The sequence below is a fragment of the Acidovorax sp. AC410 genome (assembly GCF_979253235.1).
Genome location: NZ_CEEDCG010000001.1, coordinates 5,143,616 through 5,198,682, shown reverse-complemented (window position 1 = coordinate 5,198,682; position 55,067 = coordinate 5,143,616). Strand labels below are relative to the sequence as shown.

The window sequence follows — 55,067 nt, the reverse complement described above, 5'->3', positions numbered from 1 at the left end:
AGCGTACATGCGCCGCTGCAGTCAAAGCGCAGCCCATGGTAGGCACATTCGATCTCGTCCCCGACCAGCTTGCCCATGTGCAAGGGTGCGAACCGGTGGGGGCAACGGTCTTCAAGCGCAACCGCCTTGCCGTCACGGCGGCGGTACATGACAACGGGCTTGTCGATGATGCGCCGCGGCAGCATGGCGTCCGTGACCTCGTCTGCCCAGGCAGCGACGTACCAAACGTTCTTCAGGAATGCCATTTTTCTCTCTCCTTCATTCATTCCGCAGCCAGGTTCAAATCCTTGGTGAGCCTGGACCACCGGCCGTGCTCGGCGTCCAGAAACGCCCCCATCTGGTCCACCGTGCCCGCCCCCTCGGTCATGGGGCCGATGGCCAGCAGCCGTGCCGCCACCTCCGGGTCGCTCAGCACCGCGTCGAGGTCGCGGTTGAAGCGCTGAACGGCCACCGAAGGGGTGTTCGTGGGTGCGACGATGCCGATCCATCCGGCGTAGTCAAAACCTGGCAAGCTTTCCGAAATCGTCGGCACGCTCTCCCAGCCCGCAATGCGCTTGGCGGTGGTGACCGCGAGCGCGCGCAGCTTCCCGGCCTTGACCATCTGTGCGACCGATGGCACATCGCTGATCAGAACTTCCGTTTGACCACCCACCGTTCCGGTGACGCCGGCCCCCACCGAGACGTAGGGAACCGGGTTGACCTGAATGCCCAACTGGTTGCTGAGCAGGCGCGTCATGATCCCGCTGAATGTCTTGGGGCCTTCATTGGCGACCGTCAGGCGATCGGGGTTGGCCTTGGCAAAGGCGATCAAGTCCTGCAGTGTCTTCAATGAAGAGCTGGAATGGACGGTCACTGCGAAAGGCACCTTGCCCACCATTCCGACCGGTGTGAAGTCTCGCCGTGGGTCGTAGGGAAGGTTCTTGAACAGATACGCGTTCATGATCAACGCCGCAGCCGTCGCGAAGTAGAAGGTGTAGCCGTCGGCGGCTGAGCGCGCCGCCGCCTGTGCCCCAATCGCGTTCTGCCCACCCGGGCGGTTCTCGACCACGATGGGCTGGCCCCACTTGCGCGAGAGCTGGTCGCCAATCATGCGGGCCATGGAGTCGGCTCCAGATCCGGCAGGTTGAGAAAGCAGGAGCTTCACCGGTTTGTCCGGCCAGGCCTGGGCCTGCGCGGCCATGCCCCAGGTTGCGCAAATGGGTGCCAGGGCAGCGAGCGTGAATTCACGGCGGTTCATGTTGTCTCCAATCTCTTTGTTAGAAATGTCTCAAGCCCGGCCGTACCGAAGCACGATGCTGCTGCCCGCTTTGGCGCGCCCGTTCAAACGGTCGAGCAATTCACCCGTCGACAGGCCCGCAGGCAGCTGACCTGGGTCCAGGTCGGTCGCCGCCGCCGCCGTCCACCCCAGCATGGAGCGCATCTCGTCGATCAGCGACCCGATATCGCCCTCCGTCGGAGCCACACCGAACACGTAGTTGTCAGGACGAACAAGGGCTGCGACACAGCCGTGCCTGGACAGCCAGCCGGCGACCAGACCGTCCTGCTCCTGCACATGTCCCAGATGCACCGTCTCCAGCGCATCCCCGTGCGGATGGAATTCGACGCTGTCCTTGAGAACCAGGCGCCAGCCGTTTTGAAATCGTGCATCCATGCGCACGGCAGACCCGTCTACATCGAGCCAGGGCTGTGGGAACAACGTGCCACGCGCGGGATGCTCCTTTTCTGACAGGAACCCGGCTTCCAGTCCGGGCAGGATGTCCTGGCGTGGTGTGTCGCGCACCTGCCCACCGCAATCGGCGAGCAACTTCGCATCGCGGGCACGGGCACGTTCAACATCGCGTTCGCAGATGACGGCGCCCACGGACTTGATCCGGCTGGTGAGTTCGCGCACATGGGCTTTGCGCTCGGTACCGTAGCTGTCCAGCAACAGCTCTGCAGCCTGGCCCTGAACCTCACCGCGCGCGACAGCCGCCAGCTTCCAGCCCAGGTTCGCAGCATCCCGAATTCCCTGGCACATCCCCTGCCCCAGAAAAGGAGGCTGCATGTGTGCTGCGTCGCCTGCGAGGAACACGCGGCCATTGCGCCACCGGCTGGCTACGAGGGCATGGAAGCGGTAGCTGGCCTGGCGCCACAGCTCGCCGTCCTCGGGAGTGATCCATCGGGACAGAAGTTTCCAGGTCTCCTCGTCCTGGGCCACCGTCTTGGGGTCCTCGTCTGGCTTGAGGGAGATCTCCCAGCGGCGATGGTTCTTCGGCCCGATCACCAGCGTGCATGGCCGCTCGGGCTCGCAGTACTGCACGCTCACCGGCGGAAGCTTCTTCAAGCCCTTTTCGTTGAGCAGCACATCCACCACCAGCCAGGGCTCGTCAAAGTCCAGGTCGTCCAGCGCAATGTCCATCTGCGCCCTGACCTTGCTGGAGCCGCCATCGCAGCCGATGGCATACCGTGCATTCACTTCGTGGGTCGTCGCATCGGCATTGCCGATCTCGAGTGTCACTCCCGTGCTGCTTTGGCGGATGCTGCGCATCTCCACACCGAGTTCGACATCCACCGTGGCGAGCCCTTCGACCTTCGCCCTGAGAACCTTTTCCACCAGCGGCTGCGTGAACACGAGCGATGGGGTGTAGCCCTGCGGAAAGGGGGGGGCCACCATGGTCATGCGCCGGATGAGCTGTCCATCCACCCCATAGAACTCCGAGTTGGTGAAAGGCTCGGTGAATGGCATCACCGCGTCGACCACGCCGAGCTGCTGGAACACACGCATGACCTCGTGGTCGAGCGCAATCGCCCGCGGGATCTGGTAGACCCCGTGGAGGCGGTCGCAAACGTACACGCGCAGTCCCGCCTGGCCCAGCAGGCCGGCGGCGACCTGGCCTGCCGGTCCATACCCCACGATGGCGACGTCGTAAGCGGGCTTGCTCATGGGGCCTCGGCCGCGATGGGATTGGACAGCGTTCCGATCCGCTCGATCTCCACCTCGTAGGTGTCGCCGGCCTTCATCCAGACGGGGGGCGTGCGGGCCTGGCCCACCCCGGCAGGGGTGCCCATGACGATGACGTCGCCGGGCTCCAGCGTGAGCACTTGCGCCAGCAGCTCGATGGTCTCCGTGACGCTGAAAATCATGTCGTCGGTGTTGGCGTCCTGCATCACCTGGCCGTTGAGCCGCCCTTGAATGCGCAGGCCGGTCGCTCCAGGGGGCAGTTCATCGGCCGTCACCAGGACAGGCCCGAAGCCGCCGGTCGCATCGAAGTTCTTGCCGATGGTCCACTGCGGCGTGCGCTTTTGGTAGTCGCGCACGCTCATGTCGTTGAAGCAGGTGTAGCCAAACACGTAGCGCAGCGCGTCCGCCTGTTGGGTGTGCCTGGGCACACGGCGGCCGATCACAAGTGCCAGCTCCGCTTCGTAGTCGAAGCGGTCGGAGACTTTGGGCACGACACCCGCGTCTCCATGCGCGATCAGCGAGGACGCGCCCCGAAAGAAGAACCAGGGGTACTCAGGTTTGTCCCGTCCGCCTTCCTTGGCATGGTCGAAGTAGTTGAGGCCGAGGCAAATGGTTTTGCCTGGCTCGGGCACCAGCGGGGCGAGCCGGGCTTCTGACAAAGGGATCCGGGGCGACGCGCCCGCGATGGCCTGCGCCGCGGCTGCGTGCAGATCTGCGCCCTGGCGCAGTGCTTCCCTTAGATCGGGGGGCACGCCAGGTTGGGCCGAGTTCAGGTCGATCAGCTGGTCGCCATCGACGACGGCCAGGCGCGGGGTGTCGTTGAGCAGGTAGGTGGTGAAACGCATGGAGAGGTCTTTTCAGGTTGGAAATTCGGTGGGGGAAAACGTGACAAGGCGCTGGGCCTCTTTCAATCGCGCGCTCGGCGGTGCAGAGATGCCCCATTGATCGACACGCCCGGGCGGCCAGGTCCAGTCGGCCGGCCCGCCGGGCTGGTAGCTGCCATCGATCTGCTCGACATCCGCCGTGTACTCGATGACGATGCCGAACGGATCGACGAAGTAGTTGAATGCGTTGTCGCCCGGGCCGTGGCGACCGGGGCCCCATTCGATGGAGTGGCCTGCATCCTTCATGCGGCCACCTCCGCGCATGACACAGTTCAGCGTGGGCATCACAAAGGCGATGTGGTTGAGCGCGCTGTTGTCCGAGTCCCCAATGGCAAGCGTGTGGTGGTCGGTATCGCAGTTCATGAAGGCCATGATCCGGGTGCGGTCCGCAAGAACGAACCCCAGCGCCTCTTCCATGAAGCGTTGCGTGGCAGGCAGGTCGCTGCTGTTGAGCACGGCATGCGCAAGGCGTACCGGCTGGTCCAGAGGTGCGGGATCGGGTGGCTGCCGCTGCGCATCGCCGCAGACGACCTCATAGCGCCGGCCAGCGGGATCGCGCAGAACGAGGCGCTTGCCTCCGGCCGGATCCTGGGCTGCGGCGATTTCTCGCTCCAGATGGCCGCCAGCCGCAGTGGCCGCCCGTGCGACGGCGTTCAGTGCGTCCTCGCTGCGGGCGCGCAGGCTGACCTTGAGAATTTTCGGGCTGCCGCTGGCCTCATGCAGTGCCAGCAGGTGGTGGTCGTTGCCACTGCCGCGCAGATAGACAACGCCTGCGCTGCGGTCCGCCACTTCGAGCCGCCAGACCTCGGTGTAGAAGCGCTCAGCCTCGCTCAGGCTGGGGACGGTCAGCGCAATACTGCGCAGCCCCGCGATCCAGGGGGATTTCATGAAGTCTCCTTGTGTAGTGATGGGCCCAGGCCCAGGAAGCGGCGGGCGTTGCCGTGGGTGATGGCATGCCGGGTTGCGTCGTCAAGGCCCGCCTCGGCCAGGCGCTGCAGTGGCTGCCGTTCGTGGAAGTTGAAGGGGTAGTCGGTCCCTACCATCAAGGCATCGGGCCCGAAGGTGTGCAGCAGGTGGCGCAGCATCGCGTCGTCGAACACCAGCGTGTCGTAGAAGAGGCGGCGCACAGTCGCAACAGGTGGCTCGAGCATGGCCTCGCGCAATGCGGGAAACACATGCCAGCCCTGCTGCAGCCGCGGCAGCAGCGATGCCAGGGTGCCCCCGCCGTGGCTGAACGCAATGCGCAGGTTCGGGTGCCTTGCCATCAGCCCACCGGTCACCACGGAGGCGGCTGCGAGCCCAACGTCACCGGGGTAGGCCAGCACCTGCTGCAAGGCGGCGGGCCCTACGAGTCGGTCCATGCCGGCAGGGCGAACCGCATGCACGAAAACAGCCGCTCCGAGCTCTTCGCAGGCCGCAAAGAAGGGGTCGAACAGGGGAGCGCCGACAGCCGTGCCATTGATGTTGCTGCCGATCTCGACCGCCGGCATGCGCAGCACGCGCACGGCATGCTCGAGTTCGCGGATCGCAAGGTCGATGTCCCGCAAGGGCACCACGCCCATGCCCGCCAGTCGGCCGCTGCTGGCGTCGACCATCGCTGCCGTCTGGTCATTGAGGTAGCGGCACAGCTGCTGACCGGCCGCGGCATCCATCCAGTACGAGAACAGCTCGGGCATGGGAGAGATCACCTGGAGCTCCAGGCCCATGGACAGCATGTCCTCCAGCCTGTGGGGAACGCTCCAGCAACGCTCGGACACGGTGCGGTAGACCTTGCCGGAGATCATCACGTGGCGGTGGCACGCGTGGGCAGGCGCCATCGACGGCCAGTCCGCGGGCAGGCGGTTTCCGATGTAGGCGGGAAAGTTTTCCGGGACCATGTGGGCGTGCATGTCGATGCCGCAGCCACACATTCCGGCTCGTTGATTCGTGGTCAATTTTTTGTCTCCGATGCGGATGTTAGGAATCGGAGAAACTTCTGTACAGACGATCTGACGGATAACTAAAATCGGTTCCATGGATATCCGCTCAGTCGATCTCAACCTGCTTGTCATCTTCGATGCGATGGCAAGATTGCGCAGCGTCAACAGGACTGCGGAAGCCGTCGGCCTGAGCCAGCCCGCGACCAGCGGGGCACTGTCCCGCCTGAAAATTCTGTTCGACGATCCGCTGTTCATCCGCACCGGCGGCCAGATGGAGCCGACACCGCGCGCGCTTGAATTGGCGCCGGTCGTACACCAGGTGGTGCAAACCATCCAGTCGGAAATCCTCCAGCAGGTGGGTTTCAACCCGGCCCGGGCAGACCGCAGCTTCACGGTCCTCATGCCGGACATCGGAGAGGTTGCCTTTCTGCCTGGCGTGCTCAAGCGTTTGCGCCAGGAAGCGCCCCATGTGCGCCTGCATGCCGTGTCGAAGCCGCGCAGTGCTGCGGCCGCTGCGCTGGAGAGCGGCGAGGCGGAGCTGGCGGTGGGCTACTTTCCCGATCTGCAGCGGGCCAACTACTTTCAGCAGGCCCTGTTCAACACGTCATATGTCTGCATCGCCTGTGCCGAGAACGCGCAGGTGGCGGGCCGAATGGGCATCAAGCAGTACCTGTCGGCCAGGCACATCGTGGTGCGCCCTGACGGTCGGGAGCACATGCTGGACAGCTACCTGGTTCAAAAGGGATGGAATCGCCATGTCATCCTGGAGCTGTCGCACTTCATGAGTCTGATCTCCCTGCTTCCCGGGAGCGACCTCATCGCCACGGTGCCGCAGGACATCGCGACCGTCGTGGGCCGCCATGTTCCGCTCAAGCACATCCGGCTGCCCTTTGCCACGCCGGAAATCCAGGTGCAGCAGCATTGGCACCGGCGGACGCACAACGACCTCGCCAACCGGTGGCTTCGAGGTCTGTTCTTCGAAGTCAACCGACGCGAGGCCGGAAAGGGCCTGGACGCCTGAGCGCTTCAGTCGCAGGCGTAACCTGCGGCCTGAACACCTGCCGCGCAGATGATCTCGTCCTCATCTCCTGTACCGCCGCTGGCCCCCACGGCGCCCAGCACGCGGCCAGTGCCGTCCTTGATCAGCACCGCGCCGGTCTGTGGAAGAAAGCGACCCTGGGCCGCAGCCGCCAGCGAGACGAAGAAGTTGGGGTTGTCCTTGGCGCGCTGACCGAGCACCCGGCTGGAGACGCCCATCCCGACCGCTCCCCAGGCCTTTGCCATTGCGACATCGAAGCGGAACATGCTGGCGTCGTCCTCCCTTGCGAATGCGACCAGGTTCCCGCCCTCGTCGATGACCGCCACCCCCATGGGCTTGTAGCCAGCCTCGCGCGCTTTCGCCAGCGCTACCGTGATGATGTGTTGCGCCTTTTCCAGTGTCAATTTCGACATTCAATCCTCCGGAGTAAAACCTGTTGACTTGACCATGCGCCCCCAATACTCGTGGTCCTTCTTCGTGAGCGCGGTGAGGGACTGCATGGATCCGCCCAACGGCTCCAGTGCGTTGCGCTGAAAGACCTCTGCCATCGCCGCGGTCTTGATCTGTTCATTGACAACTGCGTTCAGGGCCGCCATCTTGGCAACCGGCGTGGCGGCCGGGGCAAACCAGCCCAGCCACTCGACAAACGCAATGTCCTTGTACCCGAGCTCATGCAGCGTCGGCGTATCGGGGAGCGCCTTCCATCGCGTGGGGCTGGTCACCGCGAGGATTCGCAGCTTTCCCGAAGCCGCGTGGGGAAGCACTTCGCTGACGACATTGAAACTGACGGGCACCTGCCCACCCAGCAGGTCGGTGAGCAGGGGGCCACCGCCTTTGTAGGGGATGACGTTCATCGACAGGCCGGCGTCCCGGGACAGCAGCATGCCGGCCATGTGCAACGAGGTTCCCGTGGACGGAACACCATAGTTGGCCTGGCTCGGGTTGGCCTTGGCCCAGGCGACGTAGTCGGCCACAGTCTTGATATGGGCAGGCAAGCCTGGCCCTGCCGTGAAGGCGAAGGTGAAGTTGCACAGGCCCGCCACCGCGACGAAGTCACCCAGCGGGTCATAGTTGAGCTTCTTGAACACGTGCGGGTGCAAGGTCAGCACCCCACCCGGGCATTGGAGCAGGTTCGAACCATCGGGTACCGCGCGCTTGACGAACTCTGCGGCGATGCGCCCCCCCGCGCCCGGCTTGGTGTCGTAGACCAGGTTCTGCGGGTACTTTCCCCGCAGTTGCTCCATGAGGGGCCGACTCACCTGGTCACCCAGCCCCCCCGATGGGAAGCCCGACCAGACCACGGTGTTGCCGGAGTTCTGGCTCCAGGCGGGAAAGCCTGCGCTCGCCAGCGCACCAGCTCCCAGGAATGTTCTGCGTTGCATGTTGTCTCCTTCTGTTGATTTTTTTGTCACCGACAGGCGCTTGATCGCCCCGGTTGCTCACGCACGGTGGTCAGGGGCCCCTGGTTCGCGTGAGCGATTGAAAGCCGTACTTGTTCATGCTCACAAACTGCCCAACGGCCGGGTGTGGCAGAAACCGGGTGCGGCAGTCCAGAACCGCCGGCAGGCCAGAGGCCCGAGCGCGCTCCATGGCTGCGGCGACCTCTTCAGGCCGGGTCACCACCTCGCCATGGCAACCGAAGCCGCGCGCTATGGCGGCGTAATCGGTGTCTTCCAGCGCCGTGCCCATCTCGAAGTCCAGGCCCATCTTCTGCCCCATGCGGATCACGCCCCACGCAGCGTTGTTGTGGATCACGGTGATCACTGGCAGCCGGTAGCGCCGGGCCGTATCGAGTTCGTTCAGCGTGAATCCAAATGCGCCATCCCCCGTGATGTTGAAGACCGGCCTGGAGGGAAACTGACTTTGCAGTGCGATGGCGGCGGGCAGGCCGAATCCGAGGTGGCTCATGCCCGGTTCATGGAATCGGGTACGCACCTCATGGGCGGGCGTGAAGTCATTGCTCCAGAAGGTGGTGTGGCCGCCATCGAAAACGGCGAGCGAATCTGCGGGCATTGCTTCGCCAATGGCTTTGGCAAGAGCAGCCGGGTGCATCACCTCCCCCCGTCCCCCGCCAACTCGTCCAGCTTGCGCTCGTAGTCACGGCGCACGCTGCGGACACTGCCGAGCCAGCCAGGCTCTGTGGAAACCTCGGTCCCCAGGGCTGTGAGGATGTCGCGCAATGCCTCTCCTGCGTCGGCCTGCATGGCGACCTCGTGCGCAACGGCATGTCCGAGCGCACCGGGATCGATGTTGATGTTGATGACGCGGTGGTGCCTTCGCGCCAATGCACCATGCTCATCCCACATCCAGGACGACCAGCGGCACCCGACGCTGATGATCGTGTCTGCCTGCTCGAAGGCCTGCTTGACGGCGGAGCCAGCGATGATGCCACCATGGCCAATGAAACTCTCGCTGCCGGAAGGAATGAGCCCGAGGGCCATCTGGGTGGGTAGCGCAGGTGCCCGCAAGCGCTGTGCCAGGGCTCGGAACTCCTGTTGCGCGCCTGCAGCCACTACGCCGCCACCGCCCACCAGCAAGGGCCGCTTTGCGGTGCGCAGCAGCTGCACTGCGTCGGCAACGGCCTGCTCGTTCGGTCGGGGGCCTTCGACCACCCGGTAACGCCGTGGCGCAAGATCGAACTCGTCTGCTGCGAAGGAATGCACCTCGGCAAGCACGTCCTGGGGGATGTCCAGATGCACCGGGCCGGGTCGGCCGCTGAGCGCTTCCCGGATCGCACGCCGCGCCAACTCCGGGATGCGGCGCGCATCGTTCACCACGGCATTCCATTTCGTGAGCGGGGCTGCCACTGCGCGGGTGTCCATGTCCATGAAGACACCGCAGTGGGGGTAGGAGGATGCGCGGTGTTGGTTGGTGGTGATCGCCAGCAACGGGATGTTGTTGTTGAACGCCACGCCCAGGCCGGACACCAGGTTGAGCCCCCCGGGTCCGAGCTCTCCGACAGCCACTGCGAGCTGGCCAGTGCCCGCATGCGCGGCGGCGGCCATCATCGGGCCCGCCGCCTCATGGCGAACGCCTATGAAGCGCAGGGACGGCTCGCGACTGAGGGCGTGAAACAGGGGCGACAGTTTGCCACCAACGATGCCGAATACGGAGTTCACGCCTTCGGCTTTGAGGACTTTGACCAGCGCCTGCGCGCCGGAGACCTCGATCGTTGCAGCCCGCTGGCCATCTGGTGCAATTGCGCTTGGTGGTGAAGGATTCTTTGTCATGCTGTGTGTGCCGGTGCAGTGGCGCAATGTTGCGCGCACAGCCCACAAAGATCGATGGACGAATAGGGCAACTTCCTGTACTTTTCCGGGATCTGTTGCATGCACCAACCCATGAAAGTCCCACCACTGCTATTGGTTCCGTACCAGGAAGTTCGCCACAACCAGCCGGACGACTGCCTCCACTACGAGTCGGTGGCGATCAGAGGTGTGGAGATGAATTGGACGATTCCGGCCCACCGGCATGACGCGCTCTACCAGTTCCAGCTTCTCGAAAGGGGAAGCGTCTCGGGGAGCATTGATGGGCAGGTGTTCGAGGTGGAGGGGCCGGCTCTCCTGATGCTTGCCCCAGGATCCGTCCACGGATTCACCTACACGACCGAGTCGGTCGGTCACCAAATCACCATTCCAGAGCGGACACTCTTGAACCTGCTCGGGCTTTCGGACCTGGCCGAGAAGTACCTCAACACGTCGTTCCTGGTCCCGCTTTCGTCCAACACCACGCAACTCAAGCGCCTGTTTGACGAGGTCTGTTCCGAATACACCAGCAAGGAACTGGGGCGGGCGCAAAATCTCCTGTGCCTGGCTTCCATGATCGCGGTGCAGTTGGTTCGCATCCAAAGAGAGCAAAGTGCGCGCACCTCGTCGACCGGAATTCGTGATGCGCTGGCCCAAAGGTTCCTGGCCCTGGTGGAGGTCCATTTCACCGAGCATCGGAGCGTGGGCTTCTATGCAGAGCATCTTCAAGTGTCTGCCGACCATCTGAGCAAAACCTGCAAGCACCTGCTGCGCAGGCCGGCGCAAAACATTCTCAATGACAGGCTCATGCTGGAAGCACGGCGCCTTCTGGCCTACACCGCAATGCCTGTAGCCCAGATATCGGAACAGATCGGGTTCACGGATTCAGCCTACTTCACACGGTCTTTTGGCCGGTCCATGGGCCTTTCCCCTTCAAGTTATCGCGCCTCGATAGCGCAGGGAGTGCGCGTCCCCGATGTTTGAGGTGGCGGACTCACCGCTCGCACATGCCCACTACCCGCCCCGCGGCGCATGCACCGCCATCAACTCCACGATCCAGTCGATGAACACGCGCAGCTGCTTGCTCACATAGCGGTTGGGCGGGTAGGCCACATACAGCGGCATGGCATCGATGCGCCAGTCCGTGAACAGCGGCACCAGTGCACCGCTGGCCACGTGTTGTCTGGCCATGTAGTGGGGCAGCCACAGCGCGCCCAGGCCGGACAGCCCTGCGGTGAGGTAGGTGTTGCCATCGTCGATGGCCAGCACATAGCGCCCGCCAACCTTGGCCGTCTCGCGGCCCTTGCGCATGGCATAGGGCAGGTCCCCGTCCCACCGGTAGCGCACGATGCGGTGGCGCGGGTCGCGCAGTTCATCGGGGTGCACGGGCGTGCCCGCCTGCGCCAGGTAAGCCGGCGCGGCATACACGCCCAGTTGCAGGTCGCCCACGTGGCGCGCGACCAGCCCTTGGTCCTTGATCTCGCCGCCGCGCACCACGCAATCGACGTTCTCACCCATCAGGTCGACCTTGCGGTCGCTGGCGCCCATGTCGAGCTGGATGTCAGGAAAGCGGGCATGGAAAGCGGGCAACGCCGGCACCAGAAGGATGTTGGCCAGGGGGCTCGGTACGTCCACGCGCAGCAGGCCGCGCGGGGCCGTGGGGGCACCGGGGAGGTTGCCTTCGATGTCTTCAAGCTCCGCCAGCAGGCGCAGCACCCGCTCGTAGTAGACGGCGCCGTCGGTGGTGACGTTGACCCGGCGGGTCGTGCGGTGCAGCAGCTTGAGCTGCAGGCGCGCCTCCAGCTGCTGCACCAGCTGGGTCACCGTGGTGCGGCTCCAGCCCAGGTTGTCGGCGGCCTTGGTGAAGCTGCCCGACTCGACCACCCGCACGAAGGCCCGCATGCCGTCAAACCTGTCCACAGGGCTCTCCCAAAGATTGTCCTTATTTTACAAACAGTGATGCAGGAGTTGGTGGCTTTATCCAAACAATCGCCAGAGCTACAGTGACTGCACCCACCAACCCATGGAGCCCCCAATGAGCCCAAGCAAAGCCATTTTCCCCGCCGGTCGCCAGGATCTGTATGCCAACCACCGGTATTCGGCAGCCATCCAGTCCGGCGATCTGCTGTTCGTCTCTGGCCAGGTCGGCAGCCGCAGCGACGGCTCGCCCGAGCCCGACTTCGAAGCCCAGGTGCGCCTGGCCTTCGCCAACCTGCAAGCCACCCTCCAGGCCGGCGGCTGTACCCTCGACGACATCGTGGATGTGACCACCTTCCACACCGATCCGCAAAACCAGTTCGAGACGGTGCTGGCCGTGAAGAACGATGTCTTCCCCAGCGCGCCCTACCCCAACTGGACGGCGCTCGGGGTCACCTGGCTGGCAGGGTTCGACTTCGAGATCAAGGTGATCGCGCGGATTCCGGGTTGAAGGGCGGCCAAGGCAGGCAAGTCAAAGTGCCGGCCATTGCACAAAGCCGCCGGCCAGGGCATGCTGGCGCGCCGCTGCACGGCAGCGGTTCCAATCCAAGGGACACCATGACCACCTCGACCGGACGAACGCTGTTGCTCACCCTGTCTGCCACCACCGCTGCCCTGCTGGTGCAGGTGGCGGCCATCACTGCCACCCATGCGGCAGACCTGCCGCCAGTACCGCCACCGCCGCCGCCCGCACCCACGCGCCCCGCCAGCCAGCCGGCTGCGCAGGCACCGGTGCCGGCAGCGGACAAGCTGGCCCAGGCGCGCTACTTCACCCGGTCGCTGCAATGGTCTGCGGCGCTGGATGAACTCAAGCGCGTCAACGACACGGCCAGCGCCGATTGGCACAACCTGATGGGCTATACGCTGCGCCACGGCAAGCGGCCGGATCTGGCCGCGGCCGGCAGGCACTACGACGAGGCGCTGCGCATCGACCCGCGCCACCGCAACACGCTGGAGTATTCGGGCGAGCTGTACCTGGTGAAAGGGCAGCTCGGCAAGGCCCAGGCGCGCCTGGCCACGCTGTCGGGCGAATGCGGCGCCAGCGGCTGCCAGCAGCATGCACAACTGCACGCCGCCATTGAGCGCTACAAGGCGGCGGGCAACCGGTTCGTGCCGTCGACCTGGTAGGAAGGCAAAGACCGAACTGCCGGGAGGGCAGAAACACCGCCAGCAACAGCCCGCATTTCTTCCTGAAATGCGGGCTTTTTACCGTGCGCTGGCGAATCGCCCGGCAGCGGGCCGAGCGGCAGATGGCCAGCAGCCCTCGACCGCTCTGCACACTGCGCCAAAGACCTGCACCAAGCCAGCAAAGTGCCCGCAAGCACAAAAGCCACATCCAGTTACCATAATTTCAAATTCTCAATGAGAACGAGAATCGATTGCATTAGCATGGTGGCAAATAAAAGGATGAGGGAAAAATTGCAAACATGAAATTACAACAAAAATGGAAGCTCGCCACCGGTTGGGCGATCCTTCTTTCAGCAGGGTTCTTGGCTTGGTTGTTGACCGAAAACGGTGCGGCATTCCACGCACCCCAGCCTGCGAGCCCCGCCAGCCCGCAGCCATCGGATGCCCCGGCCGCATCCTCACCAGAGTCCGGCGCAAATGCCGCAGGCGCTGCGGGCCCGCTCGCGCCAACCGAATCGGGCATCGAACCGCTTCCCGGCATCAAAAGACAGGTCCGCAACCTGACACCGCCATCAAGACCGACATGGGAAATCGTCAGGGATTACCTGGCGGACCAAAGTAATCCAGCCAAGGCAGCCGAAGCGCTCTCATCCCTTTCCTTCTGCGCAAACACCTCCAAAAGCGCAGAAAATGCGCGGCAAATGCGCTCGCAAGGGCTGGCGTCCGGCCCCAAATACTTGGCCATGCAGGCGAATTCCGAAGCGCATTCCACCTACTGCCCGCGCTTGCTGGAATCCGAATACCGCCTCCGGTCCGACCTGGTAGGCAAGAGCGCTCAAGCGGGGGATCTGGATGCCATGGAGGCCTACCACACCATCAGCCCGATTGGCGAATGGCCCGCTCCAGAGCAGTTTGGCGATCCACGCGTTGCCACGTGGAAAACCAACAGCATTGAGTACCTTCAAAAGGCGGCGCAGCTCGGACGCACGGATGCGCTGCTGCTGCTCTCGAATATCTATTCCAGCACCCCCGTCAATTCCGAGGAGGCGCCATCGGTTTTCGGGAATATCCAGGACCCCGTGAAATCCTATGCCTATGCGCACGCCTGGGCCGGTTTTGTCATGGCCGACGAGAAGGCGCGCGAACAATTGCAGTCCAGCGGCTACCTGCAAAACGCCTCCCAAGGGTTGACCAGGGAACAGGTTTCTCAAGCGGTATCGATATCCAAACAAATTCATCTCTCCAGAAAAAAGGAATGACCTTGCTGAATTCAAAAAATCTCTCCATCGGGATGGCATCGATGGCCGCGGTGGGCCTTGCGGTGGCCCTGCACTATGGCAGTTACCTGTGCGAGAACTGTTCCAGCCCGCCCAACGAGAGCCAGATTGCCCAAATGGTGAAGTCGACCATCAATAAACATGTGCCGATGTGGCGCAAGAACGATACGGTGGACATCTGCAACGGAACCACATGCACCACTTTGGCCTTGATCAATGTGAACCCCATGATGTGGAAGGACGAAGCGTCTTACAGCGATCCCAAGAGCGGTTACAAGGACTCTGGATACGTCGCCTCCGGCAACGCGCCTCCCGAAGGGGGTGGTGGGGGTGGATCCGGGGTTCTGCCCATTGCAGGTGGCGGGGGCGGTGGGGGCGGGATCGTCATCGTCGAGCCGACTTTCAGCTGCGACAATCCGTCCAGCAGTTGGGAATACATCCATTGGTGCGTGGGCGCATAGAGCCCTGCTTGCTCCCCCGGCCAGCGGCCGTGGGCTTGCCTTGATTCGCTGGGCTCCAGCATGCGTGGCCAGGTGTTCGGCCGCGCTGGTATTCTGCGCGGGCAGTCGATCCGGCTTCAGGACAGACACTCCACCGCACCACCCATGGCCCCAGACACCCCCCTGCCCGACCTGATGGCGCGCGTCGCCCTGCAGGACCGCGCCGCATTCAAATCCCTGTACCAGGCCACCTGCGGAAGTCTGTTTGCGGTGGCGCTGCGTATATTGAGGAATGAGAACTGGGCAGACGACGTGCTGCAAGAGGCCTACGTAAACATCTGGCACAACGCGGCGGCCTACCGGCCGGGTGCGGGCGCGCCGATGACCTGGATGATCAACATCGTGCGCAACAAGGCCATCGACGCGCTGCGCGCGCGCAAGGCCGAGCGGGCCGCGACCACCGACCTGGGCGAGGAGGCCCTGGACGCCCAGGACAGGCTTGCCGCTGATACCGCCCACGAGCCCCAGCAACTGCTGGACGACAGCCTGGTGAAGGCGAAGATCGACGGCTGCATGGGTGCGCTGCCCGCCGCGCAGCGCCAGGCACTGGCGCTGGCCTACTACCGGGGCATGGTACACACCGAGATTGCCCAGGTGCTCAATGCCCCGCTGGGCACGGCCAAGGGCTGGGTGCGGCGCGGGCTGGAGCAGCTCAGGTCGTGCCTGGAAGCCGCGGGGGTGACCCAGCCATGAACTATCTGTTGCCCGAACGCCTGGACCGGCTGGCCCGCGAGTACGCGCTGGGTACGCTGGCCGGCCCTGCGCGGCGCCGCTTCGAGCGCGTGCTGCAGTCGTCGCCCGTGGCGGCACAGGCCGTCGATGCCTGGCGCCAGCGCCTGGCGGTGCTGAACCTGTCCAGCCTGCCAAAGCAACCGCCCGAGGCGACCTGGCAGAAGATCGAGCAGCGCCTGTTTGGCACGCCCCCGCCAGCGCAGGCGGCAGCATCGGCCTGGCAGCGGCTGCTGCTGGCCCTTCGGGGTCTGCTGTCGGGGCGCACCATCAGCGGCGCGCTGGCCGGCCTGCTGCTGTGCGCAGTGCTGGTGCGCGTGGCGCCCGGCATGCTGGGCCTGGAGCCCCGGGCCGATGCGCTGCCCGCCAGCTATGTGGGCCTGCTGCTCGATGCCGGCGGCAAGCCCACGCTGGTGGCCAGCTCGCGCCGCCAGGGGCGCCAGCTCACGGTGAAGCTGCTGCAGCCGCTGGCCGTGCCCGCCGGGCAGGTGGCGCAGCTGTGGGCCCTGCCCAAGGACGGCGGCGCACCGCTGGCGGTGGGCGTGGTGCCGGCCGGCGGCTCGGCCCGCATCGCCTTGCCTGACACGTCGGAAAAGCTGTTCTTCACGGTGTCGCAGCTGGCCGTGAGCTTTGAGCCGGCGCCGGTGCCGGCCGGGGGGGCGCCCTCGGGCCCGTTCGCGCTCATCGGGCATTGCGTCAAGGTCTGGTGAGACAACAGGCAAAAAGATCTGCATCCCCGGGATCCGTCTGCCCTCCTCTCCCGTAAGTAGCTTCGGTGCCTTTTGTTTCACCGCTACTTGAAGGAAGAAGAACGCCATGACCACCACCTCGAGCACACGGCTGCTGCCCACCCTGACCGCCACCACGCTGGCACTGCTGCTCGCCCAGGCGGCGCATGCTGCCGACCACCCGCCGGTGTTCCCGGCACGGCCCGCTGCAGCGCCCGCCGTGGCCCCGGCTCCCGCCCCGGCTACAGACAAGCTGGCCCAGGCCCGCTACCTGACCCGGTCGCTGCAGTGGCCGGCGGCGCTCGATGAGCTCAAGCGCGTCAACGACACCGGCAGCGCCGACTGGCACAACCTCATGGGCTACACGCTGCGCAACAGCAAGGCGCCGGACCTGGCCGCCGCCGAAAAACACTATGACGAGGCGTTGCGCATCGACCCACGCCACCGCAATGCCCTGGAGTATTCGGGTGAGTTGTACCTGATGAAGGGCGACCTGGACAAGGCGCAGGCGCGCCTGGCCACGCTGGGCAGCGAGTGCGGCGCCAGCGGCTGCCAGCAGCAGGCGCAGCTGCAGGCAGCGATCGAGCGCTATAAGGCGGCGGGCAATAAGTACGTGCCCTCGAATTGGTAAGGCAGCGGCCCCTACCCGTCAGCACCGCCCCTCGGGCGTCTTCTCCAGCTCACCGAGCTTGTCCACCACCAGCGCGATAAAGGCCGACACGGCCAGAGGCAGGTGCCTGCGGCTAGGGTACAGCACGGTGAGGCCCTGTCCCTTGCGCTGGTACTGGGGCAGCACGGGCACGAGCAGGCCGGCCTGCACGTCGAGCCGGGACATGCCGGCGGGCAACAGCGCAATGCCCAGGCCGGCCACGGCGGCGCGGCGCAGGGCCTGGGCGGTGTTGGCGCCAAAGCGGCCACCGGCCTGCTGCACCTCATGCACAGCACCATCGGGCCCCACCAGGCGCCAGGTGCCGGTGCTGCCCGCGTGGCTGGCCATGATGGCGTCGTGCGCGGCCAGGTCGGCCAGCGTGGCGGGCATGCCGCGCGCAGCCAGGTAGGCGGGGCTGGCCACCAGGCCGTCGCCCCGGGCCCCGAACAGCTGGCGGCCCACATAGCCCGAGTCGCCCACCTCGCCGCCGCGAAAGGCCACGTCGATGCGCTCGGCGATCAGGTCGGAGCGCGCATCGCTGAGCACGAAATCGAGCCGCACGCGCGGGTGCGCGGCCAGGAAGGCGGCGATCCACTCCATGGGAAAGAAGTCGAAAAAATCCGCCGGCACCGCCACGCGCACCGAGCCGGTGGGCTCGTCGCTGCCCAGGCGCAGCTCCTGCCCGGCCTCCTGCAGGCCATCGACGGCACCCGCACAGCGCTCGTGAAACGCCTCGCCTGCGCTGGTGAGCGTGAGCTTGCGGGTGGAGCGCTGCAGCAGGCGCGTGCCCAGCTGCGCCTCCAGCTGCTGCACGCGCCGGCTCACGGTGTTGGGCGGCACGCCCAGGCGGCGCGCGGCCTCGGCAAAGCTGCCGCAGCGCACCACCTGCACGAACAGGGCAACGTCGTTGAGGTCGAGCGCAAGTGTGGTCACAGATACCTTGCATGGATGGATGAGTGCAATCCCATTGTGCCATCTAGTCAACCAATGGGGTACGCCCTAATCTTCATGGCATCGGGGTGCATCGCCCCTCCACCACTCCCAGGAAGGACTGCCATCTATGACAATTTCGCAATTGCCCCACATCGGCATCGTGATCGGCTCCACGCGCGAGGGCCGCTTTGCCGACAAGCCGGCACAGTGGTTCCATGGCATTGCCAGCCAGCGCACCGACATCACTGCCGAACTGATCGACCTGCGCGACTACCCCATGCCCTTCTTCGACGAAGCACTGTCGCCTGCCTGGGCGCCGGTGAAGAACGAGGCCGCGCAGCGCTGGGCGCAGAAGCTGGCCACGCTGGACGGGCTGGTGGTGATCACCGCCGAGTACAACCATGGCCCCACGGCCGTGCTCAAGAACGCGTTTGACTACGCGTACAAGGAGTTCGCGAGCAAGCCCATCGGCTTTGTGGGCTATGGCGGCGTGGGTGCGGCGCGGGCCGTGGAACAGCTGCGCCTGGTGGCCACCGAGCTGCAGATGGCCCCCGTGCGCAATGCCGTACACATGGGCATGGTCGAATTCCTCGGGGTCTGGCAGCAGGGCAAGAGCTTCGAGGACTACCCGCACCTGGCCCAGTCCGCCAAGGGCCTGCTGGACGACATGGCCTGGTGGGCCAAGGCGCTCAAGACCGCAAGGGAGGCTGCATGAACACCGCATTGGCCGAAGCACCGGTTGCCTCTGTGGCAAGCCGTGCCATTGCCTACCGCACGCGCGGCAGCTCGCACGGGCCCATCACGCGGCTGGTGAGCCCTGGCGACGTGGGCGAGTGGATCAAGCCCTTTGTGTTCCTGGACCTGTTCGCGTCCGACTCGCCTGCCGCCTTTCGCGGCTTTGGCATGCACCCGCACTCGGGCATTGCCACGCTGACCTACCTGATGGCGGGCGACGTGACCTATGAGGACACTACGGGCAAGAGCGGCACATTGCACGCAGGCAGCGTGGAGTGGATGCGCGCGGGCAACGGCGTGTGGCACACCGGTGCGCCGGCGGGCGATGCGCCATCGCTGGGCTTTCAGCTCTGGGTGGCCTTGCCCGCTGCGCTGGAGAATGCGCCCGCGCTGAGCCAGTACCTGGCGGCGAACGAGGTTCCCCAGGCCGGCCCGGCCCGCGTGCTGCTGGGCAGCCATGCTGGAGTGCTGAGCCCCATCGAGGCACCCTCGCCCATGACCTACCTGGCCGTGCAGCTGCGCGACGGCGAGCACTGGCGCTATGTGCCGCCCGCTGGCCACACCGTGGCCTGGGTGGCGGTGGCAGCGGGTGCGCTGGATGCGGGCGGGCCGGTGGACACAGGTGAGCTGGCGGTGTTCGAGGAATCGAACGGTGCCATCGACTTCACGGCCCGGGGCGACACGCACTTCGTGCTGGGCTCGGCCGCCAAGCACCCGCACGAGCTGGTGATGGGCCGCTACTCGGTACACACCAGCCGGGCCGCACTGGCGCAGGGCGAGGCGGAGATCCGGCGCATAGGCTCACAGTTGAGGCAGGACAAGCGCCTGAGTTAGCGGCAGTGCAAGGCTGGCTGGGCCTACCATTGCGCATGTTCGAGCCCTACCTGCAACGATGGAGTCTGGCCATCGATGGCAAAGCCTTCAACTCGCCGAGTGGCGCGCTGCTGCCCGTGCGCCAGCACGGTGTGACGGCCATGCTCAAGATCGCCAAAGCGGCCGAGGAGCAGGCCGGCAATCGCCTGATGGCGTGGTGGGATGGCGATGGTGCAGCGCCCGTGCTGGCCTGTAGCGATGATGGCGCAGCCCTGCTGATGCAGCGCGCGCAGGGCCCGCAGTCTCTGGCGCAGATGGTGGCGCAAGGCCATGACGACGAGGCCACCCGCATCCTGTGCGCTGCTGCCATGCGCCTGCATGCGCCGCGCAGCGCACCGGCACCACCACTGGTGCCGTTGGCGCAGTGGTTCCAGGCGCTGTGGCCCGGTGCTGCAAGGCATGGCGGCCTCTTCGAACACAGCGCAAGCAGCGCCCGCACCCTGCTTGCGGGCCCGCGCGATGAGGGTGTGCTGCACGGCGACATCCACCACGGCAATGTGCTGGATTTCGGGTCGCAGGGCTGGCTTGCCATCGACCCCAAGGGCCTGCGGGGTGAGCGCGGCTTTGATTTTGCCAATATCCTGTGCAACCCCGATGGTGCGAGTGCACTGGCGCCAGGCCGCTTTGCGCGGCGTATCGATGTCATTGCCGACGCCAGCGGCATAGAGCGCCGGCGGCTGCTGCAATGGGTGCTGGCATGGGCAGGCCTGTCGACCATCTGGATGCTGGAGGAGGATGGCGGTGACCCAGCCCATACGCTGGAGGTGGCCCAGTTGGCGGCTGTGGCGCTGGGCATTACTGTGTTCTAAGGCCTGGATAGCCGCAGCACCCGCAGTCCCGCACCCACGCCACGGCAAGCCCCAACGGCCATCAGGCCGGTGACCAGCAGCATCGCCGCCATGTGCACCGCCACCGCGGCAAGCGCCAGCAGCAGCGGGCCTGATGCACCCATGCCCTGCCCCACCGCGCCGCTGCCCAGGCACAGGGGTGCCAGTGCCGGAACCAGCATGAGCCCCGCGCCATGAAGGGTGGACATGAGAAACGCACCCAGCGCCAGCCCGGCATGCCCAGCCGATGCGCGGGCCCTGCGCGGTGCACGGCGCCACAGGTACACCCCCACCGCCGCCACCAGCAGGCAGCCCGCAGCGGCCTGCAGCACGCTGCGCGGCAGCGCCCAGCCCCACACCACGGCACCCACCACCAGCGCCACCGATGCGGCATGCCCGATGGCAATGGGCAGCAGCGCGCGCAGCGGCTGCGCCCGGCTGCCGCCAGAGCGCAGGCCCCATGCGGCTGCGCAGGCCCAGCCGGTGGTGGGGTTGAGCCCATGCAGGGCGCCCGTGCCGGCCATGGCAAGCCAGGGCCACAGCGTGTCCATCCGTAGGCTCCCTGCCTGCGTCAGGCCTGGGCGTGGCAGCAGCCGCCAGCCGTGGTCGCGGCAGCGGTCGGCGTTGTGGCCAGCAGCGATGGCGCGGGCTGGAAGGGCACGGCGCCTTCGTAGCGGTCGTGGTGGCGCACCCAGTCCATCGTGTACTCGGGGTTGCGCTCGTTGCGGCCCGCGGGGGTCAGGTCGATCAGGGGGTAGGCGCCCATCATCACCTCCACCCCGCGGCCGTAGGTGGAGTAGGTGTGGAACACCTCCGCCCCCTCGCCCGGCTCGTTGTGGAACACGCTGATGCCTGGCGCCTCTTCGGCCGGAAAGCGCTGCACCGTGTAGTTGTAGGGCACCTCGCCACGCGACACCTGTTCGGTGCTGAAGCTCACGCCATAGTCGTGGTTGAAGTCGCTGCCGTGCGATGACACCCAGTGAAAGCGCCAGCCCATGCGCTGGCGAAAGCGCTCGATCTGGTCCAGTGGCGCACGCGAGACCACCACCAGCGTGATGTCGCGGTGGGCCAGGTGGATGTTCATGCCGTCGATGTGGTCGGCCATGTACGAACAGCTCGGGCAGCCTTGCTCCCAGCCTGGCCCGAACATGAAATGCTGCACCAGCAGCTGGCGCCGGCCATCGAACAGGTCGCCCAGCGTGCGCGGGCCGGCGGTGGTGTCGAACAGGTACGGCTTGTCCACCCGCACCCAGGGCAGCGCGCGGCGCTCGGCGGCGATCTGGTCCTGCTGGCGCGAGAGTTCCTTTTCGCGCAGCAACAGGGCCTGGCGCGCGGCCAGCCAGTCGCTGCGCGGGACGATGGGGTGGTGGAGTGAGGGGCTGTGGGTGGCGGTGGTCATGCGGTGCTCCTTCGAAGGGTTGGGGACAAGGCGCCCATGCGCGGCTCCAACTGCCCAACAAGGGGCAATTGCTGCACGGGGTTTGGGTGAGATGAGGGAGAGCGGGCCGCGGCTGGCCCGCCGGGCGCTATGCCACTTTGGAGCGGCGAATTGCGCGGACTTTCCCGCTTTCGCCGCCGCCGGCATAGAACAGGCCGGCACCGTCCGATTCGAGCCCGCTCACGCCCATGCCGGCCGGCATTTCCAGGCGCTCGATCACGGCACCGCTGGCGGGGTCGATGCGGCGGATGTCGCTGGCATCGCCCTCCCAGGTGCCGTGCCACAGTTCGCCATCGACCCAGGTCACACCGGTCACGAAGGCGTTGGACTCGATGGTGCGGCGGATGGCACCGGTGGCGGGGTCGATCTGGTGGATCTTGCGGTCGCGGTACTGGCCCACCCACAGGCTGCCCTCGGCCCAGGTCAGGCCCGAGTCGGCGCCCTTGCCCGGCGCGGGGATGGAGGCCACCACAGCGCCCGTGGCCGGGTCGATCTTGTCGATGCGCGACTCTGCGATCTGGTACAGGTGCTGGCCGTCAAACGCGGTGCCGGCATCGCAGGGCAGGCCCAGCGTGCGCGTGGTCTCACCGCTGGCGGGGTCGAAGGCGACCAGGCTGGCGCCCGTGGCGGCCCATACGCGCTGGCCGTCGTGCGTGACGCCAGCCACGGTGCGGGCGCCGGCAAAGGGGCCGTACTCGCGCACGATCTCGGCGGGGCGGGCGGGGACGCCCGTGGGGGCGGTACGGGCGATGCTGTCAGGGCTGCAGTCGGTGATGGGCATGGTGTGGTCCTTTTCGGTTCGGCCCCGGCTCAGGAGGTCGATGGATGCACTTTATTCAACTGCCAGCGCAGCGGGGAGTAACAAGATTGGCGTGAATCCGGCCAGGGGAGGTGCCAGCCAGCGCTGCGCACGCGCCTGGCCGATGGAGCGCACGCGGCCCTGCTCCTGCAGCTCGGCCAGCGCGCGCTGCACGGTGCGCTGGCTGTCGCCCAGCGCCAGCGCCAGGGCCGAGGTGGACCAGGCCGCACCATCCGCCAGCAGGGCCAGCAGCGAGGCCTGCTCACCCGCGATGGGCGGCGCCAACACCACCACCGCGCGCCCGCCATCACGCCCATCCAGGGGCCGCAGCGCAAAGCCGCGCGCCGTGGCCTCGATGCGAGCCCAGGGCTTGACCAGTGCGCGCAGGCGGCCCAGCTCCACGCGCAGCCGGGCGCGGTGGGTTTCGTCGGGGTGGCGGGTGCGAAAGGCGCTGGCGATCAGCGCGTCGCGCTCGGCATCTCCGGGCCAGGCCTGGGCCAGATCGCAGGCCAGGGCGAACAGGATGGGCCGGCGCGCGAGGGACAGCCAGGTGGGGGCCGCACCGCCCTCCCCCTCTTCCTCCACCACCGATCCCGATCCCAGCCGGTGCCGGCAGGCATCGACCACCAGCACATCCGAGGCCAGCAGCGCCGCGACGTCGTCCAGGCGCAGCAACTGCTCGCGCGCTACACCGCCGCCCTGGCCATCGCCCGGCAACAGGCGCCGCGCGGCGGGGCGCTGCAGCGCGGCCAGGGCCTCGTCGACCTCGGCCAGCAGCGCAGGCACGCGGGCGCGCGCTGCCGCTTCGCGCGCCTGGGCCAGCGCATCGCGCGCCGCGGCCACGCGCAGCGAGCGCAGGGCCAGTTCGGCCAGCGTGAGCCTCGCCACCGCCGCCAGCGCGGGCGGCATGCCCGGCGCCTGCAGGTCGATGGGGGCCAGCAGGGCCGCGGCCTCACCCAGCCGGCCCATCAGCAGCCATTGGCGCGCCGCGATGAGCCTTGCCTGCAGGGCGTTGGCCCGGTCGCCCCTGGTTGCCAGCGCCGTGGCTGCAGCCACCAAGGCATGCGGCGGCCCTTTCAGGTCGCGCTGGGCCAAGGCCACCTCGGCCTCGGCCACCACGCAGCGGGCGCGGGCCAACTCTTCGTGCGCGCCAAAGCCCCTGGCCGCGCGGCGCAGCAGCTCGCGCGCACGCAGGTGCTCGCCCAGTTGCGCCATGGCAATGCCGCGCAGCGCCAGCGCCGGCGGGTCATCGCGCAGGGCCACCCGCTGCAGCGCGCCCAGCGCATCGCCAGCGGCAAGCGCACGGGCGGCGGCGGTGATCAGGGAATCCATGGGACGGCAGGCTACACGACTGCGGCACTTGCAATTTGTTTCTCAAGAAACTATATTTAAGCCACAGATAGTTTCCACAGAAACAAAACATGAAGAAAAACCCATCGCCCCGCCCCAGCCCGCTCGAAGCCCACCTCGGCTACTGGCTGCGCTTTGTCTCCAACCAGGTGTCGGCCGGGTTCCAGCAGGCGGTGGAGGCATCGGGCGTGTCCGTCACCGACTGGGTGGCGCTGCGCACGCTGTTCGATGCGGACGATGGCGACAACCCCGCCACGCACGCCACGCTGACCCAGTCCCTGGGCATGACCAAGGGCGCCGTCTCCAAGGTCGTGGCCCGGCTGGAGGACAAGGGCCTGGTGGCCCGCGCGGATGCACTGCGGGACGCACGCAGCCACACCCTGTCGCTCACACCGGCCGGCCGCGCCCTGGTGCCCGTGCTGGCCGCCAAGGCCGATGCCAACGACGAACAGTTCTTTGGTCACCTGCCTGCGGCCGAGCGCCAGCGCCTCGCGCGCCTGCTGCAGGAGATGGTGCGCCTGCACCAGTGGCAGGAAGTGCCGCGCAGCTGATTCCGAGAACCCATCACAGCGAGATGCCCATGAACGAAACGACCATCGCCACCATCGAACTCTGCGCCCAATCCTCCAAGGACGGCACGGCCCATTTCGGCGCCATCGTGCAGGCCCTCAGCGAGGCCGGCGTGGAGGCGTATTTCGCCGACTACCGCAGCAACGCAACCACCTACTACCTGCCAGCGGCGAGACGCATGCCGTGGCCCTGCAGTCGCCCGCCACGCCCATCGCACAGGGCTTCGACGCGGCCGGTGTGCAGGCCGCCATCCGTGGCGCGCAGCGCGGCGAGGTGATGTACCCCGAGTTCCTTGAGCTCTCCCGCGCAGCGGGTTGTGTGGGCTACATGGTGTGGATCGCGGGGCAGCATGTGAGCTACTTCGGCCGCAAGGGGGAGGTGCATGGGGAGCGGTTTCCGGACGGGAAGTAAGCACAGCAGACGATCTCCTCGCAACCAGAGCACCGCAATGCACTGCGCAGCCAAGGGCCTTTCGCCATGGGCCTTGGGCCGTGCCCTGTGCATAGAATTTCGCCATGCCCCGCCCTCGCCCTCAACTCACGCCAGCGCAGCTGAAAAGCATTGCCGCCCATTCGCGTGGGCAGATCTTGAATGAGGCCAGGCAACGGGAACTCGACGCATCGCTTGCCGGCCTGCAGCGCTCCTTCGCCGAGTCCGAGGCGCGAATGAAAAAATTGCAGATGACCAACGCCTGGTGGGACCGGTATGGGCATTGGTTTGCCCGTGCCGCGCTGGTTCCCGTCGTGGTCCTGGCTGTCGGATTGATCTCCATGGTGGCCACCGGCCTCTGGAGTGGCGAAATCAACGTGATTTCCAGAAGCAGCAAAGCGATGGCGGGCCGGATAGATAGCCCCGTTGCCTACTGGCTGGCGGTTGTCCACCACTCGCTCATGGCAGCGTTTGTCACGTACGTGGCCGCCGTGGTGTTTCAGCTGTCGCGCTCCCGGATGGAACCCGAAATAAGCGCATCGGATACGGTGGAACTCTTCGAAGTCACTGCGCAGTCCAGCGATCTCCAGCCGGTGGCTGGCTCCTCAGGCATGTCGCTGCACACCTTCGATCCCGATGCACGTCACGGAGAGGCCGATCACTCCGCCGCGACGGCCTCGATCTCCAACAACCACGCCTCGTCGTAGATACCGGCGATGATGACCGTGAGCGCCGGGGCATGGCCGCCCAGCGCGCGCCGCCGCGCCTCGCCATTCTCATCGGCGTATTGCCGCGATGAGAGAAATGTGGTCACCTTCACCAGATTGGCCACGCCCATGCCCGCGGCATCGAGCTGGGCAAGGATGTTGGCCCACACCAGGTCGGCCTGCTCGGCGAAGCTCTCGGGCACCCCGCCGGCGCGGTCCACGGGAATCTGCCCGCTGATGACCAGCCAGCGCGTGGCGCCCCGCACGTCGAGCGCTTGGGAATAGCTACCAGAGGGGGGCGGTGCCTGGGACGAGTTGACGGGGGTGGATTGCATGGGTGGATATCTCCCGCTATAGCCTGGCCGCATGGGCCCGGTTCATCAGGTCCTCGACCAGCGGATGCTCTCGAAACGGATTGAGCCGCAAGCTTGACACCGGGCTGAACGCAATCTTCCGACCGAACGCAGTGGATTTGACGAAGTGAAGTGTCATGACTTCCCCGTCGGAGTCCACCTCGACCGACCGTAGATTGGTCAGCGGGATTCGCTCCGTGACCTCTCCACGACTGACCATCAGATGATCTCCACAGTCCTGCACTTCATCTGCCAGATCGGTGGAGAAGACCATGTCCAGCATCCAGAAGAATGCAATCACTCCGCACGCTTCCAGAACCAACCGCCAGGACAGTCCATCTTCCATCACACGAAAAGCACCCAGCAGCAGCAGTCCCCCCGCGATGATGAGAACTCGAACCCATTTAGAACAGGGAGACAAGGAAGAAGAAAGTTGTCTCATGAGGAAGAAAGTCGGCGCATCTAAATTTCCTCGTCCCACAAAGACAGCTCGTGGACGAGGAATGTGACGTTGTCGCCTTCCTGAAGAGACGTGTCAGGGAAATCCTCGCTAGACAGAAGAAATGTTGCCGCCCCAGCGGCGACCGCAATCACAACGTTCTCTCGAGGTTCTGTGACGAACCTTACCGATCCGACCTGGCCCACGACTTTAAAAGCGAATTGCTCATCCAATGCAACGATGAAGCCTGCGCCATTCCGTGGCGCAATGCGTTCAAATCCGGTCACACGCTCCGTCGCAAGCTCTACACACAGCGTTCGACCAAGGTATTCCGAAGCGTCATCCCCAAAAGGGACAAAGCGCGCAGCACCGCTGACCGTTGCGGACGAGAACCGGACAGGGTAGCTGGGCAGCTGCGTGAGCCCCAACGGCTTCATGGCGCTGGTGTCAATGCTTTCGATGGTAATGTCCACAGGCAAATCTTGATGGTGTTGGGGCGTGCACATTGTGCAGTGTCGTTTTCCAGCAAGCCAAGACAAATTGGCGATCGCTGCAGCGCCTACTCAACCACCGCCTCGCAAATAGTGGCCCAGAAACCCCAGCACCCGGCGCTCATACTCCCCAGGGCCGTAGGCATGCAGATCCACATGCCCAGCCCCCTCCACCCGCCAGATCTCCTTGGGCCCGGTGGCCGCCTCGAAGAGCTGCTCGGTCTCGGCCCAAGTGGTGTGCCGGTCCTGGGCGCCAGAGGCGATGAGCACGGGCGCACGCAGCCGGGCAATTCGCTCAATGGGCCGCAGGTCACTGGCCGATATCCCGGCGCGCAGCGGCAGCTGCCACAGCAAGGGCCCGGCCAGCACCGCGCCCGCAGGGCCCAGCACCGTGGTCAGCCGGTTGGTCACGGCGTCTTCGATGGTGGGGTACATGGATTCGAGCACCACGGCATCCGGCGCAGGGGAAGGCAGGGCCAGCACGGCGGCGGCGGCGCCCAGGGAGACACCGATGACGGCGATGCGTTCGCCAGGACTTTCGCGCCGCAGAAACTCAATGGCCGCCTTCACCCCTGCCGCCTCGCGCGCGCCAAAGGTGATGCGGTCGCCAGTGCTCTGGCCGTGCGCAGGCAGATCGATCAGCAGGGCGGCGTAGCCTTCGCGGCTCAGGAACCTGGCGCGGCCCAGCATCTGAGTGCGGTCTGAGCGCACGCCGTGGAGCAGCAGCACGGCGCCCCGGCCTCGCTGGCCCGGTGCAAACCAGCCAGCCACATGGCCGGCAAGGGCGGTTTCGATGCGGACCTCGCGCGCCGAAAAATCTTTCGGTGGCGGGCCTATGGCGCGGGTGGCAGGATGGCTGAGCCATTCTCCTGCGCCCAAGGCTGCACCGACGAAGCCGAGCAACAGCACCCATGCCCACAGGGCAAGTATCCCAATGCGGCGCCCAACCATCACCGGTACGAACAAGTTCTCTGGACGGGCTTCAAGTGACTCCCTCCACCGACACCTCCTCAAACCCCGGCTCCTGTGCAATGAGCCCATGGAAAAAAACCAGGCACGGATCGTCGCCGACCATCTTCGCCTTGCCCAGCACGCGCTCCTTGAGCGAGCGGTGCTTGGTCAGCGACAGCACCCATTCGTGCTTGCCGTCTTCGCTCTCATTGGCAGCGGCGCCGACCATGTAGGTGCGGCCCTCCCAGCTCACATGTGCGTACCAGCCCCAGTCCTCGGCATCTGCGTCGGTCATGTCCAGGTGGGCGGGCACGCGCGTGCGCAGCCATTCGAGCAGGGAATGGCCCCGGATGGGGTTGATGGGGTTCTCGGGCTCCCGCGAGACGTCGAAGAGCCGCGTGAGGAAGTGGATGGCAGGTTCCATGGGTATGCAGGTTGGCAGGGGGACGGGCCAGACACCAGGCCAGCCTACCACCTCGGCACGCCCCCGCAAACCGGATTTTGACCATGCCCCTCAACTCCTGCGGGGCGAAACTGCGTACCATGCCGCCTGCCAAAGAGCCGATCGATCGAGCGAGCGCGTGAGCACAACAACATCCCAGGAGACAGGCGCCACCATGCAGGCCCACCCCACCACGAGCCCGCCCCAGCCACTGGCAGCCCCGGCCTTCGATCCCCTGCGCGCGCTGAGCGCCAGCCTGCTGCAATTGGCCGCCGTGGCGCGCACCACGCCGCCGCAGGCCCTGCTGCAGGAGGCACTGGAGACCCTGCGCACCTCCCTGGTCGGGTTCGACACCGCCTGGTGGGGCGAGGTGTCGCCCGGCCATGCCGATGCGCCGCCGCGCAACTGGCTGCATGGCAGCATCGGTCTGGCCAAGGGCTTTGCCACGGAGTGGAATGCGCTGGCCATGGCCGATCTGTTCGCCCAGCAGTCCATGGACCGGCTGGGCGTGGTGCTGCGCGAGAGCGCCGACGACCTGCCGGCATTGCCGGGCGTGGCGATACCGCCGGACATCGAGGCCTTCTGCCGGCGCCATGGGCTGTACCACTGCATGGCGGTCACGGTGGCCATGCCGCGCAGCGGGCTGATGTTTTTCGTGAGCATGTACCGCGGCCCGGGCCGGCCCAATTTCACGGACCAGGAGGCGGTGCTGTTCGGCGAGTTCGTGCCGCACCTGCTGGGCCACTGGCAGCACCGGCTGGAGCAATTGCAGACAGCGCCCGCAGGCAACGGCCCGTGGGACGGCTATGCGCTGGCCGATGGCGCCGGCCAACTGCTCTTTGTGGGCCTGCGCGTGGGGCTGGCGCTGCAGGCGGCCTACCCGGACTGGTCGGGCACCGCCCTGCCCCCGGCACTGCTGGAGGCACTGCCTCCCACGCTGCCGGGCAGCCTGCTGCTGGGCCGGGCCTGCCGGCTGCGGCTGGAAGCCTGTGGGCCGCTGCTGGCGATCAGCATGCCGTCACCGCACGCCGGAAAGCCGCCGCTGGCCCCGCGCGAGCTGAGCGCGGCCACGCTGTACGCGCACGGCCATTCGTACAAGGACATTGCCGCCACGCTGGGCCTGACGCCGGCCACGGTGCGCACCTACCTGCGCAGCGCCTATGCGCAGCTGGGGGTGCGCAACAAGGTGGAACTGGTGGCCGCACTCCGGCGGCAGTAAGCCGCGCGGCTGGCCGGGTGTTTTCCCTGTCCCTCTGCATTTGCAGAGGCGTCAAAACACCCACCCGTCCCTATCGTTGCGCCCGGAGCCCCAAGGCTTCGGAAGAACCAAGCAACAACAGGAGACGCTTTCCATGCTTTCAACCCCACCGTCCGCAGGCTCGGCCCTGCTCGCGGCCACCATGGGCACCCTGGCCGCACTGGCCCTCACCGCCTGCGGCGGCAGCGACAGCAGCGCCCCCGCTGCCAGCCAGCCGCTGGCCCAGGCCTGCCCGACCTACCGCACGGCCACCCTGCCCCATGGCGCCACCATCACCCGAACCGAGCTGCGCGCGGCCGAGGGCCTGCTGCCCGAGGTGTGCATCGTGCGCGGCGAGATCGTCTCCTCGCCCCAGTCCACCATCCACTGGGCGGTGGAGCTGCCCGCGGGCACGGTGTGGAACGGCAAGACGCTGACCGTGGGCGGTGGCGCGTTCGACGGCTTCATCCCCACCGATGACCCGTGGTACCAGCACATCATCGGTGCGTCGGCCCACAGCTACGTGAAGATGAGCTCCGACTCGGGCCACCTGGCACCCGGCTTTGCCTGGGGCGCCAGCGACGTGGCGCTGCGCAACCATGCCTTCGACGCCAACCACTTCGTGCTGGAGGTGGGCACGGCCATCGCCGCCGACTTCTACGGCAAGCGCCCTGCGCGCCGCTACCACATCGGCCACTCCAACGGCGGGCGCTCGGCCCTGGCCGCCACGCAAAACTACCCCAAGGACTACGACGGCGTGGTGGCCATGGAGCCCGCCATCAGCCAGCAGGCGCACCAGACCAACTTGGGGCCCACGCTGCTGCGCCACGTCTTTTCCAAACCCGAGAACTGGCTGAGCCCTGCCAAGATCGCGCTGTACGCCAAGGCCGAGGCTGCGGCCTGCGATGGGCTTGATGGCCTCAAAGACGGCATCATCGGCAACGTGGCGGCCTGCAACTACGTGCCCACGGACCTGCTGTGCAAGGGCGCCGACAGCGACAGCTGCCTGACCGCCGGGCAGATCGAATCGGTGCGGCTGATCTATGCGCAAAAGGATGTGCCCGTGACCCTGTCGCAGGGCGCGCGCGGCTACCCCGGCTTTGGCCGCGGCGGTGCCGCCACATCCGACTGGGAGGCCTATGTGTTCGGCCCCAGTTTCGAAGCCCCCGACTCCTTCAATTACATGGCCGTTTCCGCAGCCGCACGCCTGGTCGAGGGCAACCCGGCTGCCGACCTGCTCCAGCACGACCCCACCCGCTACCAGGCGTCGTACCTGCGCCTGGCGAACCTGATCGACGCGACCAACCCCGACCTCTCGGCCTTTGCCGACAACGGTGGCAAGCTGCTGATCTGGTACGGCATGGGCGATGCCTGCGTGTCGGTGTACCGCACGGCCGAGTACCTGGACAGCGTGCGCCAGCGCCTGGGTGCCAGCAAGGTACAGGGCTTTGCCCGCATGCTGACTTCGCCCTCCAACGGCCACAACCTCGACGGCCCGGGCACCGACCCCGTGAGCATCGACCTGCTGGCCGCCATGGACGCCTGGGTGGAGCGCGGCAGCGCGCCCGACAGGCTGGTGGCCACCCGCTACGAGCCCGCCGACCCGCGCGCCGGCCAGCAGACCCCGGTGCTGCAGCGCCCGGTGTGCGAGTACCCGAAGTTCCCGCGCTATGACGGCAAGGGGGATCCGGCGAAGGCGGAGAGTTTCAGCTGCTCGGCGGTGTGATGCTGAGGGCCTGCTGCTGCACAGCACAGCACAGCAGGCCCCCCCCGCTCAAGCCGACCGGTACCCGCGTTTGCGCTCGAAAGCGGCGTAGCCATCGGCGACCTGCGGGTCGGCGTACCCCTCAACGGAATCTTCCTGGGCACCTGCACCGTCGAGCCCGGGGAGGACCGTGACCGCAGCCTGCCATTGCTCGCGCGGGGTGGGCGCAGCGATGAAGGGGGCCAGATAGGCATCCAGATGCCCTGCATTGGGATCCTCGATCTCGCGCGTAAGCGCCTGGAGGTAGGGATCCTTTCGCGTCCGAGTCCAATCGATGGACATACCCGCCCGAAAGCACAGTTCGGCATGGACCAGCAGCATGGTCCGGCCGTTGCCATCGAGAAAGGGATGGGCATAGGCGAACAGGCCCATGATGAAGCCGGGGCGGGTACGCATCTGCGTCTTGTCCTGAGCGCGGGCCAGGCCGTCCTCGACCGCGCGGCGGCAATCTCGCGGATGGCAGAAATACACGCGCCCCTTGAGAATGGCTTTCTCAGGCATCAGTTCGGCACGGTCTTTGCCGGCCCAGGGATACAGCCCCTCGAACAACAACCGATGCACGGCCAGGAAATCGTCGTAGTCGATACGGTTGCACTGGGCCAGATAGGCCAGCGCCGCCGGAAGTTGGGCTCTGAAAAGCGCATGCTCAACCGCATGGACGATGGCCAAGTCCTTTTCCGCCCCCGTGTTGCGCAGATAACCTGCGGTTTCAAAATCTCCGAACGGATCAAACATGCGACTTGAGCGCGCGGTGATGCTCCATGGCCAGTTTGACCATGTCACCGGGTGAGAGCTTGCCAGTGCGGGTGAGCGCCACCAGCAAATCATCGGTGGAATCGCTGGACACCTCGTCTCCTGCCAGGTGCGTGACAGCAGATGCCCAGCGGTCACTGAAGGTCGGCACGTAGGCAATGCCCAGGCGTTTGGCCAGCGCGATCACATAGCGAGCCGTTGGCGTGATGGCCCGCGCCTGCCGTTTCTTTTGCGCAGCCACTTGATGGCGCGCCTGCGCCTGCCGCGCATGGGCACGGTCAAGAAGGGCCTGCTCGCCCAGCGTGGCCAGCTTCGCCGGATGGGCGTACACCCCACGCCCTATGCGCTGGATCAGGCCCTTGCGGCACAGCCCGTTGAGCGCCGCAGACACCTGGCTGTCACTGCCCAGGTCCTTCACGTCCGAGCGAAGCAATAGACCGTCGCGGCGAGGACGGATCGATTGCATGATGCGGCCTTGGATTTCCATGTGGCTCATTGTAAATGAGGTCATTTTTCCTTGCACATCATGGACTTATACGCAGGTAAAGCGCCGGGCCAGAGCACTTTTTACCTCGCGGTGTTGCAGGTGCCCGGGCAGCGTATTCGGCTTCAGCGCATCATCCGCGCACTCACAGCCGGTTGGAAGGCGGCTGGCCATACCAGAAGCCGCATTGGTGGGCGGCGTGGGCATCGAAGTTCGCTGTCGAGGCGCTGTGGGTGAAGCTGGCGACGCCGCGCTGGGTGGCCGAATAGGGCTGCCACTGCGCCAGCGTCCCCTCCCCATTCGGGTTGCCGCTTCGCGCGAAGTTGGCGAAGGCCTTCGACATGGTCTGTGCCAGCTGCAGCTGCGGCGCCGTGGGGTTGGCGGTCATCTGGTCGAACCAATAGGGCACGTCCGCACCGTGGAAGGCGCCGTAGGTGATGTTCGTGTTGGGCGGCAGGCGGCCCGCGAGCGAGGATGCGTCCGTATAGGGCGCTTTCTCCGAGAACTGGTAGACATAGGCCTTGGCGGTGGCGGGCAGCGCGCTTGCGATGCGGTCGGTGTCCTGCAGGATGCCGCAGACCACGCGGTAGTCGCCGTAGGCGCGCGCCAGCGCCTGGTTGGGCGACGCGTAGGAGGCCGCTGGGTAGAGCGCCGACACGGCCGGCGGATTCGGCGAGCCCAGGAAGCCGGCGATGCCCACCGGCTCGTAGGTGGTCGGTGTGATGGGGTTCTGGCCAAAGGCCGCGCTCACGAAGAAGGTGCCCTCGTCATCGACCACGCCCGCCAGCACCGGCACCTTGTGGAAGTTGCCGCTCGCAAAAGCAGTCGAGGTCGACGTGGTGAGGAACCTGCCGTCCACGATGGGCAACCATGCGGAGAGGTTGCCCGTGCCGCCCAGCGGTGGCGGCAGTGCGCCGGCCAGGGTCGCACCCGCCGGCAGGCTGCGCAGGCAGGCGGCGACCTGGGCGCTGGTGCCGGCGCCGTTGCAATTCCATGGTGCCGTGAAGGCCATGCCCGCGGCTTCCGCCTGGGCCAGCGTGGCCTGCACCCGGCTGAAGCCCCCGCTTTGCGGCGCGGCCTTGGCGAACAGGCCTGCGGACAGGGGCGACACCATGTGGCTGTATACCGACAGGCCGCCTGCGGAGCCGCCGGTCAGCGTCACGTTGGCGGGGTCGCCGCCGAAGGCAGCAATGTTCTGCCGCACCCATGCCAGCGCGGCATTCTGGTCCATCAGGCCGTAGTTGCCCGAAGCGCGCGCGGCCGTGTCTTCGGCGCTCAGTGCAGGGTGCGCAAGGAAGCCGAGCGCGCTCAGCCGGTAGTTGATGGACACGACGATGACGTTGTGGTTCTTTGCCAGCGACGTGCCGTTGGCAAAGGCGCTGGAGCCCACGACAAAGCCCCCGCCATGGACGGCGACGATGACGGGCAGGGGCACTGCGGGCGCGGTCTCGGGGCGGTAGATGTTCAGGAACAGGCAGTCCTCGCTGCCCGTCGGCGTGAAGGCCGGCGGAGGGCCCGCCTGCAGGCACTGCGCGCCGGGCGCCTTGGCTTCGAGCACGGTACTGCGGGCCAGCGCCGGCGCCGGCGGCCTCCAGCGCAGCGCGCCGGTGGGCGGTGCCGCATAAGGCACCCCCAGGAACTGCACGACGCCATTGGCGGCCATGCCCTTCACCTCGCCCTGCTGGGTCTGCGCCACGGTGGGGTCGGCGGCGCTGCTGCCGCCCCCGCAACCTGCCAAGGCAAATGCCAGCGCCAAGGCGCCCAGCGCTGCGCCAACGAACGATCCGTTCATGAATTTGTCTCCTGCTTGTTTGTTTGCTTGTCTGTCTGTAGGGATCCGGCCTGCCATGGCATCGTTGGCCATGGCGGCTTGATGCTAGGGAGCATGGGGCGGGAGCGCCAATACCGGATAGGGATGGAATTCGGTATCTGTGGCGTATGGCCGGGCCCGGCATGCGGCCGCACGGGTGCAGAGACCCGCGCCTGGCGCGTTGCGCGCACGGCATGTGCCCAATGTGTGCATTGCTTCACGACTGGCGGCATGGATGCGCAAACCAAGGCCCTTGGGCCAAGGAACGCCAACACAATCGCGCCTGCCAAGCGCTTCACCACAATAACCAGGTTCCATTTCTTGAACAAATCCCCTGCACTCAAAGTCCTTCTCGTGGTCCTGATCGCCACGGCCATGGTCACGCTGTACGTCGGCAAACGCTGGTACGACTATGTCAGCAAGGCCAAGTCGCCTTATGAAGAAATCGGCATCGCGCTCAACTCCCGCGCGCCGGGGCCGCTCAACCGCTGGGGCTGCGCGCAGCTGCAGGAGCGGTTTGCCAAGTCCATTCCGCCGTACGGTTGCGCCGCTGGCGATGGCCGGCAGTGGAAGTGATGCGCGCCGCCGCCGAGAACCCCTTGCGCCCCCTCTTCCCTTCCTTGAAACGAGTCACCGTGTTCACCAAAATTCTGGCAGCCTCGGCTGTCCTGGCAGCCTTCACCCTGGGTGCTGCAGGCAGCGCCCACGCCCAGAGCTACAAGCTCAACCTGCCGCAGCCCGAAGACAACGACAACGTCTTGCGGGAGATCACCGTCACGCCCAAGGGCACGACGGTGATCGTGGTGGTGGGCAACACGAGCGACGAGGTCGGCGGAGGTTGCGTCTTCCCCAACCACCGCCCGGAAGCGTTCACGCTCAAGGACCTGGACACCGGGCAGGTGTTCAAGCAGCGCAGCGTGAGCGGGCTCAGGTCGTGCGAGCGCGGGATGGAAACCATCCGGCCGGGCAAGCGCAAGATCGTGAAGGTGCAGTTCGAGCCCCTGCCGGCCAGCGTGCGCCGCGTGCAGGTGGGCGAGAACGACTGCAAACAGAAAGAAAGCGACGACATGACCTACTACTGCTTTGCCGAAGTCGTGCTGAAAAACCCGAAGTAATTCGCGGTAACCGACCGCCTGCGCACGGGCACCCCGCCAGGCGGGGGGTGGGCTGCAGGCGCCCAACGGCATGGGAGCTGCCGCCCTGGCAGACCACCCCTCATTTTTCGCGGCATTCGTGGCAAATGTCACACACCAGCGCCGCCGTTCCAAGTGTTACTTCCTGGCGCAGCCACAGCGTGTGCGCGTCTAGATAATCCCCCGCCATGGAGTGAGGAAAAGGGGCGCGCTGCAAGCGTGCCCCTGGGCTCCATGGGTCGGACCGAAAACACACACACAACCAATCGCGTACCTCTATGAAAATCTCTTCTGCCCTGCGCCTGGGCCTGGCCAAATACCTGGCCTATTCGCTGCTCGCGCTGCTGTTGATCCCGCTGGCCGCCTACCTGTTCACGGGGTATGCCCAGCGCGACGAGGACACCCAGTTCGTCGCCCGCATCAGCCAGCGCATCGATGCCGAGAAGGGCATGCCCGCGGCCGAGAAGCAGGTGCAGAAAGATTTCTACCGCACCAACCCGCCGTCTACCATCTGCACCAACCAGGACCCCGAGGTGGCGGACTACCGCGAGGCCATGTGCGAGACCTATGGCGAGCTGTGGCAGTTCAACCTGGTGCGCAAGCTGTCGCTGTGGAGCATGGTGGCCGGTGTGGTGCTGCTGGTGGCCGTGCTGGCCCTCGGTGCCCTGGCCTTCGTCAACCGCAGGCTGCAGTACACCAGCTTCGTCACCGGCTGGCACCTGACCACCTGGGCCAGCGCCACCTCGCTGGTGGTGCAGGGGGCGCTGGCGGTGTGGCTGTCGTTCTGGGTGACGGCGTTCTTCATGCACAAGTACTGGCCCAAGCTCATCATCCTGGTGGGGATCCTGGTCGCGTGCGGGGTCTTCATGGCGGTGGTGGGCATCTTCAAGCGGGTGCAGCTGAACAACGGCGTGGATGGCGAGCTGCTCACCGAGGCCGACGCACCGCTGCTGTGGGAGCGCATCCGCCACATGGCCGAGCGTTTGAAGACCGAGCCGCCGCGCAACATCGTGGCCGGCATCGACGCCAACTTCTTCGTGACCGAGGCGCCGCTCACCGTGGGCAACCAGCGGCTCACCGGGCGCACGCTGTTCGTGAGCATCCCCCTGCTGCGCCTGCTCGACCAGGCAGAAGCCGATGCCGTGCTGGGCCACGAGCTGGCGCACTTGCGCGGCGGCGACACCCAGAGCAGCGCACTGCTGGGCCCCAAGATCCACCAGTACGACCATTACCGCCACGCCATGCGCGAGGGCGGCCTGACGGCCGTGTTCCTGCCCCTGATCGACCTGTACCGCACCATCTTCGAGGTGGCGCTGGCGCGCGAAAGCCGCGCGCGCGAATTCGAGGCCGACCGCACGGCCGCCAGCCTGGTCTCGCCCGGTGCGATTGCGCAGTCGCTGGTGAAGATCGCCGCCTATGCACAGTACCGCTCCAGGATCGAGAGCGAGCTCTTCGGCCACAACCGCAAGCACGACGCCGCGGCCCTGGGCATAGCCAGCTACGTGGCGCAGGGCCTGCCGCCCTATGCCGCCTCGGCCGACTTCCTCTCGGAGATGAAGACGGCCAACGTGCCTCACCCCTTCGACTCGCACCCGGCCATGCCCGAGCGCATGCGCGCGGTGGGCGTGGCCCTGGCCGAGAGCGACTACGGCGCCATCGTCGTGCGCGTGCCGGCCGCCACCTGGGCGCAGCAGATCCTCACCGCCGATGCCATCGAGCAGCGCATGTGGGGCGCCTACGAACAGGCCTTTGCGGCAGAGCACGAGCGCAGCCTGGCCTACCGCTACGAGCCCGCCACCGATGAAGAGCGCGCGCTGGTGCTGCAGTACTTTCCGCCGGTGCAGTACGCCTTGAAGGGCAGCGACACGGTGACGGTGAGCATCGAAGGCATCACCACCTCGGCCGATGGGGTGACCGTGGCCTGGGACGCCATCAAGGCGCTGGAGTTCAAGGAGAGCACCTGGGGCAATGCCCTGGTCGTCACGCACCCCGAAAAAGCCATGATCGGCGCCAAGACCAGCAAGATCAAGCTTGGCGGCCTCAAGAAGGAGAAGGACGCCTTCAACGCCACCGTGGGCCACTACTGGCAGCGCCACCAGATCATGCGGGCGCAGCAGCAGGAAGCCTGAGCCCGGCCCGCCATGCCGGGCGGGTGGCCCTCCTCAATCCGAGACCCGCACGCCCTGCACCTGCGTGCCCAGCTTCAGGTACAGCAGGCCATCCGAACCCATCCACCACGGCCCCGCCTGCGGCGGCACCTGGGCCGCGCTGCCGCTGGGCAGCACCCACTGCGGCACCAGGCGCCATGCCTGGCCGGCCAGGGTGAGGGTGAGCGCGCCTGTGCTGCTGCCCGGTTGCACCGCCAGCACCGCGCCCGGCAGCGCCGTGGTGACGATGCTGCTGGCCTGGGTGGCGTTGAGCAGCGCGGGCAGCAGCCACTGCCGTGCGCCCTGCCCTGTCTGCAGGTAGATGCGGCCTTGCTCGTCCACACCGATCTGCGGCGTGCCTGGGGCCGTTCCGCTGCCCGTCCAGTCGGGCCGCAGCACATAGGTCTGCCCGCCGGTGCGCAGCTGCAGCACGCCTTCGGCGCCGAGCTTCACCGTGGCATCGGGCAAGGCTGCTGTCACGGCATGGGCCAGGCCAGCGAGGTCGGCCACGGCGGGGGCGAGCTGCACCACCACGCCGCTGCGCACCCATCGCAGCAGGCCCAGCGGGGTGAAGCCCATGCCGTCGGGCAGGCGCGCGTCGATGGTGATGGGCTGGGTGGGCAGCAGCTGGAAGACCTGGCCGCCATCGCGCACCATGAACACGCCCGAGGGCGCCACCTCCAGCCCCTGGGCCATGTTGGCGCCCGAGAGGCGGGCGAGCGGGCCGTTCAAGCGTGCGAAGGCCTTGTTGTCCACCGTGATGGATGCCGGCAGGTTGGCAAACGCCATGGGGTCACCGGCTTGGTTGGTTTCGCCCTTGAGCGAGCCCAGGGTGATGGCGACCACGGCCCCCTGGTCGTTGACCTGCAGGCGCTCGCCAGCCTGCAGGCCCATGCTGCCCACGGCAGGCAGGCTGCCTGTGGGGGCGGTGAGCGAGCCCACCTGCACGGCCACGGCCAGCGGCTGGGCTTCGACGAGGGTGCCTGCACTGCCCGCGCTCAGCAGCACCGGCCCGGCCAGCACCATGGGCTGGCCCACGGCGCTGGAGGCCATGGAGGCCCAGCCTTCCAGCACCACCAGCACCAACACGCTTTGCCCATTGACCTCGGCAATGCGCAGCTGCGTGCCCGGTAGCGCCTGCACGGTGAGCGGCTGGCCGTTGACGATGACCTGCAGTGTGGTGGGCGTGGTGCCCGTGCCGGGCAGCACGATGGTGCCGCCGCCCGCGCCCGGGCCCACCACCACGGGCAGGGATGGGTTGGTGATGGTGGTCGTGCTGCCGGGGGTGTTGATGGTCGTCGAGGTCGGTCCGGGGTCTTCGGCGGGCGGGGCGACGACCACCGGTGCGGTGGGTGTGACGGGCGCACTGGCAGGCGATAGCGGGCTGTCGCCCAAGGCGTTGGTGGCCTTGACCGTGAAGGTGTAGGGCGTGCCGTTGGTCAAAAGCGTGATGGTGCAGGTGCGGGGCGCGGCTGCGGCCACCGTGCAGGTGCCGCTGGGGGTGCCGGTGACGGTGTAGCTGGTGATGGGGCTGCCGCCGTCGCTGGCGGGTGCTGTCCAGCTCACGGTGGCCTGGGCATTGCCAGACGTGGCTGCAGGCGCTGCAGGGGCATCGGGGGCCACCAGAACGGCGTTGATGGTCAGAGTGCCGGGCACCAGGGTGATGTCGTAGCCGCGCTGTGTGGAGTGCACGCCCGTGATATTGACCGTTTGCGCTCCCACTGCGCTGCTGGCTGCGGCAGCGACAGGGGTGCCGAGCAGGCGGGCGTCGGGGGTTGCGGGCGTGTAGGCCACGCCAAGCGCCGTGGTGGTGCCGTCCACGGTCTTGCTGCCGCTGTTGGCCGTGATCGTCAGTGAATCGGTGAACAGGCTGCGCAGCAACGGTGTGGTCTTGCCATCGTAGATCCGCCAGGCCTTGCCGGTGCCTCCAGCGTCGTCGATGTCCCAGCCCGCGGTGGTGAAGGTGGATAGGGTCTGCAGCTGGGCGCGGGTTGCCGGGGCACCGAAGCCATTGCCCACCCAGATGGCGTCCACAACGCCGCCGTTGTTGATGAGGGCACCGCCCGCGTCGGTAGTGGCGTAGAAATTATTGGTGAGGGGGCAGTTGAACAAAGAACCGACCAAGCCTCCAGCAGCGCCTATCGCTGTCACGGCACCCATGGCGTAACTGCGGTCGATGGCCCCCTCGCAGTTCCCCACCAGCCCGCCGACCAAATCAAGCTGGCCGGACACGTTTCCAATGGCGTAACTACTGCTAATGGTCCCGCTCTCGAAGTAACCTACAAGTCCACCGATCGAGTGGTCTGTACCGCTCACGTCACCCGTGGCATAACTGCGTTTGATACTGCCTGTTACAAGCCCGACGAGTCCGCCGACGAACATCCCTGTACCGGTTACATTGCCTCTGGAGTGGCTATTGCTAACTGCACAATTGGGGAAGCAGTTGCCGATGAGCCCACCAACAAAGCTTTCTCCACCCACAGCGCCCGTGCTATAGCTATCGCGGATATTGTTGCTGCCTGACGAAATGCCCGACAAGGCGCCCACGTACCAACGACCGCTGATGATCGCATTTTCCAACCCCACATTGCGCAACAGAGCACCGTTGATACGTCCGAACAGCCCTACACCATCTTCAATGGGCAGGTTGATTGCCAGGCTGGCAATGGTGTGCCCCAGGCCATCCAGGCTTCCGGAAAAAGCGGTAGAAGCATTTCCCACCGGCTCAAACCCTGCCCCTGCGTTCCACGCACTGGTGCTACTCGCATTGATGTCAGCTCCCAGCACGTAATGGCGGCCCAGATTGCCTCTCATCCCCTGCAGGTCCACGCCCGTGGTGCTGCCTTGCGCACCCAGGCTGGTGATGATGGTGTGGCTGATGTCCCCACCATCGCTGCCCAGCCGCGTGGTGTACATGCTGCTGGCGCTCAGGTGAACAGGTGCGGTGGCCGAAATATTGGCAGTGTTGCCCGCCGCCACGCTGCCCTGCCCGTAGCGCATCGTCACGCTGGCCCCTGCGGCCTGGACCGGGGCCTGTATGGCGATGTCGCCATGCGAGTTGAGCTCCAGCTGGCTGGTGGCAGCCAGCGTCAGCGCGGCCTTGACGGCCAGTGTAGGGTCTGCCGTGTGGGTAAGCACCTTCACAACGCTGGCCGCAACGAGCTTGCCGTTGACCTCTGCCGCCGACACCACCGAGCCGGCGGCCGTAGGTGTCCAGGTGTTGTTGCCGGCACCGCCCCAACTGCCCCCGCTGCTGGCACCCACGTCCGCAATGTTGGTGGCATGCGCCGCTGCAGCCCCCAGCATCAACGGCAGTGCCAGTGCAGCCCGGCACAGGGTGCGGGCCAGCAGGCCCGGTGTTTGGCGAGAAGGTTTCATGGCAGCGGGTACTCGGGAAAAGCGTCGGTATCGACTGCTGCGCAGGGCTTGAACGCTACACAAAAAGTAGCACCACACGCAGCCATGCCCGCATGCTAGAAGTTTCCAGCGGTTTTGTATGTCCTCTAAATAGATGACAAATGCGGTTTTTTTGAGGGGTCGTGGCACGGCCTTCACGCCCGGCCGAAGGCCTGCCGGTGACGCCCTGATCGGCCCCGCAGAGACTGGCTTCAAGGCAGCGAAGCCTGCGCGCGCGGCAGCAGAAGCAGGGCCTGGTTGCCGTTGCCACCGCTGTTGCCGTACCCGGCCAGGGTGCTGCCGGGCGTGGGGTCGGCGTTGATCACGCCCACGCAGTCGGGGCCGGCCGCGCAGCCGCCTTGCAGGATGCTGGCCTGCACGCTGGTCTTGCCGCTGTAGGTGGTGTCCAGTTGCACGCCATGCACGGAGGTGTTGCCCCAGATGACCGAGGACACCACCGCGACCTGGCCGCCGCTGCCCGCGAAGTTGAGCGAGGACAGCGCGCCGCCGTAGCCGTCAGACGCATTGCCGATCAGCGTGGACTGGCTGAGCAGGGGGCGGCTCACACCGCTGCTGCCGCTGGACACGCTGGCCAGGGCACCGCCGAAGTCGCCGGCCCAGTTGCTGCTGAAGGTGGACTGCGTGATGCGCGGGCTGCTGGTGCCGGCATTGCCGTGGCTGGCGATGGCGCCGCCGTAGCGGCCCGAGGCGTTGCCGATGAAGGTGGACTGCGCGATGGCAGGGCTGCTGGTGCCGCCCTGGCCCACGCTGGCGATGGCACCGCCGTAGCCGTCCACCGCGTTGCCGATGAAGGTGGACTGGGTGATGCCCGGGCTGCTGGCCCCACCGGCCGCGCCGAGCGAGTAGACGGCGCCGCCATCGTCGCGCGCCCAGTTGCCGCGGAAGCTGACGTTGGCGATGCTGGGGCTGCACACGCTGCCCTGGCCCGCGCCGTTGCAGTACAGGCCGCCGCCGCTGGCATGGCTGGCGCCGTCGGCACGCCCGTGCACGATGCTCAGCCCGTCGATCACCGTGTCGGCGGGCTGGTAGATGCCGGCCACCGATGCAGCCCTGGCGCCTGCGCCCAGGCCGCCGATGACCACCACGTGGTGGCTGTTGTCGGCGCTGACCACGGGCGTGCCGATGTCGCCCGACAGCACGGTGAGGCGGCTGTCGGCGCTGCGCTGGGCCAGCGCAGTCTCGGTGCCGGCAAAGCCGCCGTAGAGCTTGACGGGGCGGTTGATGGCGAATGCGATGGAGCGGTCTGCGCCCTCGGTGGGCTTGTAGGTGCCCTGCTGGATCCAGATTTCGCTGCATGCGGGCCTGGCCAGGGCCGATTGCAGCAAGGTGGCCGCGGCCCAGGTGCGGCCGTCGCCGGCCTCGGTGCCGGTGCTGCTGACGCGGCACACGGCGGCGTGGGCCGATGCCCCGGCGGTGAGCAGCAGCATGCAGCCCATGGCGGCGACGGTGCGGCGGGCGGCGAAGGTGGTGCCGACGGCGGCAATTGAACGGTGGTGTGTCATGGCGAATATCCCCAAATGAAATTGAACAGGCAGTGCATCGCCCGCCACGCCTTGTTACGCAGCTATAGAAATAAGAGCTACTGGGTAATGCAGCGGCGATGCTAGGCCTTTCGCGCGCGTTTGTATGTCCCCCAACTAGATGACATTTGCCGATTAAATTAGGCCCCGCAGGCACCGCCGCTGCGGTGTGGATCCGCAAGCAGAGTGCGGCTTTGGGCTACGGGACTACGCGGGGCCAGGCGCCTGCCGAGAGGGCTGCTGCAGGGGCAGCGACAGGCAAAAGACATTGCCTGCGCCAGCCCCGTCCTGCGCACCGCTGCCGGCAGTCCACGCGCACTGCGCACCGATGGCCTGCACGCGCGAGCGCACGTTGCCCAGCCCCTTGCCCCGGCCCGGCGTTGGGCGGCCCGGCGGCGGGGTGGTGGACGGTGGGGTGAAGGGCTGGCCATCGTCATGCACCAGCACCTGCACGCCCGTGGGGTCCGAGGTAGTGGAGATGCCGATGGACTGCGCACCGCTGTGCTTGATGATGTTGGTCAGCACCTCCTGCAGGATGCGCAGCACGTGCAGGGCGCTCTTGGGGTCGAGCCATTCCAGCGCGGGCACGTCCTGCACGCCCCAGCGCAGCGTGAGGCCTGCGGCCTGCAGGCGCGGCCCCAGCCGAAAGCGCAGCGCCGCCAGCAGGCTGAGCAGGTCAGCGCCGGTGTGGTCCAGCGAGTCGATGGAGAGCTTGAGGTCGTCGATGCACTCCTTGAGCACACGCGCCATGTCGCCCTCGTGCAGGCGCCCGCCTTCGGCCATGCGCAGCGCGCTGATCAGCGACGAGCCGATGCCGTCGTGCATGTCCTGCATCATGCGCTGGCGCTCTGCATCCAGTGCGCGCTGGCGCTCCAGCTGGTTCACTTGCGCGTAGGTGGCGGCCAGTTGGGCCTCGCGCTCGGCCAGGCGGCTTTCCAGCCCGGCGTTCAGCGTCTCGACCTCGCGCAGCGCGCCGGTGTAGCGCAGGAACACGATGACCAGGAAGATAGCGAACACGCCGATGGAGGCGTAGGGCCCCAGGTACAGCCCTTCGATGGACACGCGGTAGCTGGCCATCAGCGTGTCGTAGATGGATGCGGGCACCGTGAGCGAGACCCACAGGCTGAGCACCATGGCCCAGGGCGAGCGGTTGACCCACGACGCCCACATGCCCGAGGCCGCCACGATCAGCGTGACGCCGACGATGCACAGGTAGATGACGGGCAGCACCGTCTCCACCTTGAGCGGCAGCCACGGCAGCGTGACCACCGAAACGGCGGTGACGAGGGCGATGATGGTGCGCTCCACCCGCGGCATGCGCAGCCCATGCACCCGCACCGTGAAGAGGAACACGCACACCAGCGACCAGCCCAGGGAGTTGGCCGTGAGCCAGCCGAACCAGTCGTCGGAAATCGGCAGCGGCACGTCGCCCATGGTGAACTGCACCATGCGCAGCGCGTTGGTGACCGAGGTGGCGAAGAAAAGCACGTACATTACCTCGCTGCGGCGCACGCACCACACGGCAAAGGCAAAGATGCCGATGACCACGAAGGCGCCCGCCGCCATGGCGGTGAAGTCGGCCTGCAGCCAGCTGCGCACCTGGTAGCGCCACAGCAGCTCGCCCTCGCCGCCCACCCAGGCGGTGGAAATGGCCCCACCCACACCCTGCTGGCTGGCCATGCGCACCAGCACCGTGGCCGGAGCGGGCGCACCCTGCGCATCGGCCAGCGGCACCCACAGGGGCCGGTTGAAGCTGTTCCACACCCGGCTGCCGCGCGAGCGGTGTACGAGCTGGCCATCGGCATACACGGCGATGCCGCCGATGGTCTGCCAGCGCGGCAGGTACAGGAAGGTGCCGTCGACCGGCGCGGCGCCGGCAGGCACCTGCAGCCGGTACCACACCACCTGGGGCAGCGCGGTCGCCGTGTCGCTCGATTCGGCCATGCTGCGCGGGCGGCTGTGGGGCAAGGCCACGTCCTCCCAGGGCACGCTGCCGTGGAGCACCTCGGGCGGCGGCGCGGCGGGCGCCTGCCAGCCGGCACCCGCAGGCTCGGGCCAGAAGCCGGCCTGCCTGAGGTGGCTGGCGCCAGCGCCCTCCTCGGCTGCGGGCTGTTGTGCCTGCGCGCCCGCAACCGCCATGGCCACGAATGCGGCCGAAGCCAGCCAGAGCAGCACCAGCCAGCGCAGGGAGGGGGAAGGCGAGTGCCGGCGAGAGGACAGCCGGCGCATCCGTGTGTCAGTCGGCCAGAAGGCCATGGCGGCGCGCAACGTCGATGGCGCCGGCCCGCGAACGGACCTGCAGCTTGGCGTAGATGCGCCGCACGAAGGTGCGCACGGTGGAGGTGGAGACACCGAGCGTGGCGGCCGCCTCTTCCGTGTTGAAGCCCTTGCTCACCAGCTGCAGCACGGCGCGCTCGCGCACCGACAAGGCCACCTCGTGCGATGGCAGGCCGGGCTCGCCCAGTGCCTGCGCGCCCGCCCTGGCATCGGCCGCAGGGGCCGCCTGTGCCACCAGCGAGGGCGGCAGCGGCAGCACCATCGCCCGCGCCAGGATCTTGCGCGCCACCATGGGGCTGATGGGGCTGCCCCCGGCATGCACGCTGCGGATCTCATCGACCAGGCCCGGCGCACTGCTGTCCTTGAGCAGGTAGCCCGTGGCACCCGCCTCGATGGAGGGCAGCACGTGCGCCTCGTCACCGAAGATGGTGCTGACCAGCACGTTACAGTCCGGCCACCGGACACGCGCGGCGACGATCACGTCCAGGCCCGAGCCATCGGGCAGGCCCAGGTCTACCAGCAGCACGTCCACCGCGTGCAGGGGCAGCAGTGCGAGCGCCTCGGCCCGGTTGGTGGCCACCAGCACCAGCTCCATGTCGGGCTGGGCCGTGATGTGCTCGGCAAAGGCTTCGCGTTCTTCGGGCTCGTCTTCCACGACGCCCACGCGGATGCGGTGGCCCTCCCCCTGGCCATGGCCATGGCCAGCAGGGGGCGCAGGCGCCTCAAGGACGCCCGTGGAGGAATTACTGAATGGAGCCACGCGGCGGATTATGACGAGGTGCGGGCCGCTTGTACCTCATTCAATTGCATTAGGGACCCTCTGCACAAATCCCTGCGGCCGTTGGCAGCGCGGACTCGGGCGGTCCGCTGCGTTGCTTCTCTTGCCAATAGCCCTGCTATTGGCTGCAAGAAGACGCCTTGCGGCCCATCCCGATCCGCACTACCACCGATCCGCGAGGTTTATGCAGAGGGTCCCTTGGCGCCATCACAAAGAGGGGCGGACTGGACCGGCGCCTCACTCCAAAAGGCCGCCCGCTGCACGCGCCCGCCGCCTCCCCCACCAGATCACCACCCCCGTCACGCTGAGCAGCGCCACGCCCAGGCCCAGCACGGTGACCAGGATGCGCCCCGGCACGCCCGCGATGCGGCCCGAGTGCAGCGGGAACTGCAGGCGCATGAAAAAATCTCCTGCACTACCCTCGCCAGGAACGCGCTGGCCGACCAGGGCACCGGTGGCACCATCGAAGTACAGGCGCGGCGGGCCCAGGCCGGGGCGGCTGATTCCGGGCACATAGAAGTCCACACCGTAGAGGTCGAAGGCCGGACGGTAGGTGAGAAAGCCCGGCGGGTCGGCCCAGCCGCGGCGCAGGCCTTCGGCCCGGGCCCGCTCGACGATGTCGGCCCGATCCACCTGCGGTGGCGCCTGCCGCGCAGGCGGGCGGCGCGGGCGCTCGTCGAAGGGGCTCGCGCTGGTGCGCGAGAAGACATTGACCACGGGCTCCATGACCTCGTCGTGCAGGTTCATCGCCACCGAGGTGACGGCCAGGATGAGCATGAGCACCCAGGACCACACGCCGCCGGAGCGGTGCAGGTCGAAATTGACCGTGCGCGCACCGCGTGACCAGCGAAAGGCGAAGGACTTGCGCCACGCCCGCCAGCGCGGAAAGGCCAGCCACAGCGCGATGAAGCAGTCCACCACCCAGAGCATGGCCACCGCGCCCAGGAACCACACGGCCCAGTCCACGCCCCAGGCGCGCGGCAGGAACAGGGTGTGGTGCAGCTTGTACATGAAGGGCACGACGTTCTCGCGCGCCAGGGACGCCTGGCCCCAGGTGCGCGTGCCCTGCACCTGGGCTGTGGCGGGGTGTACGGCCATCTGGTCGAAGCCGAGCACGTGGGGCTTGCCGGTGGTGGCATCCACGCGCGGCACCACCATCATCACCAGGGTCTGGCCCGGTGCGGCGGCCAGGGGCATGAAGCTGACCTGCAGCGTCGGGTGAGCGGCCTCCACGCGGCGTGCGACCTCGGTGGCGGGCAGCAGGGACGCATCCGACGGCGCGGCGTAGTGAAAGCCCGGGTTGAGCCAGCGGTCGAGCTCGTGCTCCCACGCGATGATGGAGCCCGTGAGCCCGGCCACGGCAAGGAACACGGCCATGAACAGGCCGGCCCAGCGGTGCAGGAGTACCAGCAGCTTGCGCATACCCGGCCTACCCGCACACACCCATGATGCAGCAGTGCTTCACGGTGAAGGCGGCACCCTCTTTGCCAACGTCAGAACCGGTATGCAGCTGCAACCTTGACCTCGCGCCCGAAGCCCAGCGCACAGAACTCCGCGCCGCCGCGGAAGGTGTTGCACTGCGTGCGGTAGCGCTTGTCGGCCAGGTTGCTCACGTTGAGCGACATGCGCCAGGCGCCCACGTCGTAGGCGGCCATGGCGTCGAACAGGGTGTAGCCGTCGTTGGTGGGGATGGGGCCGGCGGCCACGCGCAGCTCGCCCACCGTGGCGCTGATGTGGCGCACGCCCAGGCCCAGCTCCAGGGGACCGCGCTGGTACTTGCCCCACAGCGATGCCACATGCTCGGGCGTGGCGCCGGGGCGCTCGCCGACTTCGAGCGCATTGTTGCTGCGCGTGACCTTGGCATTGAGGTAGGTGTAGGCACCGATGACCGAGAAGCCGCCGCCCACGTCGCCCGAGCCCTGCAGCTCCAGCCCGCGGCTGCGCACCTCGCCGGTCTGCACGTCGAAGCGCGGGTTGATGGTGGAGGGTGTTCGCACGTTGCGCTTGCGCAGGTCGAACACGGCGGCGCTCAGCGTGTAGCCAGCGCCCTGCGGTGCGTAGCGCACGCCCACCTCGGCCTGGCGCGCGGTCTCGGGCTCGTAGGGCGTGCCATTGGCGTCCACCGCCGTCACGGTGGTCAGCGGTGGCTGGAAGGCAGTGTTGAAGCTCACGTAGGGCGCCAGGCCGTTCGGTGCCAGGTAGATGGCACCCGCACGGCCGGTGAAGGCGTTGTCGCGCCGGTCCACCACGGTGGTGGCAAAAGGGGCGTCGCCGGTCAGGCGCGCGTCGTACTTGGTGTCGATGCGGGCCGTGTCGTAGCGGCCGCCCAGGCTGAAGACCCAGCGCTCGCCCAGTTTGATCTGGTCCTGCAGGTACAGGCCCACCTGGGTGGTGCGCGCCAGGGCGCGGTCGCTCAGGTAGTTGTTGCCCCAGTCGGGCTGCACGTACACGGGGTTGACCAGGTCGATGGGGGCCACGGTGCCATTGAGCGAGTGGATGCGCCAGTCGAGCCTGGAGTGGTAGTAGTCGAGCCCGGCCAGCAGCTGGTGCGAGACCTCGCCGCTTTTCAGGCGCGCCTCGACATGGGTGTCGATCACCAGGGTTTTTTCGGCGTCGGGCCGCACCATGGCCAGGCGGGCCATGCTGCGCTGGTCGGCCATGAGGCCGCGGTTGCGCATCTCCAGGCGGTGGTTGCTGCCGTCGAGGTAGCGCAGGTTGTGGCGCACGGTCAAGGTGTCGCTGAACGCATGCTCCAGCAGGTAGCCCAGCGAGTACGCGCGTTTGTGGTGGCCCGATCCGGGGCCGTTGACGTTGATGCTTTCGCTGGCCGCGCCGAACGGTGTGTTGCGGTAGTAGGGAATGATGTAGCCCGTGTCATCCTCCTGGTGGTGGGCCAGCAGCGTGAGCGTGGTGCGCTCGCCCTGCAGGGTGATGGCCGGGGCCACGTAGGTGCGGTCGTTGCGCAGGTCATCCCATTGCGTGCCGGCCTCGCGCTTGAGCACGGTGAGGCGGCCGAGCACGGTGCCCTGTTCGTTGAGCGCACCACCGATGTCGGCCGTGGCCTGGCGCCGGTCATGGCTGCCCAGCTCCAGCCCCACCTCGCGCTGCATGCCGGCGCGCGGGCGCTTGGTCACGGCGTTGATCAGGCCACCCGGGGCCGACTGGCCGTAGAGCACCGAGGCCGGGCCGTGCACCACCTCCAGCCGCTCCAGGCCATAGGGCTCCAGGTTGGTCATGAAGCCGTTGTGGATGAGGCGCATGCCATCGCGGTACAGGCCGGTGCCGGTGAGGTAGAAGCCGCGCACGGAGACGTCGTCGTCGGTGATGCCGTAGTCCGCCGGGCGCACGCCTGCGCTGTAGCGCACGGCCTCGGCCACGCTGGAAATGGCCTGGTCGCGGATCTGCGCGGCGCCGATGGTGGAGACCTGCTGCGGGGTTTCGAGCACCGGCACGTCCATCTTGGTAGCGCTCGCGCCGCGCGTGGCGCGGTAGCCCTCCACCGGGCCCCAGGCGGCCTCGCGCTCGGCCGTCACGCGCACGGCTGGCAGTTGGGTGTCGGTGGACGATGACGAGGTGCGCCCCGCCGCCGGCGTGGGCGCAGGCGCGCCGCGGCGCAGCGTGTAGCCGCCACCGCTGCGCGGCACGGCTTCGAGCCCGCTGCCGGCCAGCAGGCGCGCAAAGCCGTCTTCCACCGCCGCCACGCTGCCCTGCAAGCCGGTGCTGCGCAGGCCTTCGGTCAGCGCGGGCTCGAACGACAGGGTGACGCCGGCTGCGCCCGCAAAGCGCGAGAGCACCGGGCCGAGCGGGCCGGGCTGGATGTCATAGGCGCGTTGGGCTGGCGCGGTGGGCGCGGCGCCTTGGGCCCAGGCCGTGGATGCGGCCCCTGTGGCAGCAGCCGCGATGGCGATCCCCATGCACAGCGCGTGCGCGGCGCGGGCCAGCGGCGTGGCTCTGGTGGTCAGGGCGGAATCATCCTGGTGCAGCGGCGTGCTGCGCAACATAACGGGCGCCATGCGCGTTCTCCTCGGGTTGGCATCGGTTGGTGGTTGACACAGGGGAGCGAGGCAGACCGCCCACGGGTGGGTGGGGCTGACGCATCAGCCGGTCAACCTGCTCCTTCCGATACCTGCCGGATGGCCGCAGAAAAAGGGACACGGTTGGGGAAGAAATTTTTGCGGCGCGCGCGCATGGCAATTCGGTGCAGCCGGGCGTGCCGGGCGTGCCGGGCGTGCCGGGCGCCAGGGGTGACTCGCCTGTGTCTCCGTGGGTGGGCGCTGCTGCGCCCTGCTCTGCCCGAGCCCGATCCTCTCAGGCCATGGCCATGGCGGGCTGGCGGGCGGGCTGTTGTTGGTGCTGTGGCTGCTGCTGCATCAGTTGCTCATCGACCCAGCAGCCGTATTCGGCCGAGGCCTGCACCGGCTGCACCACCAACTGGGGCAGTGTGTAGGGGTGCTGTTTGCGCAGCAGGGCCATCAGCGCGGGCATGGCGCTCGCGGCAGTCTTGCAGGCCACGCGCAGTTCGCGGCATTCCTCCAGGGCGCCTTCCCAGTGGAAGTAGGCGGTGATGGGTTCCACCTGCACGCAGGCGGCAAGGCGGGCGTGCAGCACCGCGTGGGCGAGGCGTTTGGCTTCGGCTTCGGTGGCGACCGTGGTCGTGACCATGAGGATTTCGCGAAGGGCTGGTGCTGCGGCTGGCGCGGCGGCTGCGGGGCTCGGAATGGTCATCATGCTGGTCTCCCGAAGGGGGTGTGACGGAGCTGGGTCGGGCAGTCTGCCACAGGTGGGGGGCCAGGTCCAGTGGGCTGGTCCTGGTCCTGGGGCGATGGTTGCTGCGTGCTTTGGGTGAGGGCGGGGGCCGGGGTGTGCGCCCGGCGGCGCACCTACCTTCTTTTGCTTCGTCAAAAGAAGGTAGGCCAAGAAAAGACGACCCCGCTGCCCGTGTCCCCCATCGCCCTGTCGGGCGCTCGGGGCAACCTGCGATGCTCGGACCTGGGGTGATGCCGAAGAACTCCCTGCGCTGCCTCTGCGAGGCAGCTCCGGTCAAACAGCTTCGGCGAGCCAGATGACGAGGCGCGTGTCCTTCGGCACGCGCTCACCCCAGGCCCTGCGCTTCTCGGCACGGTCAGAAGGGGGTGGGAGCGGGCTCCACTCGGGCCATTGCTTCGCTCGGCCCCAACTGCCTCGCTGCGCTTGGCCTGGGCAGGGAGATCGCGCCCAGGATGTCGGCAGCGCGCATACCGCGCGTCCCCGACCCCAGGCGCAGCTGCGCAGCAGCAGCCGAGTGGTACCCGCTCCCCACCCCTGCTGGCTGCGCCGAGAAGCGCAGGGGCTGGGGTGGGCGTGTGTGCCGCAGGACACACACGCTTCGTGAACTGACTTGCCGATGCTGTCTGAGCGGAGTTCGAAGAACGCAGCGAGTTCATCGGCACCACCCCAGGACCGAGCATCGCAGGTTGCCCCCGTTCGCCCGACAGGGCGAACGGGGGACGCAGACTGGGGGCCGCCTTCTCTTTGGTGACTTTCTCTTGGCGGCCAAGAGAAAGTTACTGCGCCGCCGGGCGCACATCCCGGCCTCCGCCCTCAACCCAGGCACGCAACCAAAACAGACAACGAAAAACCCGTCACAACCAACCGAGGCGATCCCTCATAAACGCCCACTCGCCTGCGCCAGGATGAAGTCCTTGACCAACACCATGGAGGCGTCTTCCAGCAGCGCGCTGCGACACCACAGGTAGATGTCGCGCGGAGGCGGCACCACCGCGACCGGCAGGGCCAGTTCGACCAGGCCGTAGAAGGGCGCCAAAAATCCCAGCGGATAGCGCGGCAGCACCGACAGGTGGCGTCCCTTGGACAGGATCTCCAGCACCATGTGGGCATCGCCCATCACGGTGACCTCGGTATGGCGGGCTTCGACACCTGCCTGGCGCAGCATGTCGCGCACGGGCGCATCGAACGGGGACGCCGTGCCCATGCCCAGCCAGTCCACATCGCCGCCCGCGGCCAGCACGCCCGTGCGTGCCAGCGGGTGCGCCTGGCCGCAGAAGACGCCCACCGTGTCGTGCACCAGCAAGAAGCGCTCGATGCCCGCAGGCGGCTTGTCCAGCCAAGAGGGGGCGATCACCAGCTCGTGCCGGCCATCCACCAACTGGTCCACCAGCAGGTGCGGGCGGTCGCTCTGCACCGAGAAGGCACGGCCCGGCGCCACGGCGGCCAGCCCGGCCACCAGGCCTGGCACCAGCGCGGCCCCCACCAGCGGCCCCGTGCCCAGCCGGATGGTGTTGCGAAACCCGCCGCGGTGGCGGGCGCAGGCCTCCTCGGCATCGCGCACGCTGCGCGCGATGGCCCGGCCTTCGCGCGCCAGCACCTCACCCAGCGCGGTGCTGCGCACACCGAAGCGGCTGCGCTCGAACAGCTGGCCGCCCGCGCGCGACTCCAGGGCCTGCATGTTGTGCGTGAGCGTGGGCTGCGTCAGGTGCAGCACCTGGCTGGCCTTGCTGATGGAGCCGCATTCCAGGATGGCGGACAGTTGCAGCAGATGCCGGGGGTCCATAGATTTATTTAAGTTGAAACACCCAAATTTCAATTTTACAAAGAATGGAGGTGCCGCTAACGTGCAGGACATGCAACCCAACATCATCTACATCGTGGCGGACGACCTGGGCTTTGCCGACCTGGGCTGCTACGGCGGGCGCCAGGCGCAGTTCGGCGCGGTGTCGCCCCACATCGACGCCCTGGCCGCTGGCGGGCTACGCCTGACGCAGGGCTACGCCAACTCGCCCGTGTGCTCGCCCACGCGCGTGGCCCTGGCCACCATGCGCTACCAGTACCGCGTGCGCGCCGGCATGGAGGAGCCCATCAACAGCCGCAGCAAGGGCAGCACCGTGCTGGGCCTGCCGCCCGAGCTGCCCACCCTGCCCTCGCTGCTGCGCGAGGCGGGCTATGCGACGGCCCTCATCGGCAAATGGCACCTGGGCTACCCGCCGAGCTTTGGCCCGCTGCGCTCGGGCTACGACGCGTTCTATGGCGTGATGGCCGGTGGTGTGGACTATTTCAGCCACTGCGCCGGGCGGGGTGACCACGACCTGTACCTGGGCGAGGAGGAGCACCAAGAACCGGGCTACCTCACGGACCTGCTGTCGGACCGGGCCGTTGGCCATGTGGGCCGCATGGCCGAGGGCGCGCGGGCGGGCAAGCCCTTCTTTCTGAGCCTGCACTACACGGCGCCCCACTGGCCGTGGGAAACGCGCGACGACGCGGCCGTGGCGGCGCAGGTCAAGGACAACCTGTTCCACCTGCACGGCGGCAATGTGGAGACCTACCGCCGCATGATCCACCACATGGACGAAGGCATTGGCAGGCTGGTGGCCACGCTGAGCACCGAGGGCCTGCTGGAGAACACGCTCATCGTCTTCACCAGCGACAACGGGGGCGAGCGCTTTTCGGACAACTGGCCGCTGGTGGGCGGCAAGATGGACCTGACCGAGGGCGGCATCCGCGTGCCGTGGATCGCCCACTGGCCGGCCGTGATCGCACCGGGCGGCACCAGCGCGCAGCAGTGCATGGGCATGGACTGGTCTGCCACCCTGCTGGAGCTGGGCGGCGGCATGCCGCACCCGCAGTACCCGCTGGACGGCGTCTCGCTGGCCCGCATCCTGCGCGACCCGGCGGACACGTTCGAGCGGCCGCTGTACTGGCGCATGAACCACCGCACCCAGCGCGCCCTGCGCCGGGGGCCGTGGAAGTACCTGAAGGTGGACGAACACGAGTACCTGTTCCACCTGGAGAACGATGCGCGCGAGCGCGCCAACCTGGCCCGGCACGAGCCCGCGCGCTTTGCGCAGATGCGCGACGACTGGCTGGCATGGAATGCCTCCATCCCCGAGATACCGGCCGATGCCACCGTGAGCCTGGGCTATTCGGCCAAGGACATGCCGCAGAGATAGATAGGCAGGCGCGCAGACAGACAAAAACCGAGACAGCCCTCAGAACAATACCCAAGGAGACAAGACCATGACCCTCACCCATCCATGCCTGCAGCGTGGCACCCGGCACAGTGCACTGCGCCCTGCTGCCCTGGCAGCAGCGTCGCTGCTTGCCTTGCAACTGGCTGCGCCCGCCCATGCGCAGGACACGGCCAAAACCGCCTGGCCCAGCCGCCCCGTGACCCTGGTCGTGGGCACGCCGCCCGGCGGCGCCATCGACGCCTATGCACGCGCGCTGGCCCACGAGCTGGGCAAGGTGACGGGCGGCACCTTCATCGTGGACTACAAGCCCGGCGCCAACGGCAACATCAGCGCCGAATACGTGCAGAAGGCCGCGCCCGACGGGCACACGCTGTGGATCGGCACGCAGGCCATGGTGACGATCAACCCCAGTGCCTACACCAGCCTGCGCTGGAAGCCGGCGGACTTTCGCCCCATCGCCAAGGGCGTGGAGGCGCCGCTGGTGCTGGTGGCCCACCCCTCGGTGCCGGCGCGCAGCTTTGCCGACCTGGTGAAGTGGACGGCGGCCAACCCGGGCAAGGTGTCGTACGGCTCGTACAGCCCGGGAACGCCCTCGCACTTTCTGGGCTTTCAGATGAACGAGCGTTTCAAGACCGACATGGCGCACATTCCGTACAAGGGCTCGGCCCCGCAGGTGGTGGACCTGGTGGGCGGCCAGGTGCCGCTGGGCTTTGCGCAGATGCAGACCGCGTTGCCCCAGGTGCAGGCCGGCAAGCTCAACGCGCTGGCCGTGACCAGCCCCGAGCGCTCGCGCCACCTGCCCCAGGTGCCCACGCTGGCCGAGCTGGGCTACAAGGACCTGAACACCACCATCTGGTTCGGCCTGCTGGCCGCCAGCGCCGTGCCCAAGCCGGTGCTGGACGCCATCGAGGCCGCGACTGTGAAGGCGCAGTCGGCGCCGGACTACCGCAGCAAACTCGATGCGCAGGGGTTTGATGTGCCCGCCGAGCACGGTGATGCATTCGCCCGCACGATCGCTGCGGAAACGGCGCGGTGGGCGGGGCTGGTGAAGGCTACGGGGTTCAGGGCCAACGATTGATTTCGGGGTGGGCTTGGTAGATGGTGCCGCAGTCGCTTGTCGTCGATGGTGGCTGTGTGCTTTGGTTGAGGGCGGGGGCCGGGGTGTGCGCCCGGCGGCGCAGTAACTTTCTCTTGCGTCGCCAAGAGAAAGTCACCAAAGAGAAGGCGACCCCGCTGCCCGTGTCCCCACTCGCCCGTTGGGCGAGTGGGGCAGCCTGCGATGCTCGGTCCTGGGGTGACGCCGAAGAACTCCCTGCGCTGCCTCTGCGAGGCAGCTCCGGTCAAACAGCTTCGGCGAGCCAGACAACGAGGCGCGTGTCCTTCGGCACGCGCTCACCCCAGGCCCTGCGCTTCTCGGCACGGTCAGAAG

The 55,067-nt window shown here is 67.2% G+C and carries 55 protein-coding genes (1 of these 55 cut by a window edge); 23 read left to right on the top strand and 32 right to left on the bottom strand.

The window, feature by feature from the left end; translation table 11 throughout:
- The 6 genes in view from AC0IZS_RS24080 to AC0IZS_RS24055 are tightly spaced (at most 30 nt apart) and all read right to left on the bottom strand, a layout consistent with a single transcriptional unit that may run on beyond the window.
- Positions 1-245, bottom strand: the start of a protein-coding gene (locus AC0IZS_RS24080) for a Rieske 2Fe-2S domain-containing protein (RefSeq protein WP_471637970.1). 808 nt of this gene lie to the left of the window's left edge; the window shows 245 of its 1,053 coding nt (coding positions 1-245); it begins with the start codon at positions 243-245; its stop codon lies off the left edge, out of view.
- A 17-nt stretch (positions 246-262) separates the two neighbouring features.
- A complete protein-coding gene (locus AC0IZS_RS24075; RefSeq protein WP_471637969.1) occupies positions 263-1,237 on the bottom strand; it encodes a Bug family tripartite tricarboxylate transporter substrate binding protein in 975 nt (324 codons plus the stop codon).
- Positions 1,238-1,267: 30 nt separating this feature from the next.
- Positions 1,268-2,923: a bifunctional 3-(3-hydroxy-phenyl)propionate/3-hydroxycinnamic acid hydroxylase gene (locus AC0IZS_RS24070; RefSeq protein ID WP_471637968.1), complete on the bottom strand. Its 1,656-nt coding sequence runs from the start codon at positions 2,921-2,923 to the stop codon at positions 1,268-1,270.
- On the bottom strand, positions 2,920-3,786 hold the full coding sequence (locus tag AC0IZS_RS24065) for a fumarylacetoacetate hydrolase family protein (RefSeq protein WP_471637967.1): 867 nt from the start codon (positions 3,784-3,786) through the stop codon (positions 2,920-2,922). The genes AC0IZS_RS24070 and AC0IZS_RS24065 overlap by 4 nt, the downstream gene beginning before the upstream one ends.
- 12 nt (positions 3,787-3,798) lie before the next feature.
- Positions 3,799-4,713 carry a VOC family protein gene (locus tag AC0IZS_RS24060; RefSeq protein WP_471637966.1) on the bottom strand — a complete coding sequence of 305 codons (915 nt, stop codon included), beginning with the start codon at positions 4,711-4,713 and terminating at the stop codon, positions 3,799-3,801.
- A complete protein-coding gene (locus AC0IZS_RS24055; RefSeq protein WP_471637965.1) occupies positions 4,710-5,714 on the bottom strand; it encodes an amidohydrolase family protein in 1,005 nt (334 codons plus the stop codon). The genes AC0IZS_RS24060 and AC0IZS_RS24055 overlap by 4 nt, the downstream gene beginning before the upstream one ends.
- A 124-nt stretch (positions 5,715-5,838) precedes the next feature.
- On the opposite strand from AC0IZS_RS24055, the gene AC0IZS_RS24050 reads away from it, so the two are divergent.
- On the top strand, positions 5,839-6,765 hold the full coding sequence (locus AC0IZS_RS24050) for a LysR family transcriptional regulator (RefSeq protein ID WP_471637964.1): 927 nt from the start codon (positions 5,839-5,841) through the stop codon (positions 6,763-6,765).
- Positions 6,766-6,770: 5 nt separating this feature from the next.
- Here the strand turns inward: AC0IZS_RS24050 and AC0IZS_RS24045 are convergent, their stop codons facing one another.
- The 4 genes from AC0IZS_RS24045 to AC0IZS_RS24030 all read right to left on the bottom strand — a co-directional run bounded on the left by AC0IZS_RS24045 (position 6,771) and on the right by AC0IZS_RS24030 (position 10,013).
- Complete coding sequence (locus tag AC0IZS_RS24045) at positions 6,771-7,196, bottom strand: GlcG/HbpS family heme-binding protein (RefSeq protein ID WP_471637963.1); 426 nt, start codon at positions 7,194-7,196, stop codon at positions 6,771-6,773.
- Entirely contained in the window at positions 7,197-8,165 is a 969-nt protein-coding gene (locus AC0IZS_RS24040) for a Bug family tripartite tricarboxylate transporter substrate binding protein (RefSeq protein ID WP_471637962.1), read from the bottom strand.
- Positions 8,166-8,235: 70 nt separating this feature from the next.
- Complete coding sequence (locus AC0IZS_RS24035; RefSeq protein ID WP_471637961.1) at positions 8,236-8,796, bottom strand: thiamine pyrophosphate-dependent enzyme; 561 nt, start codon at positions 8,794-8,796, stop codon at positions 8,236-8,238.
- Between the two features lie 38 nt (positions 8,797-8,834).
- Positions 8,835-10,013 (bottom strand): thiamine pyrophosphate-binding protein, encoded by a 1,179-nt coding sequence (locus AC0IZS_RS24030; RefSeq protein WP_471637960.1) that lies wholly within the window; start codon positions 10,011-10,013, stop codon positions 8,835-8,837.
- A gap of 111 nt (positions 10,014-10,124) precedes the next feature.
- On the opposite strand from AC0IZS_RS24030, the gene AC0IZS_RS24025 reads away from it, so the two are divergent.
- Positions 10,125-11,012: an AraC family transcriptional regulator gene (locus AC0IZS_RS24025; protein WP_471637959.1), complete on the top strand. Its 888-nt coding sequence runs from the start codon at positions 10,125-10,127 to the stop codon at positions 11,010-11,012.
- A gap of 30 nt (positions 11,013-11,042) precedes the next feature.
- Here AC0IZS_RS24025 and AC0IZS_RS24020 read toward each other — a convergent pair whose 3' ends face one another.
- Positions 11,043-11,948 carry a LysR family transcriptional regulator gene (locus tag AC0IZS_RS24020; RefSeq protein ID WP_471637958.1) on the bottom strand — a complete coding sequence of 302 codons (906 nt, stop codon included), beginning with the start codon at positions 11,946-11,948 and terminating at the stop codon, positions 11,043-11,045.
- Between the two features lie 115 nt (positions 11,949-12,063).
- On the opposite strand from AC0IZS_RS24020, the gene AC0IZS_RS24015 reads away from it, so the two are divergent.
- The 7 genes from AC0IZS_RS24015 to AC0IZS_RS23985 all read left to right on the top strand — a co-directional run bounded on the left by AC0IZS_RS24015 (position 12,064) and on the right by AC0IZS_RS23985 (position 16,998).
- Positions 12,064-12,456 carry a RidA family protein gene (locus AC0IZS_RS24015; protein ID WP_471637957.1) on the top strand — a complete coding sequence of 131 codons (393 nt, stop codon included), beginning with the start codon at positions 12,064-12,066 and terminating at the stop codon, positions 12,454-12,456.
- Positions 12,457-12,563: 107 nt separating this feature from the next.
- Positions 12,564-13,133, top strand: a complete 570-nt coding sequence (locus AC0IZS_RS24010; RefSeq protein ID WP_471637956.1) for a tetratricopeptide repeat protein — start codon at positions 12,564-12,566, stop codon at positions 13,131-13,133.
- A gap of 299 nt (positions 13,134-13,432) precedes the next feature.
- The gene (locus tag AC0IZS_RS24005) at positions 13,433-14,392 is read left to right on the top strand and encodes a hypothetical protein (RefSeq protein WP_471637955.1); all 960 of its coding nucleotides are present in this window, start codon (positions 13,433-13,435) and stop codon (positions 14,390-14,392) included.
- Complete coding sequence (locus AC0IZS_RS24000) at positions 14,389-14,871, top strand: hypothetical protein (protein WP_471637954.1); 483 nt, start codon at positions 14,389-14,391, stop codon at positions 14,869-14,871. The genes AC0IZS_RS24005 and AC0IZS_RS24000 overlap by 4 nt, the downstream gene beginning before the upstream one ends.
- A 144-nt stretch (positions 14,872-15,015) precedes the next feature.
- The gene (locus tag AC0IZS_RS23995) at positions 15,016-15,603 is read left to right on the top strand and encodes a sigma-70 family RNA polymerase sigma factor (protein ID WP_471637953.1); all 588 of its coding nucleotides are present in this window, start codon (positions 15,016-15,018) and stop codon (positions 15,601-15,603) included.
- Positions 15,600-16,349, top strand: a complete 750-nt coding sequence (locus AC0IZS_RS23990; RefSeq protein WP_471637952.1) for an anti-sigma factor — start codon at positions 15,600-15,602, stop codon at positions 16,347-16,349. Before AC0IZS_RS23995 ends, AC0IZS_RS23990 begins: the two co-directional genes overlap by 4 nt.
- A gap of 106 nt (positions 16,350-16,455) precedes the next feature.
- A complete protein-coding gene (locus AC0IZS_RS23985; RefSeq protein WP_471637951.1) occupies positions 16,456-16,998 on the top strand; it encodes a tetratricopeptide repeat protein in 543 nt (180 codons plus the stop codon).
- A gap of 18 nt (positions 16,999-17,016) precedes the next feature.
- Here AC0IZS_RS23985 and AC0IZS_RS23980 read toward each other — a convergent pair whose 3' ends face one another.
- On the bottom strand, positions 17,017-17,949 hold the full coding sequence (locus AC0IZS_RS23980; protein ID WP_471637950.1) for a LysR family transcriptional regulator: 933 nt from the start codon (positions 17,947-17,949) through the stop codon (positions 17,017-17,019).
- Between the two features lie 127 nt (positions 17,950-18,076).
- On the opposite strand from AC0IZS_RS23980, the gene AC0IZS_RS23975 reads away from it, so the two are divergent.
- From AC0IZS_RS23975 to AC0IZS_RS23965, 3 genes are read left to right on the top strand one after another with little or no spacing between them, the layout of a single operon-like run.
- Positions 18,077-18,664, top strand: a complete 588-nt coding sequence (locus AC0IZS_RS23975; RefSeq protein WP_471637949.1) for an NADPH-dependent FMN reductase — start codon at positions 18,077-18,079, stop codon at positions 18,662-18,664.
- The gene (locus AC0IZS_RS23970) at positions 18,661-19,518 is read left to right on the top strand and encodes a pirin family protein (RefSeq protein WP_471637948.1); all 858 of its coding nucleotides are present in this window, start codon (positions 18,661-18,663) and stop codon (positions 19,516-19,518) included. Before AC0IZS_RS23975 ends, AC0IZS_RS23970 begins: the two co-directional genes overlap by 4 nt.
- A gap of 35 nt (positions 19,519-19,553) precedes the next feature.
- Positions 19,554-20,366, top strand: a complete 813-nt coding sequence (locus tag AC0IZS_RS23965) for an aminoglycoside phosphotransferase family protein (protein WP_471637947.1) — start codon at positions 19,554-19,556, stop codon at positions 20,364-20,366.
- On the opposite strand, the gene AC0IZS_RS23960 is transcribed toward AC0IZS_RS23965, so the two are convergent.
- The 4 genes from AC0IZS_RS23960 to AC0IZS_RS23945 all read right to left on the bottom strand — a co-directional run bounded on the left by AC0IZS_RS23960 (position 20,363) and on the right by AC0IZS_RS23945 (position 23,953).
- A complete protein-coding gene (locus AC0IZS_RS23960) occupies positions 20,363-20,935 on the bottom strand; it encodes a hypothetical protein (RefSeq protein ID WP_471637946.1) in 573 nt (190 codons plus the stop codon). The two genes, AC0IZS_RS23965 and AC0IZS_RS23960, sit on opposite strands and share 4 nt — an antisense overlap.
- A gap of 20 nt (positions 20,936-20,955) precedes the next feature.
- Positions 20,956-21,783: a DUF899 domain-containing protein gene (locus tag AC0IZS_RS23955; protein WP_471637945.1), complete on the bottom strand. Its 828-nt coding sequence runs from the start codon at positions 21,781-21,783 to the stop codon at positions 20,956-20,958.
- A gap of 127 nt (positions 21,784-21,910) precedes the next feature.
- Positions 21,911-22,603, bottom strand: coding sequence for a Vgb family protein (locus AC0IZS_RS23950; RefSeq protein WP_471637944.1), 693 nt, complete (start codon positions 22,601-22,603; stop codon positions 21,911-21,913).
- Positions 22,604-22,654: 51 nt separating this feature from the next.
- On the bottom strand, positions 22,655-23,953 hold the full coding sequence (locus AC0IZS_RS23945) for a helix-turn-helix domain-containing protein (RefSeq protein WP_471637943.1): 1,299 nt from the start codon (positions 23,951-23,953) through the stop codon (positions 22,655-22,657).
- Between the two features lie 89 nt (positions 23,954-24,042).
- Here AC0IZS_RS23945 and AC0IZS_RS23940 point away from each other — a divergent pair, with 89 nt between their 5' ends.
- From AC0IZS_RS23940 to AC0IZS_RS23930, 3 genes are all read left to right on the top strand, one after another.
- Entirely contained in the window at positions 24,043-24,522 is a 480-nt protein-coding gene (locus tag AC0IZS_RS23940) for a MarR family winged helix-turn-helix transcriptional regulator (RefSeq protein WP_471637942.1), read from the top strand.
- A gap of 202 nt (positions 24,523-24,724) precedes the next feature.
- On the top strand, positions 24,725-24,952 hold the full coding sequence (locus AC0IZS_RS23935; protein WP_471637941.1) for a DUF1398 domain-containing protein: 228 nt from the start codon (positions 24,725-24,727) through the stop codon (positions 24,950-24,952).
- Between the two features lie 104 nt (positions 24,953-25,056).
- Positions 25,057-25,677, top strand: a complete 621-nt coding sequence (locus AC0IZS_RS23930) for a hypothetical protein (RefSeq protein ID WP_471637940.1) — start codon at positions 25,057-25,059, stop codon at positions 25,675-25,677.
- Here AC0IZS_RS23930 and AC0IZS_RS23925 read toward each other — a convergent pair.
- The 4 genes from AC0IZS_RS23925 to AC0IZS_RS23910 all read right to left on the bottom strand — a co-directional run bounded on the left by AC0IZS_RS23925 (position 25,629) and on the right by AC0IZS_RS23910 (position 27,689).
- A complete protein-coding gene (locus AC0IZS_RS23925) occupies positions 25,629-26,012 on the bottom strand; it encodes a RidA family protein (RefSeq protein ID WP_471637939.1) in 384 nt (127 codons plus the stop codon). The two genes, AC0IZS_RS23930 and AC0IZS_RS23925, sit on opposite strands and share 49 nt — an antisense overlap.
- A gap of 16 nt (positions 26,013-26,028) precedes the next feature.
- Positions 26,029-26,472: a hypothetical protein gene (locus AC0IZS_RS23920; protein WP_471637938.1), complete on the bottom strand. Its 444-nt coding sequence runs from the start codon at positions 26,470-26,472 to the stop codon at positions 26,029-26,031.
- Between the two features lie 20 nt (positions 26,473-26,492).
- A complete protein-coding gene (locus AC0IZS_RS23915) occupies positions 26,493-26,942 on the bottom strand; it encodes a hypothetical protein (RefSeq protein ID WP_471637937.1) in 450 nt (149 codons plus the stop codon).
- Between the two features lie 90 nt (positions 26,943-27,032).
- Positions 27,033-27,689, bottom strand: a complete 657-nt coding sequence (locus AC0IZS_RS23910; protein WP_471637936.1) for an alpha/beta hydrolase — start codon at positions 27,687-27,689, stop codon at positions 27,033-27,035.
- Between AC0IZS_RS23910 and AC0IZS_RS23905 the strand changes: the two genes are divergently transcribed.
- On the top strand, positions 27,675-27,950 hold the full coding sequence (locus AC0IZS_RS23905) for a hypothetical protein (RefSeq protein WP_471637935.1): 276 nt from the start codon (positions 27,675-27,677) through the stop codon (positions 27,948-27,950). The two genes, AC0IZS_RS23910 and AC0IZS_RS23905, sit on opposite strands and share 15 nt — an antisense overlap.
- Here the strand turns inward: AC0IZS_RS23905 and AC0IZS_RS23900 are convergent.
- Positions 27,943-28,335: a hypothetical protein gene (locus AC0IZS_RS23900; protein ID WP_471637934.1), complete on the bottom strand. Its 393-nt coding sequence runs from the start codon at positions 28,333-28,335 to the stop codon at positions 27,943-27,945. The genes AC0IZS_RS23905 and AC0IZS_RS23900 overlap by 8 nt on opposite strands.
- A gap of 157 nt (positions 28,336-28,492) precedes the next feature.
- On the opposite strand from AC0IZS_RS23900, the gene AC0IZS_RS23895 reads away from it, so the two are divergent.
- Positions 28,493-29,572, top strand: a complete 1,080-nt coding sequence (locus tag AC0IZS_RS23895) for a helix-turn-helix transcriptional regulator (RefSeq protein ID WP_471637933.1) — start codon at positions 28,493-28,495, stop codon at positions 29,570-29,572.
- Positions 29,573-29,705: 133 nt separating this feature from the next.
- On the top strand, positions 29,706-31,316 hold the full coding sequence (locus tag AC0IZS_RS23890) for a tannase/feruloyl esterase family alpha/beta hydrolase (RefSeq protein ID WP_471637932.1): 1,611 nt from the start codon (positions 29,706-29,708) through the stop codon (positions 31,314-31,316).
- A gap of 48 nt (positions 31,317-31,364) precedes the next feature.
- Here AC0IZS_RS23890 and AC0IZS_RS23885 read toward each other — a convergent pair whose 3' ends face one another.
- The 3 genes from AC0IZS_RS23885 to AC0IZS_RS23875 form a co-directional block, all read right to left on the bottom strand.
- Positions 31,365-32,090 (bottom strand): Fic/DOC family protein, encoded by a 726-nt coding sequence (locus AC0IZS_RS23885; protein ID WP_471637931.1) that lies wholly within the window; start codon positions 32,088-32,090, stop codon positions 31,365-31,367.
- On the bottom strand, positions 32,083-32,595 hold the full coding sequence (locus tag AC0IZS_RS23880) for a type IV toxin-antitoxin system AbiEi family antitoxin domain-containing protein (RefSeq protein ID WP_471637930.1): 513 nt from the start codon (positions 32,593-32,595) through the stop codon (positions 32,083-32,085). The genes AC0IZS_RS23885 and AC0IZS_RS23880 overlap by 8 nt, the downstream gene beginning before the upstream one ends.
- 142 nt (positions 32,596-32,737) lie before the next feature.
- On the bottom strand, positions 32,738-34,384 hold the full coding sequence (locus tag AC0IZS_RS23875; RefSeq protein WP_471637929.1) for a carboxylesterase/lipase family protein: 1,647 nt from the start codon (positions 34,382-34,384) through the stop codon (positions 32,738-32,740).
- A gap of 339 nt (positions 34,385-34,723) precedes the next feature.
- Between AC0IZS_RS23875 and AC0IZS_RS23870 the strand changes: the two genes are divergently transcribed.
- The 3 genes from AC0IZS_RS23870 (at position 34,724) to AC0IZS_RS23860 (ending at position 37,664) form a co-directional block, all read left to right on the top strand.
- A complete protein-coding gene (locus AC0IZS_RS23870; RefSeq protein WP_471637928.1) occupies positions 34,724-34,978 on the top strand; it encodes a hypothetical protein in 255 nt (84 codons plus the stop codon).
- A 59-nt stretch (positions 34,979-35,037) separates the two neighbouring features.
- Complete coding sequence (locus tag AC0IZS_RS23865) at positions 35,038-35,517, top strand: hypothetical protein (protein ID WP_471637927.1); 480 nt, start codon at positions 35,038-35,040, stop codon at positions 35,515-35,517.
- 296 nt (positions 35,518-35,813) lie between these two features.
- Positions 35,814-37,664, top strand: coding sequence for a M48 family metallopeptidase (locus AC0IZS_RS23860; RefSeq protein WP_471637926.1), 1,851 nt, complete (start codon positions 35,814-35,816; stop codon positions 37,662-37,664).
- Positions 37,665-37,697: 33 nt separating this feature from the next.
- Here the strand turns inward: AC0IZS_RS23860 and AC0IZS_RS23855 are convergent, their stop codons facing one another.
- From AC0IZS_RS23855 to AC0IZS_RS23820, 8 genes are all read right to left on the bottom strand, one after another.
- Positions 37,698-41,060: a fibronectin type III domain-containing protein gene (locus AC0IZS_RS23855; protein WP_471637925.1), complete on the bottom strand. Its 3,363-nt coding sequence runs from the start codon at positions 41,058-41,060 to the stop codon at positions 37,698-37,700.
- A gap of 230 nt (positions 41,061-41,290) precedes the next feature.
- Entirely contained in the window at positions 41,291-42,601 is a 1,311-nt protein-coding gene (locus AC0IZS_RS23850; protein WP_471637924.1) for a hypothetical protein, read from the bottom strand.
- Positions 42,602-42,826: 225 nt separating this feature from the next.
- The gene (locus AC0IZS_RS23845; RefSeq protein WP_471637923.1) at positions 42,827-44,848 is read right to left on the bottom strand and encodes a sensor histidine kinase; all 2,022 of its coding nucleotides are present in this window, start codon (positions 44,846-44,848) and stop codon (positions 42,827-42,829) included.
- Positions 44,849-44,855: 7 nt separating this feature from the next.
- Entirely contained in the window at positions 44,856-45,566 is a 711-nt protein-coding gene (locus tag AC0IZS_RS23840; RefSeq protein WP_471639568.1) for a response regulator transcription factor, read from the bottom strand.
- Between the two features lie 345 nt (positions 45,567-45,911).
- Positions 45,912-47,096, bottom strand: a complete 1,185-nt coding sequence (locus tag AC0IZS_RS23835; RefSeq protein WP_471637922.1) for a PepSY-associated TM helix domain-containing protein — start codon at positions 47,094-47,096, stop codon at positions 45,912-45,914.
- Between the two features lie 71 nt (positions 47,097-47,167).
- A complete protein-coding gene (locus AC0IZS_RS23830; RefSeq protein ID WP_471637921.1) occupies positions 47,168-49,687 on the bottom strand; it encodes a TonB-dependent siderophore receptor in 2,520 nt (839 codons plus the stop codon).
- A gap of 295 nt (positions 49,688-49,982) precedes the next feature.
- Positions 49,983-50,402, bottom strand: coding sequence for a divalent-cation tolerance protein CutA (gene cutA, locus AC0IZS_RS23825; RefSeq protein WP_471637920.1), 420 nt, complete (start codon positions 50,400-50,402; stop codon positions 49,983-49,985).
- Between the two features lie 916 nt (positions 50,403-51,318).
- Positions 51,319-52,224, bottom strand: coding sequence for a LysR family transcriptional regulator (locus tag AC0IZS_RS23820; protein ID WP_471637919.1), 906 nt, complete (start codon positions 52,222-52,224; stop codon positions 51,319-51,321).
- Positions 52,225-52,294: 70 nt separating this feature from the next.
- Between AC0IZS_RS23820 and AC0IZS_RS23815 the strand changes: the two genes are divergently transcribed.
- Entirely contained in the window at positions 52,295-53,617 is a 1,323-nt protein-coding gene (locus AC0IZS_RS23815) for a sulfatase family protein (protein WP_471637918.1), read from the top strand.
- Between the two features lie 67 nt (positions 53,618-53,684).
- On the top strand, positions 53,685-54,716 hold the full coding sequence (locus AC0IZS_RS23810) for a Bug family tripartite tricarboxylate transporter substrate binding protein (RefSeq protein WP_471637917.1): 1,032 nt from the start codon (positions 53,685-53,687) through the stop codon (positions 54,714-54,716).
- Positions 54,717-55,067: the final 351 nt, after the last annotated feature.

Bases quoted from the DNA above. Each gene is read 5' to 3' on its own strand.
- AC0IZS_RS24075 (WP_471637969.1), bottom strand. From the start codon at position 1,237: ATGAACCGCCGTGAATTCACGCTCGCTGCCCTGGCACCCATTTGCGCA.
- AC0IZS_RS24070 (WP_471637968.1), bottom strand. From the start codon at position 2,923: ATGAGCAAGCCCGCTTACGACGTCGCCATCGTGGGGTATGGACCGGCA.
- AC0IZS_RS24065 (WP_471637967.1), bottom strand. From the start codon at position 3,786: ATGCGTTTCACCACCTACCTGCTCAACGACACCCCGCGCCTGGCCGTC.
- AC0IZS_RS24060 (WP_471637966.1), bottom strand. From the start codon at position 4,713: ATGAAATCCCCCTGGATCGCGGGGCTGCGCAGTATTGCGCTGACCGTC.
- AC0IZS_RS24055 (WP_471637965.1), bottom strand. From the start codon at position 5,714: ATGCACGCCCACATGGTCCCGGAAAACTTTCCCGCCTACATCGGAAAC.
- AC0IZS_RS24050 (WP_471637964.1), top strand. From the start codon at position 5,839: ATGGATATCCGCTCAGTCGATCTCAACCTGCTTGTCATCTTCGATGCG.
- AC0IZS_RS24045 (WP_471637963.1), bottom strand. From the start codon at position 7,196: ATGTCGAAATTGACACTGGAAAAGGCGCAACACATCATCACGGTAGCG.
- AC0IZS_RS24040 (WP_471637962.1), bottom strand. From the start codon at position 8,165: ATGCAACGCAGAACATTCCTGGGAGCTGGTGCGCTGGCGAGCGCAGGC.
- AC0IZS_RS24035 (WP_471637961.1), bottom strand. From the start codon at position 8,796: ATGCCCGCAGATTCGCTCGCCGTTTTCGATGGCGGCCACACCACCTTC.
- AC0IZS_RS24030 (WP_471637960.1), bottom strand. From the start codon at position 10,013: ATGACAAAGAATCCTTCACCACCAAGCGCAATTGCACCAGATGGCCAG.
- AC0IZS_RS24025 (WP_471637959.1), top strand. From the start codon at position 10,125: ATGAAAGTCCCACCACTGCTATTGGTTCCGTACCAGGAAGTTCGCCAC.
- AC0IZS_RS24015 (WP_471637957.1), top strand. From the start codon at position 12,064: ATGAGCCCAAGCAAAGCCATTTTCCCCGCCGGTCGCCAGGATCTGTAT.
- AC0IZS_RS24010 (WP_471637956.1), top strand. From the start codon at position 12,564: ATGACCACCTCGACCGGACGAACGCTGTTGCTCACCCTGTCTGCCACC.
- AC0IZS_RS24005 (WP_471637955.1), top strand. From the start codon at position 13,433: ATGAAATTACAACAAAAATGGAAGCTCGCCACCGGTTGGGCGATCCTT.
- AC0IZS_RS24000 (WP_471637954.1), top strand. From the start codon at position 14,389: ATGACCTTGCTGAATTCAAAAAATCTCTCCATCGGGATGGCATCGATG.
- AC0IZS_RS23995 (WP_471637953.1), top strand. From the start codon at position 15,016: ATGGCCCCAGACACCCCCCTGCCCGACCTGATGGCGCGCGTCGCCCTG.
- AC0IZS_RS23990 (WP_471637952.1), top strand. From the start codon at position 15,600: ATGAACTATCTGTTGCCCGAACGCCTGGACCGGCTGGCCCGCGAGTAC.
- AC0IZS_RS23985 (WP_471637951.1), top strand. From the start codon at position 16,456: ATGACCACCACCTCGAGCACACGGCTGCTGCCCACCCTGACCGCCACC.
- AC0IZS_RS23975 (WP_471637949.1), top strand. From the start codon at position 18,077: ATGACAATTTCGCAATTGCCCCACATCGGCATCGTGATCGGCTCCACG.
- AC0IZS_RS23970 (WP_471637948.1), top strand. From the start codon at position 18,661: ATGAACACCGCATTGGCCGAAGCACCGGTTGCCTCTGTGGCAAGCCGT.
- AC0IZS_RS23965 (WP_471637947.1), top strand. From the start codon at position 19,554: ATGTTCGAGCCCTACCTGCAACGATGGAGTCTGGCCATCGATGGCAAA.
- AC0IZS_RS23960 (WP_471637946.1), bottom strand. From the start codon at position 20,935: ATGGACACGCTGTGGCCCTGGCTTGCCATGGCCGGCACGGGCGCCCTG.
- AC0IZS_RS23955 (WP_471637945.1), bottom strand. From the start codon at position 21,783: ATGACCACCGCCACCCACAGCCCCTCACTCCACCACCCCATCGTCCCG.
- AC0IZS_RS23950 (WP_471637944.1), bottom strand. From the start codon at position 22,603: ATGCCCATCACCGACTGCAGCCCTGACAGCATCGCCCGTACCGCCCCC.
- AC0IZS_RS23945 (WP_471637943.1), bottom strand. From the start codon at position 23,953: ATGGATTCCCTGATCACCGCCGCCGCCCGTGCGCTTGCCGCTGGCGAT.
- AC0IZS_RS23940 (WP_471637942.1), top strand. From the start codon at position 24,043: ATGAAGAAAAACCCATCGCCCCGCCCCAGCCCGCTCGAAGCCCACCTC.
- AC0IZS_RS23930 (WP_471637940.1), top strand. From the start codon at position 25,057: ATGCCCCGCCCTCGCCCTCAACTCACGCCAGCGCAGCTGAAAAGCATT.
- AC0IZS_RS23925 (WP_471637939.1), bottom strand. From the start codon at position 26,012: ATGCAATCCACCCCCGTCAACTCGTCCCAGGCACCGCCCCCCTCTGGT.
- AC0IZS_RS23920 (WP_471637938.1), bottom strand. From the start codon at position 26,472: ATGAGACAACTTTCTTCTTCCTTGTCTCCCTGTTCTAAATGGGTTCGA.
- AC0IZS_RS23900 (WP_471637934.1), bottom strand. From the start codon at position 28,335: ATGGAACCTGCCATCCACTTCCTCACGCGGCTCTTCGACGTCTCGCGG.
- AC0IZS_RS23890 (WP_471637932.1), top strand. From the start codon at position 29,706: ATGCTTTCAACCCCACCGTCCGCAGGCTCGGCCCTGCTCGCGGCCACC.
- AC0IZS_RS23885 (WP_471637931.1), bottom strand. From the start codon at position 32,090: ATGTTTGATCCGTTCGGAGATTTTGAAACCGCAGGTTATCTGCGCAAC.
- AC0IZS_RS23880 (WP_471637930.1), bottom strand. From the start codon at position 32,595: ATGGAAATCCAAGGCCGCATCATGCAATCGATCCGTCCTCGCCGCGAC.
- AC0IZS_RS23875 (WP_471637929.1), bottom strand. From the start codon at position 34,384: ATGAACGGATCGTTCGTTGGCGCAGCGCTGGGCGCCTTGGCGCTGGCA.
- AC0IZS_RS23860 (WP_471637926.1), top strand. From the start codon at position 35,814: ATGAAAATCTCTTCTGCCCTGCGCCTGGGCCTGGCCAAATACCTGGCC.
- AC0IZS_RS23855 (WP_471637925.1), bottom strand. From the start codon at position 41,060: ATGAAACCTTCTCGCCAAACACCGGGCCTGCTGGCCCGCACCCTGTGC.
- AC0IZS_RS23850 (WP_471637924.1), bottom strand. From the start codon at position 42,601: ATGACACACCACCGTTCAATTGCCGCCGTCGGCACCACCTTCGCCGCC.
- AC0IZS_RS23845 (WP_471637923.1), bottom strand. From the start codon at position 44,848: ATGCGCCGGCTGTCCTCTCGCCGGCACTCGCCTTCCCCCTCCCTGCGC.
- AC0IZS_RS23835 (WP_471637922.1), bottom strand. From the start codon at position 47,096: ATGCGCAAGCTGCTGGTACTCCTGCACCGCTGGGCCGGCCTGTTCATG.
- AC0IZS_RS23830 (WP_471637921.1), bottom strand. From the start codon at position 49,687: ATGGCGCCCGTTATGTTGCGCAGCACGCCGCTGCACCAGGATGATTCC.
- cutA (WP_471637920.1), bottom strand. From the start codon at position 50,402: ATGATGACCATTCCGAGCCCCGCAGCCGCCGCGCCAGCCGCAGCACCA.
- AC0IZS_RS23820 (WP_471637919.1), bottom strand. From the start codon at position 52,224: ATGGACCCCCGGCATCTGCTGCAACTGTCCGCCATCCTGGAATGCGGC.
- AC0IZS_RS23815 (WP_471637918.1), top strand. From the start codon at position 52,295: ATGCAACCCAACATCATCTACATCGTGGCGGACGACCTGGGCTTTGCC.
- AC0IZS_RS23810 (WP_471637917.1), top strand. From the start codon at position 53,685: ATGACCCTCACCCATCCATGCCTGCAGCGTGGCACCCGGCACAGTGCA.